Source organism: Micromonospora sp. NPDC049240 (assembly GCF_040647835.1).
In the GTDB taxonomy this organism is placed as follows: domain Bacteria; phylum Actinomycetota; class Actinomycetes; order Mycobacteriales; family Micromonosporaceae; genus Micromonospora.
In genome coordinates this window covers 509,596-561,446 of the sequence record NZ_JBEZCX010000001.1, presented here as the reverse complement: position 1 = coordinate 561,446, position 51,851 = coordinate 509,596, and the positions used below count along the sequence as shown (strand labels likewise).

The 51,851-nt window shown below is 71.0% G+C and carries 72 protein-coding genes, 1 tRNA gene, 8 other RNA genes and 1 pseudogene (2 of these 82 only partly in view); 61 read left to right on the top strand and 21 right to left on the bottom strand.

Going from position 1 to position 51,851, the window contains the following annotated elements; all coding sequences use genetic code 11:
• The 3 genes from AB0B02_RS02880 to AB0B02_RS02870 form a co-directional block, all read right to left on the bottom strand.
• Window positions 1-52, bottom strand: partial view of a hypothetical protein gene (locus tag AB0B02_RS02880; RefSeq protein ID WP_357295168.1) — the 5' portion only. It extends 74 nt beyond the left edge of the window; 52 of the gene's 126 nt are visible here — the first part of the coding sequence; its start codon is at window positions 50-52; the stop codon falls past the left edge of the window.
• Window positions 52-558, bottom strand: a complete 507-nt coding sequence (locus AB0B02_RS02875) for a hypothetical protein (RefSeq protein ID WP_357295164.1) — start codon at window positions 556-558, stop codon at window positions 52-54. The genes AB0B02_RS02880 and AB0B02_RS02875 overlap by 1 nt, the downstream gene beginning before the upstream one ends.
• Before the next feature lie 131 nt (window positions 559-689).
• Window positions 690-872 (bottom strand): hypothetical protein, encoded by a 183-nt coding sequence (locus tag AB0B02_RS02870; protein WP_357295158.1) that lies wholly within the window; start codon window positions 870-872, stop codon window positions 690-692.
• A gap of 2,081 nt (window positions 873-2,953) precedes the next feature.
• On the opposite strand from AB0B02_RS02870, the gene AB0B02_RS02865 reads away from it, so the two are divergent.
• The 40 genes from AB0B02_RS02865 (at window position 2,954) to AB0B02_RS02670 (ending at window position 17,401) form a co-directional block, all read left to right on the top strand.
• Entirely contained in the window at window positions 2,954-3,235 is a 282-nt protein-coding gene (locus tag AB0B02_RS02865) for a hypothetical protein (RefSeq protein ID WP_357295154.1), read from the top strand.
• Window positions 3,236-3,237: 2 nt separating this feature from the next.
• An RNA gene (locus AB0B02_RS02860) (hammerhead ribozyme type II) lies at window positions 3,238-3,304 on the top strand.
• A 21-nt stretch (window positions 3,305-3,325) separates the two neighbouring features.
• Window positions 3,326-3,934: a hypothetical protein gene (locus tag AB0B02_RS02855; RefSeq protein WP_357295148.1), complete on the top strand. Its 609-nt coding sequence runs from the start codon at window positions 3,326-3,328 to the stop codon at window positions 3,932-3,934.
• Between the two features lie 18 nt (window positions 3,935-3,952).
• Window positions 3,953-4,014: hammerhead ribozyme type II (locus AB0B02_RS02850), an RNA gene on the top strand.
• A gap of 48 nt (window positions 4,015-4,062) precedes the next feature.
• Window positions 4,063-4,242 (top strand): hypothetical protein, encoded by a 180-nt coding sequence (locus AB0B02_RS02845; protein ID WP_357295143.1) that lies wholly within the window; start codon window positions 4,063-4,065, stop codon window positions 4,240-4,242.
• A 2-nt stretch (window positions 4,243-4,244) separates the two neighbouring features.
• Window positions 4,245-4,311, top strand: an RNA gene (locus AB0B02_RS02840) — hammerhead ribozyme type II.
• Window positions 4,312-4,351: 40 nt separating this feature from the next.
• Window positions 4,352-4,744 carry a hypothetical protein gene (locus AB0B02_RS02835; protein ID WP_357295136.1) on the top strand — a complete coding sequence of 131 codons (393 nt, stop codon included), beginning with the start codon at window positions 4,352-4,354 and terminating at the stop codon, window positions 4,742-4,744.
• A complete protein-coding gene (locus AB0B02_RS02830; RefSeq protein ID WP_357295131.1) occupies window positions 4,741-5,004 on the top strand; it encodes a hypothetical protein in 264 nt (87 codons plus the stop codon). The genes AB0B02_RS02835 and AB0B02_RS02830 overlap by 4 nt, the downstream gene beginning before the upstream one ends.
• A 2-nt stretch (window positions 5,005-5,006) precedes the next feature.
• An RNA gene (locus tag AB0B02_RS02825) (hammerhead ribozyme type II) lies at window positions 5,007-5,072 on the top strand.
• 31 nt (window positions 5,073-5,103) lie between these two features.
• Entirely contained in the window at window positions 5,104-5,508 is a 405-nt protein-coding gene (locus tag AB0B02_RS02820) for a hypothetical protein (protein ID WP_357295128.1), read from the top strand.
• A 2-nt stretch (window positions 5,509-5,510) separates the two neighbouring features.
• An RNA gene (locus tag AB0B02_RS02815) (hammerhead ribozyme type II) lies at window positions 5,511-5,575 on the top strand.
• Between the two features lie 12 nt (window positions 5,576-5,587).
• Window positions 5,588-5,869, top strand: a complete 282-nt coding sequence (locus AB0B02_RS02810) for a hypothetical protein (protein ID WP_357295124.1) — start codon at window positions 5,588-5,590, stop codon at window positions 5,867-5,869.
• 15 nt (window positions 5,870-5,884) lie between these two features.
• Window positions 5,885-5,951: hammerhead ribozyme type II (locus AB0B02_RS02805), an RNA gene on the top strand.
• Window positions 5,952-5,974: 23 nt separating this feature from the next.
• Complete coding sequence (locus AB0B02_RS02800; protein WP_357295116.1) at window positions 5,975-6,244, top strand: hypothetical protein; 270 nt, start codon at window positions 5,975-5,977, stop codon at window positions 6,242-6,244.
• A 2-nt stretch (window positions 6,245-6,246) separates the two neighbouring features.
• A complete protein-coding gene (locus AB0B02_RS02795) occupies window positions 6,247-6,576 on the top strand; it encodes a hypothetical protein (RefSeq protein WP_357295113.1) in 330 nt (109 codons plus the stop codon).
• Between the two features lie 70 nt (window positions 6,577-6,646).
• Window positions 6,647-7,630: a hypothetical protein gene (locus AB0B02_RS02790; protein ID WP_357295109.1), complete on the top strand. Its 984-nt coding sequence runs from the start codon at window positions 6,647-6,649 to the stop codon at window positions 7,628-7,630.
• Between the two features lie 18 nt (window positions 7,631-7,648).
• Window positions 7,649-7,713, top strand: an RNA gene (locus tag AB0B02_RS02785) — hammerhead ribozyme type II.
• A gap of 16 nt (window positions 7,714-7,729) precedes the next feature.
• Complete coding sequence (locus AB0B02_RS02780) at window positions 7,730-8,461, top strand: DUF2786 domain-containing protein (RefSeq protein WP_357295106.1); 732 nt, start codon at window positions 7,730-7,732, stop codon at window positions 8,459-8,461.
• Window positions 8,462-8,504: 43 nt separating this feature from the next.
• Window positions 8,505-8,819 carry a hypothetical protein gene (locus tag AB0B02_RS02775; protein WP_357295102.1) on the top strand — a complete coding sequence of 105 codons (315 nt, stop codon included), beginning with the start codon at window positions 8,505-8,507 and terminating at the stop codon, window positions 8,817-8,819.
• On the top strand, window positions 8,816-9,256 hold the full coding sequence (locus tag AB0B02_RS02770) for a hypothetical protein (RefSeq protein WP_357295098.1): 441 nt from the start codon (window positions 8,816-8,818) through the stop codon (window positions 9,254-9,256). The genes AB0B02_RS02775 and AB0B02_RS02770 overlap by 4 nt, the downstream gene beginning before the upstream one ends.
• A gap of 59 nt (window positions 9,257-9,315) precedes the next feature.
• Window positions 9,316-9,684 (top strand): hypothetical protein, encoded by a 369-nt coding sequence (locus AB0B02_RS02765; protein ID WP_357295093.1) that lies wholly within the window; start codon window positions 9,316-9,318, stop codon window positions 9,682-9,684.
• A gap of 50 nt (window positions 9,685-9,734) precedes the next feature.
• Window positions 9,735-10,151: a hypothetical protein gene (locus tag AB0B02_RS02760; protein ID WP_357295091.1), complete on the top strand. Its 417-nt coding sequence runs from the start codon at window positions 9,735-9,737 to the stop codon at window positions 10,149-10,151.
• Window positions 10,148-10,270 carry a hypothetical protein gene (locus tag AB0B02_RS02755; protein WP_357295087.1) on the top strand — a complete coding sequence of 41 codons (123 nt, stop codon included), beginning with the start codon at window positions 10,148-10,150 and terminating at the stop codon, window positions 10,268-10,270. The genes AB0B02_RS02760 and AB0B02_RS02755 overlap by 4 nt, the downstream gene beginning before the upstream one ends.
• A gap of 2 nt (window positions 10,271-10,272) precedes the next feature.
• An RNA gene (locus tag AB0B02_RS02750) (hammerhead ribozyme type II) lies at window positions 10,273-10,337 on the top strand.
• 34 nt (window positions 10,338-10,371) lie between these two features.
• A complete protein-coding gene (locus AB0B02_RS02745; protein ID WP_357295084.1) occupies window positions 10,372-10,737 on the top strand; it encodes a hypothetical protein in 366 nt (121 codons plus the stop codon).
• Entirely contained in the window at window positions 10,734-11,318 is a 585-nt protein-coding gene (locus AB0B02_RS02740) for a hypothetical protein (RefSeq protein WP_357295080.1), read from the top strand. The genes AB0B02_RS02745 and AB0B02_RS02740 overlap by 4 nt, the downstream gene beginning before the upstream one ends.
• On the top strand, window positions 11,315-11,647 hold the full coding sequence (locus tag AB0B02_RS02735) for a hypothetical protein (protein WP_357295076.1): 333 nt from the start codon (window positions 11,315-11,317) through the stop codon (window positions 11,645-11,647). The genes AB0B02_RS02740 and AB0B02_RS02735 overlap by 4 nt, the downstream gene beginning before the upstream one ends.
• Before the next feature lie 76 nt (window positions 11,648-11,723).
• Window positions 11,724-12,410: a hypothetical protein gene (locus AB0B02_RS02730; RefSeq protein ID WP_357295069.1), complete on the top strand. Its 687-nt coding sequence runs from the start codon at window positions 11,724-11,726 to the stop codon at window positions 12,408-12,410.
• A 64-nt stretch (window positions 12,411-12,474) separates the two neighbouring features.
• Window positions 12,475-12,909 (top strand): hypothetical protein, encoded by a 435-nt coding sequence (locus tag AB0B02_RS02725; RefSeq protein ID WP_357295065.1) that lies wholly within the window; start codon window positions 12,475-12,477, stop codon window positions 12,907-12,909.
• 10 nt (window positions 12,910-12,919) lie between these two features.
• The gene (locus AB0B02_RS02720) at window positions 12,920-13,153 is read left to right on the top strand and encodes a hypothetical protein (protein ID WP_357295060.1); all 234 of its coding nucleotides are present in this window, start codon (window positions 12,920-12,922) and stop codon (window positions 13,151-13,153) included.
• The gene (locus AB0B02_RS02715; RefSeq protein ID WP_357295057.1) at window positions 13,150-13,344 is read left to right on the top strand and encodes a hypothetical protein; all 195 of its coding nucleotides are present in this window, start codon (window positions 13,150-13,152) and stop codon (window positions 13,342-13,344) included. The genes AB0B02_RS02720 and AB0B02_RS02715 overlap by 4 nt, the downstream gene beginning before the upstream one ends.
• The gene (locus tag AB0B02_RS02710) at window positions 13,341-13,640 is read left to right on the top strand and encodes a hypothetical protein (protein ID WP_357295051.1); all 300 of its coding nucleotides are present in this window, start codon (window positions 13,341-13,343) and stop codon (window positions 13,638-13,640) included. The genes AB0B02_RS02715 and AB0B02_RS02710 overlap by 4 nt, the downstream gene beginning before the upstream one ends.
• Window positions 13,637-14,341, top strand: coding sequence for an FAD-dependent thymidylate synthase (thyX, locus tag AB0B02_RS02705; protein WP_357295048.1), 705 nt, complete (start codon window positions 13,637-13,639; stop codon window positions 14,339-14,341). Before AB0B02_RS02710 ends, thyX begins: the two co-directional genes overlap by 4 nt.
• Window positions 14,338-14,556 carry a hypothetical protein gene (locus AB0B02_RS02700; protein ID WP_357295037.1) on the top strand — a complete coding sequence of 73 codons (219 nt, stop codon included), beginning with the start codon at window positions 14,338-14,340 and terminating at the stop codon, window positions 14,554-14,556. The genes thyX and AB0B02_RS02700 overlap by 4 nt, the downstream gene beginning before the upstream one ends.
• Complete coding sequence (locus AB0B02_RS02695) at window positions 14,557-14,874, top strand: hypothetical protein (protein WP_357295033.1); 318 nt, start codon at window positions 14,557-14,559, stop codon at window positions 14,872-14,874. It begins immediately after the preceding gene.
• A gap of 195 nt (window positions 14,875-15,069) precedes the next feature.
• Window positions 15,070-16,338, top strand: a complete 1,269-nt coding sequence (locus AB0B02_RS02690) for an RNA ligase family protein (protein WP_357295027.1) — start codon at window positions 15,070-15,072, stop codon at window positions 16,336-16,338.
• Window positions 16,335-16,850 carry a hypothetical protein gene (locus AB0B02_RS02685; protein ID WP_357295022.1) on the top strand — a complete coding sequence of 172 codons (516 nt, stop codon included), beginning with the start codon at window positions 16,335-16,337 and terminating at the stop codon, window positions 16,848-16,850. Before AB0B02_RS02690 ends, AB0B02_RS02685 begins: the two co-directional genes overlap by 4 nt.
• Entirely contained in the window at window positions 16,850-17,029 is a 180-nt protein-coding gene (locus AB0B02_RS02680; protein ID WP_357295017.1) for a hypothetical protein, read from the top strand. The genes AB0B02_RS02685 and AB0B02_RS02680 overlap by 1 nt, the downstream gene beginning before the upstream one ends.
• A 34-nt stretch (window positions 17,030-17,063) precedes the next feature.
• The gene (locus AB0B02_RS02675; protein ID WP_357295013.1) at window positions 17,064-17,219 is read left to right on the top strand and encodes a hypothetical protein; all 156 of its coding nucleotides are present in this window, start codon (window positions 17,064-17,066) and stop codon (window positions 17,217-17,219) included.
• Window positions 17,216-17,401, top strand: coding sequence for a hypothetical protein (locus AB0B02_RS02670; RefSeq protein ID WP_357295008.1), 186 nt, complete (start codon window positions 17,216-17,218; stop codon window positions 17,399-17,401). Before AB0B02_RS02675 ends, AB0B02_RS02670 begins: the two co-directional genes overlap by 4 nt.
• 52 nt (window positions 17,402-17,453) lie before the next feature.
• Here AB0B02_RS02670 and AB0B02_RS02665 read toward each other — a convergent pair whose 3' ends face one another.
• Both AB0B02_RS02665 and AB0B02_RS02660 read right to left on the bottom strand, forming a co-directional pair.
• Window positions 17,454-18,986, bottom strand: coding sequence for a recombinase family protein (locus AB0B02_RS02665; protein ID WP_357295004.1), 1,533 nt, complete (start codon window positions 18,984-18,986; stop codon window positions 17,454-17,456).
• On the bottom strand, window positions 18,983-19,201 hold the full coding sequence (locus AB0B02_RS02660) for a hypothetical protein (RefSeq protein ID WP_357294998.1): 219 nt from the start codon (window positions 19,199-19,201) through the stop codon (window positions 18,983-18,985). The genes AB0B02_RS02665 and AB0B02_RS02660 overlap by 4 nt, the downstream gene beginning before the upstream one ends.
• A gap of 19 nt (window positions 19,202-19,220) precedes the next feature.
• Between AB0B02_RS02660 and AB0B02_RS02655 the strand changes: the two are divergent.
• Window positions 19,221-19,456, top strand: a pseudogene (locus AB0B02_RS02655) (regulatory iron-sulfur-containing complex subunit RicT); the annotation flags it as partial.
• 16 nt (window positions 19,457-19,472) lie between these two features.
• On the opposite strand, the gene AB0B02_RS02650 reads toward AB0B02_RS02655, so the two are convergent.
• Window positions 19,473-21,167, bottom strand: a complete 1,695-nt coding sequence (locus AB0B02_RS02650) for a metallophosphoesterase (RefSeq protein WP_357295850.1) — start codon at window positions 21,165-21,167, stop codon at window positions 19,473-19,475.
• A 174-nt stretch (window positions 21,168-21,341) separates the two neighbouring features.
• On the opposite strand from AB0B02_RS02650, the gene AB0B02_RS02645 reads away from it, so the two are divergent.
• From AB0B02_RS02645 to AB0B02_RS02620, 6 genes are all read left to right on the top strand, one after another.
• Window positions 21,342-21,418 (top strand) — tRNA-Thr (locus tag AB0B02_RS02645).
• 169 nt (window positions 21,419-21,587) lie between these two features.
• Window positions 21,588-22,016, top strand: coding sequence for a hypothetical protein (locus AB0B02_RS02640; RefSeq protein WP_281943495.1), 429 nt, complete (start codon window positions 21,588-21,590; stop codon window positions 22,014-22,016).
• Between the two features lie 124 nt (window positions 22,017-22,140).
• Window positions 22,141-22,659 (top strand): SigE family RNA polymerase sigma factor, encoded by a 519-nt coding sequence (locus tag AB0B02_RS02635; protein WP_281943493.1) that lies wholly within the window; start codon window positions 22,141-22,143, stop codon window positions 22,657-22,659.
• Window positions 22,659-23,141 (top strand): hypothetical protein, encoded by a 483-nt coding sequence (locus tag AB0B02_RS02630; RefSeq protein ID WP_281943491.1) that lies wholly within the window; start codon window positions 22,659-22,661, stop codon window positions 23,139-23,141. The genes AB0B02_RS02635 and AB0B02_RS02630 overlap by 1 nt, the downstream gene beginning before the upstream one ends.
• Before the next feature lie 78 nt (window positions 23,142-23,219).
• A complete protein-coding gene (locus AB0B02_RS02625; protein WP_281943489.1) occupies window positions 23,220-23,618 on the top strand; it encodes a VOC family protein in 399 nt (132 codons plus the stop codon).
• Between the two features lie 175 nt (window positions 23,619-23,793).
• Window positions 23,794-25,947, top strand: coding sequence for an acyltransferase family protein (locus AB0B02_RS02620; protein WP_281943486.1), 2,154 nt, complete (start codon window positions 23,794-23,796; stop codon window positions 25,945-25,947).
• 4 nt (window positions 25,948-25,951) lie between these two features.
• Here the strand turns inward: AB0B02_RS02620 and AB0B02_RS02615 are convergent, their stop codons facing one another.
• Window positions 25,952-26,572: a pyridoxamine 5'-phosphate oxidase family protein gene (locus tag AB0B02_RS02615; RefSeq protein ID WP_281943484.1), complete on the bottom strand. Its 621-nt coding sequence runs from the start codon at window positions 26,570-26,572 to the stop codon at window positions 25,952-25,954.
• A gap of 166 nt (window positions 26,573-26,738) precedes the next feature.
• Here AB0B02_RS02615 and AB0B02_RS02610 point away from each other — a divergent pair, with 166 nt between their 5' ends.
• The 3 genes from AB0B02_RS02610 to AB0B02_RS02600 are packed head-to-tail and all read left to right on the top strand — an operon-like array spanning window position 26,739 to window position 28,904.
• Entirely contained in the window at window positions 26,739-27,245 is a 507-nt protein-coding gene (locus tag AB0B02_RS02610; protein ID WP_281943482.1) for a DUF2231 domain-containing protein, read from the top strand.
• Window positions 27,242-27,778 (top strand): Hsp20/alpha crystallin family protein, encoded by a 537-nt coding sequence (locus tag AB0B02_RS02605; protein ID WP_281943480.1) that lies wholly within the window; start codon window positions 27,242-27,244, stop codon window positions 27,776-27,778. The genes AB0B02_RS02610 and AB0B02_RS02605 overlap by 4 nt, the downstream gene beginning before the upstream one ends.
• A 7-nt stretch (window positions 27,779-27,785) precedes the next feature.
• Window positions 27,786-28,904, top strand: a complete 1,119-nt coding sequence (locus AB0B02_RS02600; protein WP_357294956.1) for a glycosyltransferase family 9 protein — start codon at window positions 27,786-27,788, stop codon at window positions 28,902-28,904.
• Here AB0B02_RS02600 and AB0B02_RS02595 read toward each other — a convergent pair.
• Together AB0B02_RS02595 and rfaE2 are read right to left on the bottom strand one after the other, a co-directional pair.
• Window positions 28,879-29,751 (bottom strand): glycosyltransferase, encoded by an 873-nt coding sequence (locus tag AB0B02_RS02595; RefSeq protein ID WP_357294949.1) that lies wholly within the window; start codon window positions 29,749-29,751, stop codon window positions 28,879-28,881. The genes AB0B02_RS02600 and AB0B02_RS02595 overlap by 26 nt on opposite strands.
• Window positions 29,748-31,634: a D-glycero-beta-D-manno-heptose 1-phosphate adenylyltransferase gene (gene rfaE2, locus AB0B02_RS02590; RefSeq protein WP_357294946.1), complete on the bottom strand. Its 1,887-nt coding sequence runs from the start codon at window positions 31,632-31,634 to the stop codon at window positions 29,748-29,750. Before rfaE2 ends, AB0B02_RS02595 begins: the two co-directional genes overlap by 4 nt.
• A 138-nt stretch (window positions 31,635-31,772) precedes the next feature.
• On the opposite strand from rfaE2, the gene AB0B02_RS02585 reads away from it, so the two are divergent.
• The gene (locus AB0B02_RS02585) at window positions 31,773-32,330 is read left to right on the top strand and encodes a type 1 glutamine amidotransferase domain-containing protein (RefSeq protein WP_357294939.1); all 558 of its coding nucleotides are present in this window, start codon (window positions 31,773-31,775) and stop codon (window positions 32,328-32,330) included.
• A 55-nt stretch (window positions 32,331-32,385) separates the two neighbouring features.
• Complete coding sequence (locus tag AB0B02_RS02580) at window positions 32,386-34,059, top strand: MDR family MFS transporter (protein WP_357294932.1); 1,674 nt, start codon at window positions 32,386-32,388, stop codon at window positions 34,057-34,059.
• 7 nt (window positions 34,060-34,066) lie between these two features.
• Here the strand turns inward: AB0B02_RS02580 and AB0B02_RS02575 are convergent, their stop codons facing one another.
• Window positions 34,067-34,558, bottom strand: coding sequence for an NUDIX domain-containing protein (locus tag AB0B02_RS02575; RefSeq protein ID WP_281943468.1), 492 nt, complete (start codon window positions 34,556-34,558; stop codon window positions 34,067-34,069).
• An 84-nt stretch (window positions 34,559-34,642) separates the two neighbouring features.
• Here AB0B02_RS02575 and AB0B02_RS02570 point away from each other — a divergent pair, with 84 nt between their 5' ends.
• The gene (locus AB0B02_RS02570; RefSeq protein ID WP_357294919.1) at window positions 34,643-36,292 is read left to right on the top strand and encodes a fatty acid--CoA ligase; all 1,650 of its coding nucleotides are present in this window, start codon (window positions 34,643-34,645) and stop codon (window positions 36,290-36,292) included.
• A gap of 175 nt (window positions 36,293-36,467) precedes the next feature.
• Here AB0B02_RS02570 and AB0B02_RS02565 read toward each other — a convergent pair whose 3' ends face one another.
• The 4 genes from AB0B02_RS02565 to AB0B02_RS02550 all read right to left on the bottom strand — a co-directional run bounded on the left by AB0B02_RS02565 (window position 36,468) and on the right by AB0B02_RS02550 (window position 39,893).
• Entirely contained in the window at window positions 36,468-37,481 is a 1,014-nt protein-coding gene (locus tag AB0B02_RS02565) for an NADPH:quinone reductase (RefSeq protein ID WP_357294914.1), read from the bottom strand.
• Window positions 37,482-37,548: 67 nt separating this feature from the next.
• Complete coding sequence (locus AB0B02_RS02560) at window positions 37,549-38,202, bottom strand: HAD family phosphatase (RefSeq protein ID WP_357294909.1); 654 nt, start codon at window positions 38,200-38,202, stop codon at window positions 37,549-37,551.
• Window positions 38,203-38,233: 31 nt separating this feature from the next.
• The gene (locus tag AB0B02_RS02555; protein WP_357295845.1) at window positions 38,234-39,082 is read right to left on the bottom strand and encodes a hypothetical protein; all 849 of its coding nucleotides are present in this window, start codon (window positions 39,080-39,082) and stop codon (window positions 38,234-38,236) included.
• A 139-nt stretch (window positions 39,083-39,221) separates the two neighbouring features.
• Window positions 39,222-39,893: an FKBP-type peptidyl-prolyl cis-trans isomerase gene (locus AB0B02_RS02550; protein WP_281943459.1), complete on the bottom strand. Its 672-nt coding sequence runs from the start codon at window positions 39,891-39,893 to the stop codon at window positions 39,222-39,224.
• Window positions 39,894-40,081: 188 nt separating this feature from the next.
• On the opposite strand from AB0B02_RS02550, the gene AB0B02_RS02545 reads away from it, so the two are divergent.
• Complete coding sequence (locus AB0B02_RS02545) at window positions 40,082-40,474, top strand: PPOX class F420-dependent oxidoreductase (protein WP_281943457.1); 393 nt, start codon at window positions 40,082-40,084, stop codon at window positions 40,472-40,474.
• A gap of 52 nt (window positions 40,475-40,526) precedes the next feature.
• Here the strand turns inward: AB0B02_RS02545 and AB0B02_RS02540 are convergent, their stop codons facing one another.
• A complete protein-coding gene (locus AB0B02_RS02540) occupies window positions 40,527-41,525 on the bottom strand; it encodes a Ku protein (RefSeq protein WP_357294895.1) in 999 nt (332 codons plus the stop codon).
• A gap of 87 nt (window positions 41,526-41,612) precedes the next feature.
• Between AB0B02_RS02540 and ligD (AB0B02_RS02535) the strand changes: the two genes are divergently transcribed.
• Complete coding sequence (ligD, locus tag AB0B02_RS02535) at window positions 41,613-42,551, top strand: non-homologous end-joining DNA ligase (RefSeq protein ID WP_357295842.1); 939 nt, start codon at window positions 41,613-41,615, stop codon at window positions 42,549-42,551.
• Window positions 42,541-43,455: a non-homologous end-joining DNA ligase gene (gene ligD, locus AB0B02_RS02530; protein WP_281943453.1), complete on the top strand. Its 915-nt coding sequence runs from the start codon at window positions 42,541-42,543 to the stop codon at window positions 43,453-43,455. The genes ligD (AB0B02_RS02535) and ligD (AB0B02_RS02530) overlap by 11 nt, the downstream gene beginning before the upstream one ends.
• Here ligD (AB0B02_RS02530) and AB0B02_RS02525 read toward each other — a convergent pair.
• On the bottom strand, window positions 43,382-44,458 hold the full coding sequence (locus AB0B02_RS02525; protein ID WP_357294870.1) for a hypothetical protein: 1,077 nt from the start codon (window positions 44,456-44,458) through the stop codon (window positions 43,382-43,384). The two genes, ligD (AB0B02_RS02530) and AB0B02_RS02525, sit on opposite strands and share 74 nt — an antisense overlap.
• 101 nt (window positions 44,459-44,559) lie before the next feature.
• Window positions 44,560-44,934 (bottom strand): DUF4267 domain-containing protein, encoded by a 375-nt coding sequence (locus tag AB0B02_RS02520; RefSeq protein ID WP_281943449.1) that lies wholly within the window; start codon window positions 44,932-44,934, stop codon window positions 44,560-44,562.
• Window positions 44,935-45,021: 87 nt separating this feature from the next.
• Between AB0B02_RS02520 and AB0B02_RS02515 the strand changes: the two genes are divergently transcribed.
• The 3 genes from AB0B02_RS02515 (at window position 45,022) to AB0B02_RS02505 (ending at window position 47,310) form a co-directional block, all read left to right on the top strand.
• Window positions 45,022-45,600, top strand: coding sequence for a TetR/AcrR family transcriptional regulator (locus AB0B02_RS02515; protein ID WP_357294857.1), 579 nt, complete (start codon window positions 45,022-45,024; stop codon window positions 45,598-45,600).
• A gap of 27 nt (window positions 45,601-45,627) precedes the next feature.
• A complete protein-coding gene (locus tag AB0B02_RS02510) occupies window positions 45,628-46,344 on the top strand; it encodes a TIGR03089 family protein (RefSeq protein ID WP_357294842.1) in 717 nt (238 codons plus the stop codon).
• 105 nt (window positions 46,345-46,449) lie between these two features.
• Window positions 46,450-47,310: a GNAT family N-acetyltransferase gene (locus AB0B02_RS02505; RefSeq protein WP_281943445.1), complete on the top strand. Its 861-nt coding sequence runs from the start codon at window positions 46,450-46,452 to the stop codon at window positions 47,308-47,310.
• 88 nt (window positions 47,311-47,398) lie between these two features.
• Here AB0B02_RS02505 and AB0B02_RS02500 read toward each other — a convergent pair whose 3' ends face one another.
• Together AB0B02_RS02500 and AB0B02_RS02495 are read right to left on the bottom strand one after the other, a co-directional pair.
• Window positions 47,399-47,752, bottom strand: coding sequence for a hypothetical protein (locus tag AB0B02_RS02500; protein ID WP_357294825.1), 354 nt, complete (start codon window positions 47,750-47,752; stop codon window positions 47,399-47,401).
• Window positions 47,753-48,163: 411 nt separating this feature from the next.
• Window positions 48,164-48,439: a hypothetical protein gene (locus tag AB0B02_RS02495; RefSeq protein ID WP_357294820.1), complete on the bottom strand. Its 276-nt coding sequence runs from the start codon at window positions 48,437-48,439 to the stop codon at window positions 48,164-48,166.
• A gap of 124 nt (window positions 48,440-48,563) precedes the next feature.
• Here AB0B02_RS02495 and AB0B02_RS02490 point away from each other — a divergent pair, with 124 nt between their 5' ends.
• A complete protein-coding gene (locus tag AB0B02_RS02490; protein WP_357294810.1) occupies window positions 48,564-48,791 on the top strand; it encodes a winged helix-turn-helix domain-containing protein in 228 nt (75 codons plus the stop codon).
• A 192-nt stretch (window positions 48,792-48,983) separates the two neighbouring features.
• Window positions 48,984-49,934: a zinc metalloprotease gene (locus AB0B02_RS02485; RefSeq protein ID WP_357294803.1), complete on the top strand. Its 951-nt coding sequence runs from the start codon at window positions 48,984-48,986 to the stop codon at window positions 49,932-49,934.
• 68 nt (window positions 49,935-50,002) lie between these two features.
• On the opposite strand, the gene AB0B02_RS02480 is transcribed toward AB0B02_RS02485, so the two are convergent.
• Window positions 50,003-50,296, bottom strand: a complete 294-nt coding sequence (locus AB0B02_RS02480) for a hypothetical protein (RefSeq protein ID WP_357294800.1) — start codon at window positions 50,294-50,296, stop codon at window positions 50,003-50,005.
• A 75-nt stretch (window positions 50,297-50,371) separates the two neighbouring features.
• Window positions 50,372-51,851: the 3' portion of a DNA repair helicase XPB gene (locus tag AB0B02_RS02475; protein ID WP_281942738.1), read on the bottom strand. 200 nt of this gene lie beyond the right edge of the window; 1,480 of the gene's 1,680 nt are visible here — the last part of the coding sequence; its start codon lies beyond the right edge, outside the window; the stop codon is at window positions 50,372-50,374.

Genomic DNA, 51,851 nt, shown 5'->3' with positions numbered 1-51,851 from the left:
AGTCCAGCTCCAGGAGGTGCCCGAAGACCAGCAGGCGGATGGACAGCGTCATCAGTTCCAGATCACGTCGCGCATGCTCGGCCCTCCTTCGATCGGCCAGCCGTGGACGAACGCCAGGTCGCCGAGGTCGCCGGGGCTGACGTCGTAGCACTCGGTCGCGGGGAAGGCGTCGTAGCCGACGTGCTTCCAGGCGTAGTCGATGAGCTGCGAGCAGAACAGCGTCTCGGGGTTCTCGATGCGCCGCCGGGCCCAGCGCGGCTTGAAGCCGAACTGGCTGAGGCCCAGAGCGACCACGTCGAGGAAGCCGTACGGCGTCCCGAGGATCTCCTTGGCGATGTCGGCGATCTTGTCGCGCTCACCGTCGAGCAGCGGTGCGATCACGATGACGTCGCCCGGCTGGACGAAGCCGTACTCACAGCCGGTCGGGTTGGCCTCGATGCACGAGCCGTGCTCGTCGAGGATCAGCCGGATGTGGTTGTAGCGGGATCGGGTCACGACCCGAATCAGCCGGCCGATCAGGCCACCTGTTCGCACGAGGGCGATGTCGCCAGCCTGCACGGGGGTACCTCCAACTGAGTGCGGACGTCAGATGGGCCCCTGTCCCGGGAGAGGGGGCAGGACAGGGGCCCGGAGAAGGGGGCGACGCCCGCACCTTCTCGCGCTCAACGGGGTGGTGCCCGGAGCGCTGATCACAGGAGGCCGGGGTGGGTCTCCGTGCGCTTGAACTTCTTGCTGGTCCGGCGGATCGCAGCGGCTCGCGCCGCCGCACCCTCTGCACCGGACTTCTTGTCGTGGTGCCACTCGCACAGTGCTCGCAAGTTCGAGCGGCTGTGGTCGTTGCCGGGAATGATGTGATCGACGTCGACCGCCATCTCCTTGCACCGCACGCCGTAGTCGTTACGGTGCTCGCACTGCTTGCCGGCGTCCCGCAGGACGGCTCGGCGGATTGCATCCCAGTTCGGGGGGAGCTGGGCTCGTCGGTCGCTGTTCTGCCAACCGGGCACTCCAGCTCCCCCCTCGTGGATGTGTGACGGTCCCGGCCGCGTATGCCCGGAGACGTGCGGACCCAGGACCCAGTCTTGGGGAGTCATACTGTGTTACTGGTTAACCGTCTTGCTGCTCAACGGTTGTTCGCCCCTCTGGGGCGTAACCTGTTAGCAGGTGAACGTGTGAGCAGGAGATCGGTGGTTGGCCCCTCTGGGGCCCAACCCGCTCACTGGCTCTCAGCTCGCCGGTTAACTGTTTACGTATATATATCGCCGGCAGCTCAGACCTGGGCAACATGACTGTGGAGTAGGTCACATCAACAAGTTGACGGGCAGCGGCAAGGAGCTGCGCCGGCAAGAGGATGAGGCCCCGAGGGGGCCCACCGACCGGTTGGCCGGGCAGCGGCGAGGGGATGAGGCCCCCCTTGAGGGGGCCATCCACGGGGTAGCCGGCTGACCCAGCGATCCTCTCGGCGATCCGGCGATGGTCTCACTTTCACGCAGCCCGCAGCGCGGTGGTACGGTCACCCTCAGCGCTGGCGACCAGCGGCTCAGTCTCCGTGCCGGCGCGCATACCCCCTCCCAGATCGACTTGGAAACCGTGGCGCGATCTCAGCCGCTAAGACATGGCGGTGCGGCCCCTGACCTGCAAGGGGGCATACCCCCAGGGGGTACGCGGCATACCCTACGGGGGTACCGGGCGAGATACCCCAGGGGGGTACGGGTATATACCCATGGGGGGTATGGGTAGCGGCCACGCGATACCCCACGGGGGTACCTGCTGACGTGATGCTGTGACCCACTCCACACGTGTCCTGGTATGCCTGGATTGCGCAACCGTACGCGCGTCACGTAAAGCCCTCAGAACCACGCTCGCGGCCTAACGCGAGGTCACCGGGGTGATCCCATGCACGACGCGCAGCACACATGCGGAGACGCGAATGTGTCGCCACCTCTTGACCAGCGTGCCGTCGTTGTGTATCACGCGTCGCGCGTTTCCTTCTTCCTCAGCAGGGCAGCCGCTGCACACGTAGCGCAGCCAACCATGCACACTCCGCAACTCATCCTTTCGGTCAGCCGAACGCGGGCCGTTCGGAGGTGCCGGCACGTGATGCTGTGACCTACTGTTGTGTTCAACGCCGAACGGGCCGGGCAGCCGGGCCGGAAGCGCCAGAGGGTCACAGGTTGACAAGCGCAAGCGAGTCGACTAACGTAGCTCTTGCAAGTGGGACGGCGGGGCCGCTTCGGAAGGGCCCTTCTGGGAAGGCGAGTTAGATAGGGCGGGCTGTCGCACAACTGGGCAGCCGAGACCCGAACCCCTCGCGTCGGACCGGGGCAGTTACGGCCGGTTGACCGGGGTTTCGCTCGCGGGGTTCGATTCCCCTCCCACGCGGATCGGCCACGCTGGACGGCAGGACCCAGGCTCACCGCACAGGCGGTCGACCAACACGGGCCCGGCAGGACGGAGGGGCCGGACAGCAGGACTTGCAAGTGTGAGCAGGACCTGATAGGCTCTGCTCACAGCAACACCGCAGGACAGCAACACCAACGAACGGCCCGTGTGCAAGCGCGTGGCGGAAGCGGACCTCTGGGATGCCGGGGGGTAGCGCACGTCGCTCAGGCAGCCGAACGGGTAAACGGCTCGGTCATGAGATCGTGCATGATCCTGCGCCGCACGCTCAGGGGGCATCCCTCCTGTGTGGCACAGGGGATGTCAGTCGCTTTGGACTGATCGGGCCGCTGAGAGGGCTTCGGTCATCAGCCGTCGTTTAACCCTCCAGTACAGCCGAACGGCACAGGGGAGCGGGACGGGAGGCAGTGAACACAGCAGCCCGCTCCCACCAGCAAGAAAGGTCAACATGACCAGCCCGCCCGGGGTCTTCGGACTGCCGGTGTCGGTGTCAGAACCGGAGCGGGCACGTTAGCCGAACACGTGATAGTGTGAGCAAGAGAGAGAGGCGCGCGCCATGACGCAGTGCACCTGGCCCAGCGGTCTGCACAAGTTCTCCCCGAAGGGCGCGTGCACCCGCTGCGGCACGCCCTCCACCCCGCCGGCTCTGCCGGGCACCACCTGCGCCAACGAGACCAACTGCGTCATCGTCCCGTGGTTCTTCCTGTGCATCGATCACGGGGGGTTTGTCAGCCCGACCGACAACAGCGACGAACAGCTCCACCGGGAGTGCAATACCTCCCTGGAGGGCTCGGACTACTGCCTCACTCACGACGCGCTCGTGGCTGAGCGCGACTGACAAGCCGAAACGCCGGGAAACCGGCGTCCGGTCGGGGTGGTTCCCGGCCGCTGATGATGGCAGCCACCACGTGATAGTGAGAGCGGGAGCATGGGCAGCAAGACCATCATGTCCCACGACGAGCGTCTCCGGACGCTCGGGACGAACGTCCGCGCCACGGTCGACCGGATCGTGAGCGTGTGGGGTCGGGCGACCGACGCCGACAAGGAGCGGGGTGCGCTGTGGTACGCCGATGCCGGCGTGATCACGGAAGCCCTGTCCGCCCAGACCGGCTACAGCCGGGAAGCGGTGGCAGCGGTGATCGCTCACCTGTCCCCGCGCACTCGCTGGGCTCGGAACATCGCTGGAGCTACGGCCCTGGTGTATGGCCAGGAACCGGCGGGGTGCATCGGGATGAACGTACAGCGGGCTCGCCGGGCCCTGATGTCTCCCGATCCGCTGGGGACGCTCAACGGGCCGAAGGTGCGCCGGTTTGCCGCGAACATCCTGGGCGACCGGGATGCGGTGACGGTGGACGTCTGGGCTATGCGAGTGGCGTGCGGCGACCGGTTCGACGACCTGGAGCTGATCCTCGGTCGGGTCGGGGTGTATGAGGCGGTTGAGCACGCCTACCAGGTGTCCGCCCGTCGCATCGGATGTGATCCTGTGACCGTGCAGGCCACCACGTGGATTGTCGTCCGCAATGGACGTGCCGGGTAGCATGTGATAGTGTGAGCATGTCGAAACGCCGGGAGGCGTCCGGCGGGGGTGGTGCCCCGTCGCTGACGAGACAGCCAGGTCAGAGCAGATTACCACGTGATGATGTGATCCTGGGGAGAGGAGCGCACGTGAGCAAGGGTGTCACCGCGACCGCACTGGCCTTCGTGTTCGAGGAGGCGCGCGACGAGGTCTGGGCGATCCTGTCGGACCAGCTCGACCCGTGGTCGCTGACCGATGACGAGGTCATCGGCCTGATCGACCAGCACTACCCCGGGGGGTGGCAGCAGTTCCTGCGGGACGGCGAGTGACATGCCGAAACACCCCTCGCGGGGTGTCCGGTCGGGGTGGTTCCCGGCCGCTGACGATGGCAGCCATCTCAGTCAATGTGATCCTGTGACCTTGGAAGGTGGACACACCATGTGGGTTGGAGCTTCGCGCAACGCCATCGCCATCGCCGACGAGCTGGTGGCCAAGGCGGCGACCGGGGGCACGGTGACCCCCAGGCAGGGGGTGCAGTTGCCGACCACCGGCTACGCGGTCGGGCAGCGCGGGATCAAGGGGCAGTTCCACTACTTCGAGATCCTGGACTGGGTCCGGCGTGAGCTGTCCGCCGTGGTCGCCGCCGGCCACTACTTCGGGGTGTGGTTCAACGACGGCACGTACTACCTCGACGTGGTGAAGATCCACAGCGAGCTGGTGCCGGCCTGCCGGGACGCTCACGAGCGGGGCGAGCTGGCGATCTACGACCTGGGTGGCCAGCGCGAGATCCCGGCCGCTGAGTACGTGCTCGCCCAGGGGGTCGAGCTGTGAGCTTCGCCGACCTGCCCCTGTCGACCAAGCCGACGATCACCTGCGAGCACCTGGCAGGGGGATACCGGGTGACGGTGCGCTTCCCGGCGGGAGTCTTCGCCGCCCGTCGGCCGGTGGTCGGTCCGGTTCGCCCGACGATCGCCGTTGCGACGTCGGCGGCGCTGGCAAGGGCGGCCGGGGTGATCGCCGAGATCCTGACGCCGCGCGAGTACCCGAACGTTGACGTCGACCTGGCCTACAACCCCGCGCCGCTGACCTGACAAGCCGAAACCCCCTTACGGGGGTCCACCCCGGGTGGTGCCGGGGTGCTGATGATGGCAAGCCGTCAGATGTGATAGTGTGATCGGAGAGGAAAGCACATGAGCACGATGCTGGTGTACCGGGTGGAGACGTCGAACGGCAAGGGCCCGTACAACGGGTTCAACGCCTGGGACCTGACCATCGCTCAGATGGCGCGACACGGCGAGATGAGCAGCTCGCACGCCAACCCGAAGACCCACCCGACGCCGCAGGCCGACCGCTCCTGGCGGCTCAACCCGAAGTCGCAGGACTTCGGCGACCGCCACCTGTTCGCGTTCGCCAGCCGCGCGGACCTGGTCGCCTGGTTCGGTGGGTGGGGTGTCCACCTGCAGGACTGCGGATACCGGGTCGGCGTGTACCGCGCTCCGGTCGCCGAGGTGATCGCCGGCCGCAACCAGGTCGCGGTGAACCGTGACTACATGGAGCCGGTGCGCCAGTACCCGGCCGGGAAGCTGATCCCCTGACATGCCGAAACGCCCTGCGGGGCGTCCATTCGGGGTGGTTCCCGGGTGCTGACGATGGCAGCCAACGAGAGGTGGAGACATGAGCATCATGCGGGCCCTGATGACCGGCGACCCGGCCGAGCGCGACCGCATCGTGAACCGCGAGACTCTGCGCTACGCGGTGAGCCGGGCGATCACCTGCAGGGCGTCGGGCCGGATCCTGGACGTGCGGACCGCCGTCTACGCGGCCATCAAGCACGGTGGCGAGACGTCCGCCGTCGTGATCGACGGTGAGGTCTGGGACCGCATCCGAGCCGACCTGGAGGTGCTGGCCCTGTCCAAGGGTGCCGAGCTGGAGATCATCGATGGGCGCAAGCTCTGACCACGTGATCCTGTGAGCCGAAACCCCGGGCAACCGGGGTCCGGGTGGGGTGGTGCCCACCCGCTGACGATGGCAGCCATCGCTGAGAGACCGACGAGGGAGACCATGAAGATCAACGGTTACACGGTGTTCGCCGTGCTGCCCAACCTGTACGCCGGGGGCATCGACGGCTACGTCATCGCCGCCCAGGACGAGCGGGGTGCGTGCGTCACGGCGAGGATTCAGGGGCTGGACGCCACCACCTGGGACGCCGGCAACTACTTCGACGGCACCGACGCGCACCGCAACCGCATTCAGGCGCTGCGCGACCTGCCCCGCCGGGCGAGCGTCGCCACCGAGAACATCATGCGCGATCTCGGGGCGGTGGGGGCGTGAAGATGACCCGACGCAAAACCTGGGGCGCTGCCTTCCTGCTGGTCGCCACCTTCTGGACCGGCGTGGCCGGCGGCGTGATGGTGGGGTGCCAGCCGACCGACGACAAGCCGACCCACACGGTGACCGTCCGACCGTCCCCGACGCGGGTGGAGCTGCCGCCGACCCTGGCTGACGCGCTGGGCGGTGCGGACCCGCAGGAGGTGCCGCTCGGCTGGGCCCAGGCGCTGGCCCAGGAGCCGGGACAGGGCGGCCGAGACTGGTCGCTGTGCGACTTCTACCTGGACGGCGACACGCGGGTGGTTTGCCCCGACGGGTACACCTTCTCATCCTGAGACCGCTTGACTGATCACAGCATCACGTGTAACGTTGACCGCAACAGAGACCGACAGTGAGGGGCACAACATGACCGCACAGGGCAAGGCCAACGCCGCGAACATCTCGAAGGCCATCAACAGGGGCATCACCGTCCGCATCCTGCTGGAGCGGGAGGATGCCGAGAAGCTCAAGGGATGGGGCATCAACCGCGAGCCGGGGTTGGTCGCCACCAACCGCAAGACCGGCGTGCTGACGCTGGCCGTACTGGAGGCCGAGACCCGGCTGTCCTCCGGGGCCGGCTACACCCGCCGCCAGGCGCGGGAGTACCGCTTCCGCACCACCGAGGGGTGGACCCTCTGGCACTCCCCGATCCAGACGTTCATCCTCGCGCCGGAGGACGCGCCCGGCATCAAGCGGGCGCACAAGGAGGCGCTGGAGCTGGACAAGAAGCGCGACGGCATCCTGGCCGCCCTGGAGGGCATGACCGGCGAGGAGCTGATCAACGTGCACCGCATGGCCCAGGACGCGAAGGACGTCCGCATGATGCTCCTGGCCGAGAAGGTGATGGAGGTGCGCAACCGAGAGGCCGCCGAGCTGGCCCTCCTGGAGGCGCGCACCGCCGGCTTCCTGGCGCGGCACGCCGGCAAGCCGTTCGAGCAGGCGCTGGAGTCCGACCACGCCGAGGCGCTCCAGCTCGACGAGCAGCGCGACCGCGACCTGGCCAACCTGGCGAAGATGTCCATCAAGGAGCTGGAGACGGCGTACCGGGACGCGGGGGAGTGCGACGACGTCGATGAGCTGCGCCTGGTCGGCGGGGCGCTGGTGATGCGCTACCGGCAGGTCGCCGACGCCGACAAGATGCTCGACCAGCTCCAGAAGTTCCACGAGAGGCACCCCGGCAAGTCGTTCGAGGATGCCCGGGACGCCGACCACGCCGAGGCGCTGGCCGAGGACGCGAGGCGCAGGTCGGACGCCGCCATCGCTGCCGAGGCGACCGTCCAGGCCGTGAACGCGAGCGAGTCGGCCGGCGCTGCACTGAGGCGCTACCCGGTGGTCCCGCCTCGTCGCTGACCTACACGTGATCCTGTGAGCCGAAACCCCTGGAAGGGGGTCCACCCGGGGTGGTTCCCGGGTGCTGACGATGGCAGCCATCCATTCGAGAGGAGATCCATGACCCAGGCGACCGAGGGCATGCTCAGCAAGATCCGAGGGCTGCTGGCCCAGGCCGAGCACGAGGGCACCAGTAAGACCGAGTCGGAGACGTTCATGGCGGCGGCCACCCGGCTGATGGCCAAGTACGGCGTCGAGCGGGCGATGCTCGGTGCGCTGCACCCCGAGACCGACCGGGTGGCCGACAAGATCATCGTCGTGCCGGCCCCGTACGCCGCGTCGAAGCTGCGCCTGCTCTGGGCCATCGCCTCCGCGCTCGGTGCCGACGGCGTGAAGCGTCGCGCCGCGAAGGGTACGGCCGAGCTACACCTGTTCGGCATGGAGTCCGACCTGGAGCGCATCGACCTGCTCTACACGAGCATGCTCCTGCAGTGCCAGCGGTTCCAGGAGATCGACTGGCGGACCATGCCGTCGTTCGTCGACAAGCGAACCTGGAAGGTTGACTACGTCGAGGGCTTCCGCAGCGAGGTGCACCGCCGGCTCAAGGAGGTCGAGGCTCGCGCCAAGCAGCAGGCCCAGGCCGAGCAGACCGGCGGCCCGAGCGTCGACCTGGTGCTGGCCGACCGCAGCGCGCTGGTGCAGAAGGCCAAGGCTGACGCTTACTCCAGCACCCGCAAGAGCAGCTACAGCCGGCGGGTGGGTGCTGGTTACGGCCAGGGCACCAGCGCCGGCCAGCGAGCCGACCTGGGTGGCAGCCGGATCGCCGGCAACCGGCGGTCGCTCAGCCGCTGATCACGCGACTACGATCCGAACGTCGAGCAGAGGGAGTGCGAGCATGGAGTACACCGAGAACTACGACCTGACCGTCCGGACCGTCAGGCTTGATCTCAAGGATCCGGCTGAGCCCATGTCGTGCGGCACCGACAGCCAGCCGCGCCGGTTCGCTCCGAAGAAGATGCAGATGGAGTGGCGGGACGGCGTTCTGGAGATCGTCGCGCTGCGCGGACCCCGGGTGCTGAAGGACGGCACCCAGTCCCAGACCGACGACGGGGTCCGACTCTGGGGGGCGGACCAGCACGAGGAACTGTTGCCCGACTGGGCCAAGGAAATCGTCGCCACGTACACGAGTGAGCAGGAGGTGTCCGCATGATCACTATCGCGCAGGCCCGGGTCGCCAAGTCCAGCATGGCGGACGTGTTCATCCTCCGGCCGGGGGAGTACCAGGGTGACGCCGTGACGGTCATCGACTTCTACCTCAAGGGCAGCGACCTCTGGGTCGAGGTCAAGCGGATCGAGGCGACCGGCCACTACCCCGCCTCCGACCTGGAGGCGGGCAGGGAGATCAAGGGTCTGATGGAGTCGGGTGCGTACGACGCCGCCGGCTACGCCAAGGGTGAGAAGTCGCCCGAGCAGACCAGGATCTACGAGGCCGCCGAGGATCTGACCGAGCTGCTGCGCCAAGTGGTGCCGGACAGCACGATCCACTATGCGGTCGAGGAGGCGCGACGGGCCCTACGGGTCCTGTCCAAGAAGGCCGACACCATCCTCACCAACGACCGGCTGCCGGTCCGCGAACTGCAGTCCTGACGCGACACGGGCCCGGTCAGCCGGCCGGGCCCAACCCTGACGACGAGGAGCGAGAGAGCATGACCGACGAGGTGCGCGAGGCGATCAGCAAGCTGCTGGCCGAGGCCGACTTCGAGGAGCGGGGCATCGTGGAGCAGGTGATCAAGCGTGCCGGGCTCAAGCCCCAGCCGCGCCGGATCACCTCCCAGGACGAGCTGGCCAAGCTGGCCGACGAGCTGGGCGTGAGACTCGACTGGCACGAGCCGGACGAGCAGGGTGTGACCGCTCGGGTCGAGGGCTACAACCTGGACAACGCCGGGTCCTGGCCCAAGGAGGATGGTCGCCCCGCTGTCGAAATGTGCGTGATCATCCGGAAGGGTGAGGACGAGGTGGCGGCCGTCAACCTCGCCACCCTGCTGGGTTGGGCCAGCGCGGACCGTCGCATCTGAGCGTTCGTGATAGTGTGAGCGTTAGTGAAACCGAGAGAGAGGATCACAGAGTGACCATCACCCTGGAGAAGGCGCGCGAGCTGCTGGCCAAGGCCGTCGAGACGCAGGGCAAGGGCTTCGTCTACAACCCCAGCAAGACCGGACTCTGCTACTACCAGCCTCTTTCGGTCGAGAGGGCCCTCAGCCCGGAAGACCCGCGAGTCAAGACCGGCTGCCTGGTCGGCACCGCGCTCAAGATCCACGGGCGGATGGACCTGCTGGACTTCCTGGGCAGCGTCACCTCGATGCACCGGGAGGACAAGGGGCAGGGTGGCGACCTGATGGACGAGGAGGCGGCGGACTACTTCCAGATGGCCCAGACCCACCAGGACGGCGGCTCCACCTGGGGCAAGGCGCTGGAGGCGGCCGAGGAGTTGGCCGAGAGCCTGATCAAGGCCCGGTCCGTCGAGGGCGGTGAGGCCCGATGAGGTTCTTCTGGATTAGGAACAAGAAGGCGATCGGCCTGGGCTTCGTCTACGACTGGCAGATGCGGGTCGCCACGGTCCACCTCGGCCCCTTCACCTGGGACATCGAGTTCCCGCAGTGACAAGCCGAAACCCCCGCAAGGGGGTCCACCCGGGGTGGTTCCCAGGTGCTGACGATGGCAGCCATCGCAGGATCCGACGTGATAATGAGAGCGAGGCAAGGTTGAGCACCACGTGCGAGGCGTGCGGCGCGACGAAGAAGGACGAGGGTGTGCCCGGCACCGTCCGGTACACCCTGGGCCCGGCTCTGGCGACCGCCCTGATGAAGCTCAAGGCCCACGGAGGCCCCGCGAAGCGGGTCGACCTGGCCCTGACCGGCCCGGAGTACAGCGTGTTCCACAAGCTGGCGTACTGGGGCCTGGCCGAGTCCAAGGAGGGCTGGTGGTCGGTGACGGCGGCTGGCATCAACTGGGTCAATGAGATCGTGCGGGTGCCGCAGGTCGTGTACTCGATCGACGGCGTCATCGTTCCGGGCGGCGAGCTGGTCAGCCTGGGCGATGTGCTGGCCGGGAAGCGGGTGGCGGCATGAGCGAGCGACCCATCATCGGCATGGTCGGCCGGCAGCGCGCCGGCAAGGACACCGTCGCCGCCCGGCTGATCGAGGAGCACGGCTACGTCCGGTACTCGTTCGCCGACAACGTCCGCAGGGCAGCCGAGGCGCTCGATCCGATCGTGACGTTCAGCGGTCGGCGGCTCTCCGAGGTGCTGGCGTTCCACCGCTACCTCCGGCCCGACAGCAATCCCTGGGAGTTGGCGAAGGAGGAGCCCGAGGTGCGCCGGCTGCTCCAGCGACTCGGCACCGAGGCCATCCGCGCGATGGACGAGAACTTCTGGGTGCGCCAGCTCATCGGGCAGATCGAGGCCGAGGCGCGGCCCGTGGTCGTGACCGACGTGCGGTTCCCGAACGAGGCGGCTGCCATCGAGCGGCTCGGAGGCTGGCTGGTCCGCGTGATCCGGCCGGGCCAGGACTCCGGCGACCTGCACGTCAGCGAGACTGCCATGGACGGTTGGCACACGACGTACGAGGTGATCAACGACAGCACGCTGGAGCACCTGCACGCGCTGGCCGACCTGATCGCGACGCTGGAGCTGGAGCTGGGGGCCCGATGAGGCGGCTCGCCGTGCTGGGCGCGGCCATGCTGGCCCTCGCCGGCTGCGGGTCGGACGTCACCTCGGGAACCGTGGTCGCCAAGGATCACGTCGCCGCCCGGGACTGGACGTACTGGCAGCCGATCTACGTGGCGCGGTGCGACTCCAAGGGGGTCTGCACCATGCAGCAGACCGGGGTGATCCCAGTCGAGATGCACGACCCGGAGTGCTGGCGGCTGGCGCTGCGGGCCGGGAACGACACGGGCGAGGTCTGCGTCGACCAGCAGACCTGGGAGCGCACCGCGCCGAACGATCACTACGAGCCGGCAAAGGGCGTCGCCGGCTCCTGATCTGCAAGTTGCACGTGATGATGTGACCGTGTTACAGTCTTAGTAACACATAGCGAAGCGCGAGAGGGGCAACATAGTGGGGACCAACACCATCGAGACCGCCGTCACCAGCATCGACGAACTGATCGCCCTGCCGGTCGGGGTGAAGCTCGTCGACAAGGACGGCGATGTCTTCGAGAAGATCGACCAGGACACCTACCAGGCGGAGCTGTTCGATTTTCCGACGCACTACCTGGTCGACTACCTGCCGGCCACCGTGCTCGGCGAGCCGGTCGAGTTCCGCAAGGGCGACACGGTGAGGGTGGTGACCGACGCCTTCCATGCGGCCAAGGTCTACCCCGGCCACGTCGGCGAGGTCGTCACCTCCGGCCTGTTCAGCGACGTGCGGTTCGCCGAGGACGGCCTCACGGTCCCCTTCAAGGCCGACGAGATCAAGCTGATCCGCCGCGACATCGCCGAGGCCCGCAAGGACGCCAACGGCATCATCGACCGCATCGTGGCCACGTTCCGCGAGCTGCTCGACAAGGTGCCGACCGCCGAGAAGGTCGAGCCGGCGGCCGAGGTGCTGATCGCGAGCGTGCGGGAGCTTAACGACCTGCCCGACGGCAGCGTGGTCGCCGCGACGATCGAGACGGGTCGGCCGGTCCGCCGCAAGCAGGGCGGCCGGTGGTGGGCCGAGGGCCACCTGGCCCCCTGCGACTTCACCACCACCATGCTCGCCGCCGACGGCAAGCTGCGCCTGGTCTACAAGCCCACGGCCTGACGTGATGATGTGAGCGGGGTCGGTGCACGCCGGCTGGCCCCGCTCCCCACCTGGAGGGAAGCGCATGAGGCTCACGCCTCGCAGAGAGGAAGTCCAGCAGGTCGTCGAGATCCTGGAGAGCGACCAGTTCAAGAGCGCAGACGACATGGCGAAGGCTCTGATCAAGGAGGTCGCCGAGATGCTCGACATGCGCGACTGGGTCGCCCTGACCCACCGCTTCGGCGACGGCCAGCTCGGCATCAACTGGGGCCCGTTCTCCTCGGGGATCGAGGCCAACCGCTACGCCGAGAAGGTCGGGATTAACGGCAAGTTCGGGGTGGTCAAGCTCTACAGCCCCGGCCTGCTCCTGGCCAACGCGCAGGGCGCGAAGAAGGCGACCAAGGACTTCTGCACCAACACCCACTGCATGCACGCCTCCTGGGTCCACAGCGCGCTCGGCAACAGCCGAGGCAAGTGCGTCCTGGAGACCTGCCCCTGCACCAAGTACGCCGGCAAGTAGGGACACATAGATGAGCAACAAGACCACCGTCGCGCACATCTGGTGCAGCGACTGCAGCAAGAGAGGGTTCACCGATCGCAACCTGGCCCGTAAGGCACTCGGCCGAGCCCAGGCCAAGCGGAACCGGCTCGCCGACAAGCACGGCACCCGGCGCGGCATGAACCGCGAGAACCGCTACTACAACGACTGCCCCAACGGCCTGTTCCACCTGACTGGCATGAGCCGAAAGGACGTCGCTCGATGAGCTGCAACACCTGCGGCCTGCGCAAGTTTGCGGTGGGCGAGGCCCGCAACTTCGTCGGCCGGCTGGCCCGCAAGGCCGCCAAGACGAACAGGCCGAGCGACATCGCCAAGGTGAGCGAGGCCAAGGCCGAGCTGGACCGGCAGCGCAAGTTCCAGAAGGACCACGAACGAGAGCACGAGGTGATGGTGTGAGCAGCGAGCTGCAGGCGGCGCTCAAGGCGGTCGAGGGGGCCGTCTACGCCGAGAACGAGCGCGGCGGCGAGGCCCGAGCGGTCGTCGCGGAGGTCGGCCGGCTGGTCGGCATCTCCCTGGGGGCGCAGGTGATCGGCGAGGTCTGGGCCGTCGCCAACATGCAGCGGGTCATCAAGGCGGTCCGCGACATGCGGGACAGCCGCGACGCCCTGATCCGCGAGAACTTCGCGCTCCGCAAGGAGTGCCAGCAGCTCCACCGCGAGCTGGACACCATCGCCGAGGAGAGCAGCCGATGACCGACATCCAGTTCCGCTCCGACGTCACCCTCCAGCTCGACGACAAGATGGGCGACGACGCCAAGGTCATCCGCATGGCCAAGGCCAGCATCAAGAAGACCGGCGGCGACATGGACGAGGCCGCGCGGCAGGGGTTCATCAACTTCCTGATGCGCGAGCGCCACGGCGTCCCGTTCGAGCACTGCGCCATGACCCTGTATTTCGAGGTGCCGATCTTCGTGATGCGGCAGCTCGCGAAGCACCGGATCAGTTCGATCAGCGAGGCGTCGGGCCGGTACACCCAGATGGATGGCGTGTTCTACCGGCCGGTGGCCCAGCGACCGCTGATCCAGGTCGGCAGGGCCGGCGCGTACACCTTCCAGCAGGGCAACGCCTATCAGGACGGCCTCGTGCAGTACGTCCTGGCCCACGCCAGCGAGGCCGCCTACCAGGAGTACGAGGGACTGCTGGAGCAGGGCATCGCCCGCGAGGTGGCCCGCATGGTCCTGCCGGTGAACGTCTACACCTCCGGCTACATCACCATCAATCTGCGCAGCCTGATGAACCTGCTCAGCCTGCGCACCGCCAACGAGAACGCCACGATCAAGGGCCACCCGCAGTACGAGATCGAGCTGCTCGCCCAGCGCATGGAGATGTACTTCGCCAGCGAGTTCCCGCTGACGTACGCCGCCTTCGAGAAGAACGGCCGGACGGCCCCGTGAGCGTCCGCTTCGCCATCCGCACGCTGACCGGCCGCCCGGTCTGCCAGCCCACGGTCATCCTGGGCCGCCGGCAAGACCGGACCAGGGGCTGCACTGTCCACGTCCTGGGCCTGCCATCTGGCGAGGCTCGCGTCCCGTTCGACAACGCCGACTCCGTCGAGGAGCTGGCCAACGACCTGCTCAAGGCCGCCGCATACATGCGCAAGGAGAACTGAGTGCCCACCACCGCCCACCCCGACGACATCCTCGTGGTTGCCTGGCTCAAGGAGGCCGAGCAGTACCCGCAGTTCCGGGGTCGCCAGGTCGTCAGCTCGAACAGCACGCAGATCCTGCACGGTCGCCGGATCCGCCGGGCCTACCTCGCCCACGGCTTCGCCGGCACGCCGCGAAGCACGGAGTTCCGGGCCCTGCTCGCCCGCCACCAGGCGGCGTACGGCACCGAGCTGCGCTCGATCGACGACTTCGCGGCCGACTACCTGGAGGACGAGGCGGCGGCGTACCTCGACTCGCTCGACGAGGACGTGATGATGTGAGCGAGAAGGAGCGACCTCCGGGCCCGAGCCTCACCCGGCCGGCGCTGCCGGTGATCCAGCGGACCGCGTTCTGCGGACACGACCTCTACAACGCCGACCCGAACTGTAACCACTACATCTACATGGCCTGGTCCGGCGTGAAGTGCGCTCGGTGTCCCGGCTGGTTCTGCGCCTAACCCGAGGAGAGGATACCGAGTGAAGATCAACCCCCCGAAGAACCCGAACTACGCCGCCACCGTGGTGCGCGTCCGGCACATCAACCAGCTCGCCAACTGCGACAACGTCGTCGGCGTGCCGCTCCTGGGCTACCAGGCGATCGTCAGCAAGGACACGCAGGAGGGCGACCTCGGCATCCTGTTCGGCGCGGAGACCCAGCTCAGCCTGGAGTACGCCAGCTCGAACAACCTGCACCGGCACGAGAACCTGAACGTCGACCCCTCGCAGAAGGGCTACCTGGAGGACAACCGCCGGGTCAAGGCGCTCAAGTTCCGGGGCCACCGGTCCGACGCCCTGTTCATGCCGCTGTCCAGCCTGGAGTACCTCTCGATCGACGTGAGCCAGCTCAAGGAGGGCGACACCTTCGACCAGCTCGACGGCCAGGAAATCTGCCGGAAGTACGAGGCCAAGGTGCCGAGCGCGCGGGGTGCGGTCGCGGTCAAGTCGGTGCGCAAGCAGCGGGTCGACGACCTCATGCTGCCGAAGCACTTCGACACGGCGAACTACTTCCGGGTCGCCGGGCAGATCAAGCCCGAGGACCAGGTGGTCATCACCCAGAAGCTGCACGGCACCTCGGTGCGGATCGGCCACACCCTGGTCGAGCGGAAGCTGAGCTGGCTGGAGAGAGCGGCCCGCAAGCTGGGTGTGAAGGTCCGCGAGACCGAGTGGGCGTACGTCTACGGCTCCCGAAGCGTCATCAAGGACCCGGAGAACCCGTTCGCCAAGGGCGAGTTCTACGGCACCGACCTCTACACCCAGGTCGGATCGCGGCTCACGGGGCTGCTGCCCAAGGGTTACGTGGTCTACGGCGAGATCGTCGGCTGGGTGCCGGACACGAACACCCCGATCCAGAAGGGCTACACCTACCGGATTCCCGAGGGCCTGGCCGAGCTGTACATCTACCGGGTCACGACGGTCAACGAGGACGGCCGGCAGGTCGACCTGAGCTGGCCGGCGGTGAAGGAGTTCTGCCAGTCGGTCGGGTTGCAGACCGTGCCCGAGCTGATCAGCGACTACCACCTCGGCGAGGACTTCGTATCCAACCTGCTCGACACTCGGCTGGCCAACATCTTCCTCAACGCCCTGCCCACCGACGGCTCGATGGTCGACGAGGGCGTCTGCCTGCGGGTCGAGGGCCTGACCCCGTTCGTAGTCAAGGCCAAGAGCCCCGAGTTCCTGCGGCACGAGTCGAAGATGCTCGACAAGGGCGTGCTCGACGTCGAAGCCGCTGAGGATGTGATCCTGTGAGCGAGGCCCTGACCGACATCCTCGGCAACACCATCGAGCCGGGCGATCCGGTGGTCTACCCGCAGTCGTCGGGCCGGTCGGTGCAGATGGTGCTCGGCAAGCTGGTCGGCTACAACGGCAAGACGGCGCAGATCCAGCGCGACCAGGGGAGCCGGTGGGGTGCGGGCTACCAGAGCACGCGCTACCGCGATAAGCGGACCGGGAAGCGGATCAACCCGTACGAGAGCGACGAGCACTGGGCGAGCCGGCCGCACCACCGCTACGTGCACAAGACGACCGGCGAGGTGGTCTCCGAGAAGGAGCTGCAAGACCGGCACCCGCTCGTCGACCCGTTCTCCTTCGCGATCGACCCGGTGAACCGGCCGACCTGGGAGGCGCGGAAGCCGTACGAGCGGGAGTACGTCCCGGGCGTGCTCGCGGACCACGTCGAGGAGTACCAGGAGCCCCTCAAGCCGGTGACCATCCACAACGTCCGCAACATCATCAAGGTGACCCCGAAGGAGGAAGCGTAGTGCAGCTCCAGACTCTCTGGCTGATCCTCGCCCTGGCCGCTGTCGCCCTGGTGGCCCTGGCCTGCGGGCGGTTCATCGAGGGGCGGCTCTGGTCGCGCCTGATGGGCCTGACCGTGCTGTCGACGGTGGCCACGATGGCCTTCGTGGTGGCGAAGGCGGTGATTCTCGGTGGCGCGTAGCTCGTACATCTACGTCGTTCTCAACGACGAGGGCATGCCGTACAGGGCCTTCACCGTCAAGCACGAGCTGGTGACTCACCTGCAGGGCCTCGGCCCGGACGTGGAGCTGGTGCCGGGCGTGATACGCCTGCGCGATGGCCAGCGGGGCGAGGCGACGGAGATGGACATCGAGGAGCTGGTGTCGCAGTGACCGAGCAGGAGCTGGCCATCTTCGAGGCTGGCAAGGCCGAGATGCTCCGCTACGTCCTGAGCGAGGCGGACATCTTCCGAGACCTGATGAAGCGTCGCGGCTACATCAACAACGCGAACGGTGTCCGCCGGTTCGTTCAGCACCTCAAGGCCAGGCCGTACATCAGCAAGGCCCAGCAGTGAGGCAGGCCCTCCCTCATCCCTTAACCGGGATGAGGGAGGGCCTTCTTGCGTTTCAGGACCAGGCCGGCGTGAACTCCGTCTGCACCAGGGCCGGCCGCCATGCCGGCTCGCCTGCCTTTCGTCTGCCCTTGCCGCGCGGGATGATCCGGATGAAGTCGAACGCCCCGCGCAGGATCTCCCGCTGTTCGCCCAGGTCCAGAGCCTCGAACTCGTCGTACGCCGCCTCGATGTCGATCTCCTCGGCCGGGCCCTGTCCGCCGGCTACGGCAATGGCCTCCTGGATCTCGGCCAGCTCGGCTCGCAGCTTCGCGGTACCGGCATGCAGGGCGGCCCGGTCGATCAGGCCGCTCGTCCGGTCTTCGACCAGCTCGGCCATGAGCTGGGCGATCTCGCCCTGGCGGTTGACCAGGTCGGTGGTGTCGATGGTCGCTGGCTGGGGATGGAACGTGACCCGGCCGGTCGCCTCCATCTGCATGACCAGCCTGCGGATGATCTGCGCATCGGCGAAGTCGACGCCGATCGAGCAATGCCCCCGACCCAGCTCGGGCTGCTTGTCCAGGCCCCGGCAGACGTAGACCTTCTCTCCATTGCGACGCCGGTAGACGCTGATCGACCCATTGCAGGCCGAGCAGGTCGCGATGCCGGAGAGCAGGTTGGCCAGCCTCCCGCCGCCGGAGTCCGGTCGTGCCCGGTCGGCCAGTCTCGCGTTCACCGCGCGCCACAGCGGTTCATCCACGATCGGCTGCCACCTCCCCTCGCCCATGATCTCGCCGTAGAGCGTGGACTTGGCCATGTTCCGTGGAGCCTGGAGCAGGAGCCGCACCGCGACGTTGTTCCAGCGCCTGGTCGGATCGTAGTTCCGCTTACGGGGTGCCCGGGGGCGTGCGGTCTCGGAGTCCGGCGCGGACGTGGTGAAGCCCGCCTCATTCCACTCCCGGGCGATGGCGGTCAACGCCTTGCCCTTGAGCACGCCCTCGTAGGCCGCCAGTACAGCGTGCGCCTCCTCCTCGCGCAGCGTGCCGTCCAGCTCGTAGCCGAAGGGCCGGCGAATCCACTGCGGCCTGCCCTCCCTGACTCGTTGGTCGTTGGCCAGGATCTGCCGCTCAGCCTTGCGCTCGACCTCGGCAGTGGCGACGGCAGCCAGGATCCGGGCGACCATCCGGCCGACATCCGTGGTCAGGTCGATGTCCCCCGTGGCGGTAGCCAGGCCGACGCCACGCTCGATCGCCAGGTCGATCAGGGATTCGAGATCCTTCATGCTGCGGGTGACTCGGTCCAGATGCCAGGCCACGACGACGTCAACCTCGCCGGCCTCGATCAGCTTGACCACGCGCTGCCAGCCGGGCCGATCGCCCAGGGCGTAGTCCTTCGCGGAGATGGTGTCGTCGACAACCTCGACCACCTCCCAGCCGCGAGCCAGCGCGAGGGCTCGGCACGCCTCTTCCTGGCGCTCGATGCCGGCACCCTCGCCCGTCCGGTCCAGGCTCATCCGCAGGTACAGGACGCACCGCAGGCTGGTGAACGGGCTGGATGCCGCCTTCATGGCCCGGCGACGGGCGGCGCTCTTGATGCGGGGCGGGGTCACTCTGGCACGTCCTCGCTGCGAATGACGTCGATCTCGCCCCGCTGCATCCGGTGGCGCAGGCGCTCCCGGGCCAACTCGTTGTGGGCCTCCTCGACGATCGCGCCGAGCTTCTCGACCAGCTCGCGGATCGCCTGCTTCTGGGCGTCCTCGCTGGCCGGAGCCGTGGCATCCTTGGGTTGACGCTGGTAGTGGTCGATGCGCTTCTCGTCTGCCATCGCCGCAGGCTATCAGAAGTGCTGCCTTCGCCATAGTGAGGGCATCCTCTGTATCAGCGGTTCCAGGAGTCCGCTCCGGCGGTCGGCACCCGGGTGGAGACCCCGCAGGGCGAGGGCAAGGTGGTCGGCCACAGCGTTCCGCGCGACGCCGTCACGGTCCGCCTGGACGCCGACGGCTCCCGCTGCCAGTGCAGCCGGGCCTCCGTCTGCGCCCCCCGCCAGTCCCACGACCAGCACTACAACCCCACCCCCTGACCGCCGGCGGGGGCGGTCAGCGGAGCGTGATGGGGGGTTCGGCCAGGCGGGGAGTCAGCGGGGTCTTCGGAGTCAGCCACGGGGCCGTGGCGGACTGGTCCGGGTTGAGCTGCCAGGCGTGGGACACCCGGTCCAGCGCGACGGGGTAGATCGTCACCGTGCCGTCGGGGTCGAATCGGAACCGGAGGAACGCCTTCGAGTCCTCGATGCCCTGACCGGCGAACAACTCGTTCAGGTTCACTCCGAACACGCCCGCCACCAGCAGGTAGAGCGCCACCAGTTGACTGGCGACCAGCCCGCTGACCGGGCCGTAGAGCACCGCCGCGGCGACCGCCGGCAGCGGCCACGGCCAGTCGTAGAACGGCAGGTGCAGCCAGAGCCAGGTGCCGCCGGCTGCCAACGTCACCTGCGCCACCCCGTGCGCCACCCCGAGGATCCAGTGCCGGGCGTGCCGCTTGCCGCCCGCGCTGGGCGGCTTCGCGAAGAACGCCGCGCCCAGCAACGTCACCGCGAGCATCGCCACCAGCGGGACGCTGAACAGCCGCTGCGCGGTGGCGTCGGCGCGCTGCGCCGTCACGCCGGCCATGGCCAGCATCAGCAGCGTGTGCAGCGTGCCGAGCAGCGTGGTGAAGCCCGGGTTGCGCAACGGCAGCCGGCGGAAGATCCCCCAGCCGTACCGGCGGGAGCGGGCCTTCTCCGGATAGCGGGCGGCCAGGTCGTACTCGCGGGTGCGGCTGGCCCGTCGGGTCAGCGTGTCCCGCGGCGGCACCTCCAGCCGCTGGGGAAGCTGGTGCGTCGGGTAGAGGTACGCGCCACCGCCACCGCAGGTGATGAGCTGCCGCTCCGGGCCGGCGTACCGGGCGTAGTGGTGCAGGTCGCCGGAGACCAGCACCCGGACCTGGGCCCCGGTGGGCGCCACGATGGTGCGGATGAAGTAGTCGACCGAGTCGTACGCGTTGGGGTGGTCGGCGGCCTTGACCCACGTCGGCGCCGGCACCGCCACGATCACCCGCGACCGCGGGGTGAGCTTGCGGGCCACCGCGTCGAAGTAGGTGAGCTGTGGGTCGTCCAGGTACGAGCCGGACTGGTCGTCGAGGCCCAGCAGCCACCACCCGGCCGGCAGCTCCACCGCGAAGTAGGAGCGGGACTGGCCGGTGCCCCAGCCGGCGAAGTGGCGGTCCCGGGAGCGCACGAACAGCCGCAGGAACGCGGTCAGGCCGTCGTACCAGTCGTGGTTGCCGGGGACCGCGAAGAGCGTCGGCCGCTCCGGCGGGGCGACCGGCAGCGCCGCCTGGTACGGGCCCTTGCACCGGTCCTCGTACGCCTCGTAGCCGGCCGACGGATAGACCTGGTCGCCGCCCATCACCAGCGTCTGCGCCCGAGGCAGCCGGTGCCCGTCCACGGTCAGCTCCGGCTGGGCCAGCAGGTAGGCGATCGAGTACGTGGCGTCGAAGCCGTCGCCCAGGTCGGCCACGTAGTCCAGCCAGAGCCCGCCGTCCGGCCCGACCTGCCGGAACGTGTCGTCGCCGAACGCGTTCTGCAACTCCCGCTTGTCCAGGTACGCCCCGAACAGCATGGCCAGCAGCGTCCGCAGGCCGGTGCTGATCAGCAGCAGCGGCGCGAGCCAGGGCACCGGCCGGCGCGGGGTGAAACCCAGTTCCCGCGGGTCCAGGCTGTGCGGCCGACGGCTGGCCCGCTCGCCCGGGCGCACCTCCGGGTCCGGCTGTCGCGGCGGTACGTGGTCGTCGCTCACCCGCCGCAGGGTAGTCCGGACCGGGCGGGAAGTCTCTCCCGTGCCGGGGCCGAGGGGCCCGGTTGTCCGGTTCCGGACGAGGGGGATCCGGTTCGGCTCCCGGCGGCGCGTGCCGTACACTTGGTGGTCGTTGCCGCCTTAGCTCAGTCGGCTAGAGCGACGCACTCGTAATGCGTAGGTCGACGGTTCGATTCCGTCAGGCGGCTCCAGATGAGCCCCTGGCCAGCAGAAGTGCTGGCCAGGGGCTCAATTTCGTCTATGGCGGACGGGGCCGCCGAAGATCCGGAGAAATAGTTCCGGGTGGCGGCAACCTGCGGGCGGTGGATCGCATGTACCCGGATGTAAGCAACGATCGCCACGATCCATAGGGGCCCGGAAATGTCTGCACGTCGTCTGCTGCTGCCCGCTGCCACCGTCCTTTTCGTACTCACCGCCTGTGCCGCCACGGAGGAACCCGGCACCGGCGCGACCGCATCCGCTCCGGCCTCGGCTGCCCCGACGAACGGCACCCCCGGTGCCACGCCCACGGTGACCGCCAAGGCGGCCGGGGGTGTCCGGAGCGCCGACTGTCCCTCGGGGACGGACCTGCAGAAGCTCGTCGAGCTGCCGAACGGCACGACCTTCGGCAGTGTCGAGTGCGTGCAGGGCTGGGCGGGCGCCGTCCCGCAGGGCCCGAAGACCGGTGACGGCGTCTACCTGTTCCACCACACGGCCGGTACGGGCTGGAAGTACTACGGCGAGGGCAGCGGATACGACTGCACGGACCTCGGCCTCACCGAGCCGGCGCCGTTCTGCGTCTCCGGCTGATCAGCTCGACCGCGGTTGCGCGCTGCGGCGCACACTGACTACGGTGTGCGCCACAGTCAGCCGGCCGCACCGATGCCGTCGCGCCCTGACCACCTGTGCGGGCACCTGGGGATGCGAGCGGGGCATGGCGGACTCGATCGACGATCAGTTCCGGGAGTTCGTCCGGACCCGCTCGTCCGCGTTGCTCCGGACGGCGTTCCTGCTGACCGGCGACCGTCACCTCGCCGAGGACCTGGTGCAGGACGCGCTGGCCCGAACCCATCGGGGCCGGCGGCGGCTGCACGATCCGGGGCACTTCGAGGCCTACACCCGTACCGCGATGTACCACCAGCAGGTGAGCTGGTGGCGGCGCCGCAGGGTGGTCGAGTCCCTGCCCGGGGAACTGGCCGACGTGGTCCAGCCCGGGAGTGACCACGCCGGCCGTACCGATCTCAAGCTCGCCCTGCACCAGGCGCTCGCCCAACTCACCCCGCGACAGCGCGCGGTGCTGGTGATCCGCTTCTTCGAGGACCGCAGCGAGGCCGAGGCCGCGCAGCTTCTGCAGTGTTCGGTCGGCACGATCAAGAGTCAGACCAGCAAGGCGCTGTCCCGCATGCGGGAGATCGCGCCCGAGTTGCTCTCGGCCGTGATGGAGGAGGCCTGATGACCGACAACCTCGGGCCGCTGCGTCAGGCCATGTCCGATCTGAGCGAGCACGGCGGCAGCGCCGACCTGTACGAGCGGACCCTGCGCAGGTCGCGGCAGTTGCACCGGCGGGCAACCGTCACCACCGGCGCCGCAGCCGCAGCGCTGGTGTTCGCCGTCGGCGGTACGGTCGCCTTCGCCGTCAGCCACTGGTCCGACCCGGCGACGCCTCCCGCGGCGGCTCCCGGGCAACCCGACTGTCCGTCCATCGAAACCTTGGGTGACCTGGTCGAACTGCCACCGGGCTGGTCCTTCGCGTCCACCGGTGTGCAGTGCGCGGAGACGTGGGCGGCGGTCGACGTGAAGCGCCCGGCCGACGGCGACGTCCGCTACCTGTTCCACTACACGTCCGATGCGGGTTGGCGGTACCAGGAACAGGGCAGCGAATGGGACTGTCGGGAACTCGGTCTCACCCGGCCGGCACCGTTCTGCACCTCCTGACCGCGCGCCGATGATTCGTGACCGGCTGGCCGGTCCATCCGGTGACCGCTCCTTCCGTCCAGACCTGGAGTCGCCACCGTGCCCACCTCGCCCGTGACCGTCAGCCTGCCGATCGCCGACCGCGTGACCGCGCACCGCTTCTACGCCGAGGCGCTCGGCTGGCCGACGGTCGGTGAGCCGGCGGCGGACGGCATTCCCGAGCCGCTCCAGTTCGCCGTGCACGACGGCCTGCGCCTGATGCTGGTGCCGAGCGGGGGTTTCGGCTGGGTCATCGGCGACCACGAGGTCGCCGAGCGGGGCCGCAGCGAGTGCGTGCTCGGCCTGACCGCCGCGGATCCCGCCGAGGTGCGGCGGGTCGTCGACCGGGCCCGGACCGCGGGTGCCCGCGTCGTGACGGCGCCGGCCGAACAGCCATGGGGGTACGCCGCCACGTTCGCCGACCCGGACGGCCACCTGTGGATGGTCACGGCGTCCTGACGCACGGTCCGGAACCGGCGCGCGGAGCCCGGTTCCCCGTCGGCCGTCGGGCCTCGTCCGAGGCGGAACCGGCACCGCACCGGTGGCGGCCCCGACCAGCCGGTACGACATTGCCCGCATCCGTGAGAGCCGCTATCGTTCCCTGGCCAGACGCCCCCGGAGTTCGAGGATCGCGGTGACTTCCCCGGAGTTGACGAACCAGGTTGCCCGGCACGATCCCCGCACCGAGGAGAAGACGGCCGGGCGCGTCCCGAGCCGGTTCCGGGGCGACGTCGCCGGCCTCCGCGCCGTGGCCGTCGCGGTGGTGCTGCTCTACCACGCCGGGCTGTCGTTCCTGCCCGGCGGTTTCGTCGGCGTCGACGTCTTCTTCGTGATCTCCGGCTTCCTGATCACCGGGCAGATCGTCGCCGAGATCGAGCGCACCGGCCGGCTCTCCCTCGTCGGGTTCTACGCGCGCCGGGCCAAGCGGATCCTGCCCGCCGCGACGGTGGTGCTCGCGGCGACCGCGGTGGCGGTCCGGCTCTTCGTGCCCCGCGGCGACTGGCAGGCCATCGGCGGCGACATCGCCGCCGCGGCGGTCTACGTGGTGAACTGGCGGTTCGCCGACCGGGCGGTCGACTACCTCGCCGCCGACAACGCGGTGGTCTCGCCGGTGCAGCACTACTGGTCGCTCGCCGTCGAGGAGCAGTTCTACCTGGTCTGGCCGCTGCTGATCGTGCTGGCGCTGCTCGCCGCGCGGGCGCTGCGGCGGACCAACGTGCGGCCGGTCCTGTGGGTCGGTCTCGCGGTCCTGGCGGTGCCGTCGTTCGTCTGGTCGATCGTCGAGACGGCGAACTCGCCGGCGCGCGCGTTCTTCGTCTCCACGACGCGGTTGTGGGAACTCGCCGTCGGGGCGGGCGTCGCGCTGATCGCGACGCGGGCCGCGCGGATGCCACGGGCGGTGGCGGTCGTCCTCGGGTGGCTCGGGCTGGCCGCGATCGTGGCGGCGGCGGCGTTGGTGAGCGGCAAGACGGCCTGGCCCGGGTACGCTGCCGCGCTGCCCACGCTCGGCGCCGCCGCGGTCGTCGCGGCCGGCCCGGCGGCGGGGTCGCGGGGGCCGGTGGTGCTGCTCGGCACCGGCCCGTTCCGCTGGGTCGGTGACCTGTCGTACTCGCTGTACCTGTGGCACTGGCCGATGCTCATCGTGGCCGCCGCCCGCTTCGGCGAGCTGTCGACGGTCGAGGGACTGGCGGTGGCGCTCGCCTCGGTGGTTCCCGCCTGGCTCACGTTCCGGCTGGTGGAGAACCCGCTGCGGTACTCCCGGAAGATCGCCACGTCGCCGCGGCTCGCGTTGAGTCTCGGCGGCAACTTCACCATGGCCGGGATCTGCGCCGGCCTGGCGCTGGTCCTGCTCGGCGCCTGGGCCGCCGCCGCGGTCCCCACCAAGAGCCGGTACGCGCCGGGCGCGGCGCTGCTGTCCACCACGCCCGGCACCGCCCCGATCGGCCCGGTGCCGGAGCGGTTCGACGTGATCACGCCGGATCCGCTCCAGATCCGGCAGGGGTTCCTGGACGTGCCCGTCACGAAACGGGACAACTGCTTCCAGCAGGTCGAGGGCGCCGAGGTGTTGTGGTGCACGTACGGCAACCCTCAGGGCGCCACCACCGTCGCCCTGGTGGGCGACTCGAAGATGGACCAGTGGCTGCCGGCGTTCCAGGTGCTCGCCGAGCAGAACGACTGGAAGCTGGTGATCGCCGCCAAGGCCGGGTGCGCGTTCACCAGCGCCAAGGTGCTCAAGGGTGACAAGTCCGGCAAGCCCTACACCGACTGCATCGAGTGGAACCGGGCGCTGCTGAGCCGGCTGCTGCGGGAACGCCCCGACTACGTGGTCACCTCGCAGTCGGCGCCGACCGCCCTGAACGCCACCGGCAAGGGGGTCTCGGTCGACGCGATGGTCGCGGGCGTGCGGGCCTCCTGGAAGAAGCTCGACTCGGTGGGCGCGCAGGTCGTCGTGATGGCGAACAACCCGCTGCCGCCGGGCGCGCCGGTGGCGTGCGCCGACGAGAACCGCAAGCGGCTGTCCACCTGCGCGTTCGACCGCGTGCTCCACGACCAGGACCAGGCGTACCGGATGCAGCGGCGGGCGGTGACCGGGGTGCCCGAGGTCAGGATGATCGACCTGTTCGACGCCATCTGCCCGACCGAGCGGTGCCCGGTGGTGTTCGGCAACGTGCTGATCTACCGAGGCGGATCGCACATCGGCGCCGCCTACGTGAAGACCACCGCCCCGCACCTCGCCCGCGCCCTGTCCGACGTGGGCGTGCCGGCGGTGTACGCGCCGCAGAAGTGACCGCTCAGACGTAGAGCTTCTTGGCGTAGTCGGGGCCGTAGTGCCGTTCCAGGTCGGCCAGGCTCTCCGCCGGGGCCTCGACCTCCTTGACCAGTCGGGGCCGCGACGGTAGCGCGTCCGGCTGCCAGGTCTCCGGCTGCCACAGCTCGGAGCGGAGGAACGCCTTCGCGCAGTGGTAGAAGATCTGCTCGATCGCCACCTCGACGGCGAGCAGCGGCCGGTGGCCCTTGACCTCCAGGTCGGCGAACCACGGCGCGTCCCGGACCAGTCGGGCCCGCCCGTTGATCCGCAGTGTGTCGGTGCGCCCCGGGATCAGGAAGATCAGCCCGACGTGCGGGTTGGCCAGGATGTTGTGGTAGCCGTCGGCGCGCCGGTTGCCGGGCCGCTCCGGAATGGCGATGGTGGTGTCGTCCCGCACCAGCGTGAAGCCGGGTGGGTCGCCCTTGGGCGAGACGTCGCAACTGCCGTCCGCGCCGGCGGTGGCGATCAGGCAGAACGGCGAGGCGGCCAGCCACTCCCGGTCACGTTGGTGCAGCGTACGGCGCTCCTTGGCGACCGCCCGCGGCATCGGCGCCCCGATCAGCTCGCGCAGCTCCGCCTCGTCGGTGATCTCCCGCGTCGTCACGTCTTCCTCCCCCGTCCGTTGACCTTGACGACGGTTCCGGCCCGCGACGGGTCGGAATCCGTCATCGTCAGTCTAGGGGCGCGTCGGACGCCGGGTTCGCCCCCGGAAGCGACGGGCAGGGACCGGAACACACCGCGTGTCCGGAACGCGACGGATGGAGGCCGCGATGGAGAGCCGACTGAAAGTGCTCGGCCATCCCGTGCACCCGATGCTGGTGATGTTCCCGGTGGCGCTCCTGGTCACCGCTGTGATCTTCGACGTGGTCGACACCGTGGGCGGGCCGGACCTCCTCGGCGAGGTCGCGTACTGGAACATCACCGTCGGCCTGATCGGTGGCCTGCTCGCCGCCGGGGCCGGCGCGTTCGACCTGCTCGCCCTGCCGACCGGCACCCGCGCCAAGCGGGTCGGGCTGCTCCACGCCGCGGCCAACATCGCGGTGATCCTGCTCTTCGCCGCCGTCTGGGTGGTCCGGCTCAACGCCGGGTCGCGGAACGCCGGCGGTGCGCTGATCGCGATCGAGGTGGTGGCCGTGGCGATCCTCGGGATCAGCGCCTGGCTGGGTGGCGAGCTGGTGGACCGGCTCGGCGTCGGTGTCGACCCGGACCACGACCTCAACGCGTCCAGCTCGCTGCGGCCCACCTCGGCGAACCACCGGATCGGAGACGTGCGATGACCGAGCCGGACGGCGGCCGGGGCTGGCGGGGTCGCCAGCAGGGCTGGGACCCGATGGGCGAGTTGCAGGCGCTGCGCGCCGAGCTGAGCCGCCTGGTCGGCGGCCGTTCCGGCACCCCGGACGTGGACGTCACCGAGGTGGCGGACGGCTGGGAGGTGACGGTCCGGCTGCCCGGCGTGGCACCCGAGGAGGTGGCCGTCGAGCTGGACGAGCGGGAACTGTGCGTACGGGCCCGGTCGGAGGCCGAGGTCAACGCCGACCAGGGCATCCCGGGCGGGTTCACCACCCGGGGCTTCGAGTACCGCGTCGACCTGCCCTCGCGCGTCGACCCCGAGCGGATCGACGCGGTGATGGACCACGGCCTGCTCCGGGTGCGGCTGCCCCGGGCGGCCCGGCCCGCGCCACGCACCATCACCGTCGGCCGCACCGGCCCGCGCGACACCGTCGGCCGTACGCCGGCCCCGGTCGATCCGGCCGCGGACCGGGAACTGCACCACCCGGACACCACGCTCGACGAGACCGACCGGCCGTAGGGGCGGCGTGACCAGCCTCCCCCTTGGTCCGGTGGGCGCGCGGGTGCCGGACGTCGAGCGGATCGCCGTGCTCCGGGCCAACGCGCTCGGCGACTTCATCTTCGTGCTGCCCGCGCTGGAGGCGCTGCGGGCCGCGTACCCGTCGGCGGAGATCGTGCTGCTCGGCGCGCCGTGGCACGCGAAGCTGTGGCGCGACCGGCCCGGCCCGGTGGACCGGGTGCTGGTGGTGCCCCCCGCGCCCGGCATCCGCGACGCCGGCCCGGACGAGTCGCCGACCGGCCTGGCGGACTTCCTGGCCGCGGCGCGCGCCGAACGGTTCGACCTGGCGTTGCAGGTGCACGGCGGCGGCGCCAACTCCAACCCGTTCGTCACCGCGCTCGGCGCCCGGGTCACCGCCGGGCTGCGCGCCGACGACGCGCCGCCGCTGGACCGCTGGCTGCGGTACGTCTACTACCAGCACGAGGTGATCCGCTACCTGGAGGTGGCCGCGCTGGTCGGGGCGCCGGCCACCACGATCACCCCGGCGTTGGCGGTGACCGACGCGGACCGGGCCGAGGCGGCGGCGGTGCTCGGCGCGCCCGGCCGACCCCGGGTGGCGCTGCACCCGGGCGCCACCGACACCCGGCGGCGCTGGCCGGCGGAGAGCTTCGCCGAGGTCGCCCGCGTGCTGGTCGGGGACGGGTACGAGGTGCTGGTCACCGGCACGCCCGCCGAGCGGGAGACGGTCGACGCGGTGGTCGCGGCGGCCGGTGTGCCGGTGCGCCCGCAGGTCGGCACGCTGAGCCTCGGCGCGCTCGCCGCCGCGTACGCGGACTGCGCGCTGGTGGTCTCCAACGACACCGGCCCGCTGCACCTGGCCGCCGCGGTGGGCGCGCCCACGGTGGGCATCTTCTGGGTCGGCAACCTGATCAACGGCGCGTCCCCGCTGCGCGGCCGGCACCGCCCGATCGCCGCCTGGACGACCCGTTGCCCGGTCTGCGGCGTCGACTGCACGCCCGGGATCTACCCGCACCGCCCCGGTGACGGCGACTGCCCGCACCGGGTGTCGTTCGTGGCCGACGTGCCGGCCGTCGAGGTGGTGGAGGCGGCCCGTGAGCTGCTCACACCTCCGCGCCCGACTCGTTGAGCACGACCTCCCACGCCTCCACGTCCCGCTCGGTGACCGTGGTCGGCGACTCCAGGTGGTAGGCCCCGCTGGGCAGCACGCCGGCGCCGCCGTGCCGCTCCAGCACCGCGAGCTGCGCGGCCACGTCCTCGCCCTGGTGCCGCTCGGGCAACCGTTCCCAGAAGTCGAAGCCACCGGCGTCGACCAGCTTCGCCCGGTCGTAGAGCACGCAGCCGCCGATCCAGGAGACCTTGTACGCCCGCCACGCGCCCACCGGCAGGTCGAGCTTCTCGGTGACGTGCAGCAGGTTCGCCGCCGGGTGGATCGACGCCCGGTGCCACTCCGGCGTGCCCGGCCGGATCCGCTCCGGTTCCGGCCGGCCCGGCCACTCCTCGTAGTGCCGGTGCGTGTCCGGGCGGACGTCCTCGGCGTAGGAGAGCCCGTGCACCGCGTTGCCGACGAACCCGCAGCCCAGCTCGTGCAGCGCGGTGACCAGCCGGGACAGCGTGCCCGGCTCCAGCCAGACGTCGTCGTCGAGGCAGAGCACGGCGTCGGCCGCCGAGCGGGACAGCAGGTAGGAGCGGTGCTCGGCCAGCCCGCGCCGGGGCAGCCGCCGGGTCAACAGCACCGGGTGTCCCCGGTGGCGCAACGCCCGGACCATGGTGGCCGCCGCCGGGTGCGCGTACGCGGGGTCGCCGTCGGACTGGTCGCTGACCACCACCCCGAAGCCGGGCACGCCCTCCTGGGCGGCCAGCCCGGACAGCGTGACCGCCAGCTCGGCCGGCCGGTTGCGGGTGGGGATCAGCACGTCGAGCCGTCGGGGATGCCGGAACTGCTCCGGGGTGCCCGGGTCGAGCGGTCGGGTCACGCCGGCCTGCTCTCGCCGACCGACTGGGCTCGGATGCGGTCGATGATGGCCGAGGTGGAGCGGTCCGGCACGTAGCCGAGCGTGCGGACCTGGCCGCCGAGCCGGCGGACCAGCGGCGCCTCCGGCACCATCTCCGGCGGGTAGTCGCCGCCCTTGACGTAGACGTCCGGGCGGACCGCCTCGATCAGCCGGGCCGGTGAGTCCTCCTCGAAGACCACCACGTGGTCCACGCAGGCCAGCGCCGCCAGCAGCGCGATGCGGTCCTCGACCGGGTTGACCGGCCGGTCCGGGCCCTTGAGCCGGCGTACGCTGCCGTCCGAGTTGACCGCCACGATCAGCAGGTCGCCGAGCGCGCGGGCCTGGGTCAGGTAGCGGACGTGCCCCGGGTGCAGCACGTCGAAGCAGCCGTTGGTGAACACCACCGACCGCCCGGACCGCCGGTGCTCGTCGACGAGCGCGGCCAGCTCGTCGGCGCCGACCAGGGCCGGGTGCCCGGCCTCCTCGCCGCCGGTGCCCAGCGCGGTGAGCAGGTCCTCCCGGCGGCACACGCAGGTGCCGGTGTCGGCGACCGTGATGGTGGCGGCGAGCTGGGCGAGCTGCGCGGCGGTCGGCAGGCCCGCCTCGGCGGCCAGCGCCAGCGTCATGGCCGCCAGATACGCGTCCCCGGCGCCGACCGCGTGGCTGGCCGGGACCGGCGTGCTGTGACTACGCCGGGGCGAGCCGTCGGCGCCGCCGACCACCGCGCCGTCGGTGTCCAGGGTCACCGCGACCACGTCCGCGCCGGTGTGCGCGCGCAGCTCGGACAGGCGCGACTCGGCCAGCTCGGCCCGGTCCACGCCCTCGCCGACGGCCGCGTTCACGGTCACCCCGGTGCCGGTGACGCTGAGTCCGTTGCCGGTCAGCGCCACCCGTTCCTCGCCCGGAGTCGGCTCGCCGGTCGGCCCGGACGAGCCCACGGTGGATCCGTGCACCGGCGCGCCGGAGGCGGGGTGCGGGCTGCCCGGCGTACGGTCGCCGGACGTGGCGTGCGAGGCCCGTTCACCGGCCTCGCCGGAGGCCGCGGCCACCGCCCGTTCGCCGGCTCCGCCGGGTGCGGCGCCGACCACCAGCTCGGACGGGCCGTCGGCCACCGCCGGATGATCCAGGTGCAGGTCACCGGTGCGGACGACGCCACGCTCGGCGTGGGCGAACCCGGCGGCGGCGCGGGCCAGCAGCCGGGTCGCCTCGGCGAAGCTCGGCGTCACCACCGTCGGGTTGAGCCCGCGCCAGTCGGCCAGGTCGTGCGCGTCGAGCGCCACCGTGCCGTAGAGGTCGCGGTTGGCGACCAGCCAGGCGCGTACCGCCGACGGCAGCGCGCCCAGGCCGTAGTCGCAGACCACAAGCGTGAGCGGCTGCCCGGCGGCCACCGCGCGCAGCTCCTCGGTGGCGCAGTGCAGCGCGGTCAGCAGGCGGGCCACCCCGTCGTCGTCGAGCGTGTCCTCCGGGCCGCCGGAGTCCTCCCGGAGCAGGATCTGGTTGCCGGCGAGCATCCGGCGCTTGACCGGGGTGGGGCGGCCGGGCTGGCTGACCGTCCGGTCCCAGACCGTCGCCCGGTCCAGGCAGTCGTGCAGCTCGTCGCCGGCCACGTCGGCGCCGACCGGGGCGACGAGCGCGGCCCGGCCGCCGAGCGCGGCGACGTTGACCGCGGTGTTCGCGGCGCCGCCGGCGGCGGAGATCCGGCGGCGCAGCGTGAGGACCGGCGCGGGCGCCTCCCGGCAGAGCCGCTCCGACTCGGCGAACCGCCACTCGTCGAGCATGGCGTCGCCGACGACCAGCACGGGACGCCCCTGCCAGCTCGCCACCACGGTGGCCAGCCGGCGCTCTTCCGCTGCTGCTCCTGCCATGCCCTCCCGGGTCCCCCGGCGTCGGCCGGCCAAACCAGCCCGGCCGCGGCCCGGCTGCGACGCGGGCCACCCGGTGCGTCCGGTTTCCGGGCATCGGCCGGGGGAATCGTCCAGACACACCCGGAGAGGAGAAGCAGCATGGCAGCGACACTTCAGGGCAAGCGGATCGCGTTCCTGGCCGCCGACGGCGTCGAGGAGGTCGAGTACACCAAGCCGCGCGAGGCGGTGGAGAACGCCGGCGCCCGGGTGGAGCTGGTCTCCATCGAGTCCGGCTCGATCCAGGCGTTCAACCACCTGGACCACGGCAAGCAGTACCAGGTCGACGTCACCACCAAGGAGGCGGACGCCGGCGCGTACGACGGGTTGGTGCTGCCCGGCGGCGTGGCGAACCCGGACTTCCTGCGGGCCGACCCGGACGCGGTCCGGTTCGTGAAGTCGTTCTTCGACGCCGGCAAGCCGGTCGGGGTGATCTGCCACGGCCCGTGGACGCTTGTCGAGGCGGACGTGGTGCGCGGTCGCCGGATCACCTCCTGGCCGAGCCTGCGCACCGACCTCACGAACGCCGGCGCCAACTGGGTCGACGAGGCGGTCGTCACCGACAACGGGCTGGTCAGCAGCCGTAAGCCGGACGACCTGCCGGCGTTCTGCGCCAAGATCGTCGAAGAGTTCGCCGAGGGCCGGCACACCGCCGGCTAGAAAACTCATCCGCCCACCGGGGGCATGATCCGCCCCCGGTGGGATAGGAAGCGGGATGACCGCCCAGGCCGCTGCACCCGCGTTGCCCGCCCGCCAGATCCGGCTGCTGATGTTCGGTCTGATGACCGGCATGCTGCTGGCCGCGCTCGACCAGACCATCGTCGGCACCGCGCTGCCCACCATCGTCGGCGAGTTGGGCGGCATCGACCACTACTCGTGGGTGGTCACCGCGTACCTGCTGGCGTCGACCGCCTCGACGCCGCTCTACGGAAAGATGGCCGACCTGTACGGACGACGGCCGGTCTTCCTCTTCTCCATCGGCACGTTCCTGGTCGGCTCGCTGCTGGCCGGGCTGTCGCGGGACATGACCCAGTTGATCGTCACCCGGGGTGTGCAGGGGCTCGGCGCGGGCGGCCTGATGACGCTGGCGTTCGTCATCATCTCGGACGTGGTGCCGCCCCGGGAGCGGGGCCGCTACCAGGGCCTGTTCGGCGCCGTCTTCGGCGTGTCGTCGGTGGCCGGCCCGTTGGTCGGCGGCTACTTCGCGGAGACCAACTGGCGGTGGATCTTCTACCTCAACGTGCCGCTGGCGATTCTCGCCATCGTGGTCTGCTGGCACGTGATGCGGCTGGTGCCGTTCCAGCGCCGCGAGCACACCGTCGACTGGCTCGGCGCGGCGCTGCTGGTCGCCGGCGTGAGCTGCCTGCTGCTGGCGCTGAGCTGGGGCGGCACCTCGTACGCCTGGGGCTCCGCCGTGATCGTCGGGCTGTTCGTGGCCGGTGCGGTGCTGGGCGTGGCGTTCCTGCTCCAGGAGGCCCGGACCCGGGAGCCGATCCTGCCGCTGCGGCTGTTCCGCAGCCGCACGTTCGCGCTGGCCAACACCGCCGGCTTCGTGCTCGGCCTGGTGATGTTCGGGTCGATCATCTTCATTCCGCTCTACCTCCAGATCGTCAAGGGCGCCTCGCCGACCCGTAGCGGCCTGCTGATGCTGCCGATGATGGCCGGCATCATCGTCACGTCGATCCTGACCGGGCGGGCGATGAGCCGGATCGGCCGGTACAAGTGGTTCCCGGTGACGGGCGCCGCCGTGCTGGTGGTCGGCATGCTGCTGTTCCGCCAGCTCCAGGTGGGCACGTCGCTGTGGGCCGCGTTCGGCTACATGGTGGTGATCGGCGTCGGGCTGGGGCTGTGCATGCAGTCGCTGATCCTGGCCGTGCAGAACGCGGTGGACGTCCGCGACCTGGGCGCGGGCACCTCCTCGGCCACGTTCTTCCGCTCGCTGGGCGGGTCGTTCGGGGTGGCCATCCTGGGCGCGGTGCTGTCCACGCGGCTCACCGGCGCGTTGGCCGACCGGCTGCCGGGCGCGCTCGCCCAGCTCCCGCCGCAGCAGCGGGCGGCGGTGGCGGCCGGCGGCACGGAGAACATCTCGATCAACGATCCGGCCACCATCCTGGCGTTGCCCGGCCCGGTACGTGCCGCGATCCAGTCCTCGTTCGTCGACGCGCTGCACCTGGTCTTCCTGACCACCGGGCTGATCGCGGTGCTGGCGGTGCTGGTCACCCTGGCCATGCCGAACCACCAGCTCCGCGGCGCCGGCCCGCAGGGCGCCACCGGCGGCGCGGACCCGCTGGGCGGGAAGGCCGCCGCGCCGGGTGGCAAGTCGCTGCCGAAGGAGTCGAAGGACGAGGCCGCCGCCGAGATGGAGGCGAAGTCGCAGACGATGCTGTGAGCCGCCCCTATTTCAGGATCAGGCGGTTGGTCTGCTCGAAGACGTCCAGGTCGGCCAGCGTCTCGGCGACGCTCGACGAGAGCGGGGTGGGGAACTCCGTCCGGTGGAAGAAGCCGGCGTCGGTGGTCTCGTCGGTGAACCGGGACAGCTCGCCGTCCCACTCGTCGACCCGGAACGCGGCGGTGAAGACCTGGTAGGTGTGCCCGTACATGTTGGTGTGGGTGCGGTCCGGGCCGGTGTAGAGCGCGAACGCGCTGACCCGCAGCGCGCGGAGGCCGGTCTCCTCGCGGACCTCGCGGACCGCGCAGTCGGCGATCGACTCGCCCAGCTCCATCGCGCCGGCCGGCAGTGCCCACTGGCCGTTGTCGGAGCGCCGGATCAACAGCACCCGGGCGGCGTTGTCGCGCACCACGGCGCGGGCGCCGACGAACATCAGCGTGCGGTCACCGGCCAGCGCGCGGAGCTGCCCGACGTACGAGTCGGCCCAGGAGATGCTCACCCGGACAATCTACGCAGCATTGCCGGCCGGCTCGGCCGTTCCGGGGGTTCCGCTGGTGTGAACGGCGACACTACGTTGTTACCCATGCGTAGCACGATGATGGACGCCCCGCTCCAGGTAGCCCGCATCCTCGAACACGGCGCCACCGTGCACGGCACGGCCGAGGTGGTCACCTGGACCGGCGCCGAACCCCGCCGGATGACGTACGCGGAGGTGGGGCGCGCCGCCGCCCGGCTGGCGCACGCGCTGCGCGACGAGTGCGGCGTGACCGGTGACGAGCGGGTTGCCACCTTCATGTGGAACAACAACGAGCACCTGGTGGCGTACTTCGCGGTGCCGAGCATGGGCGCGGTGCTGCACACGCTCAACCTGCGGCTCTTCCCGGACCAGGTCGCCTACATCGCCAACCACGCGCAGGACCGGGTGGTGCTCGTCGACAGCACGCTCATCCCGCTGCTGGCCCGCGTGATCGGTGAGCTGGCCACCGTGCGGCACGTGGTGGTGGTCGGCGGCGGCGACCCGGCCCCGCTGGTGGCCGCCGCCGGCGACCGGATCACCGTGCACCACTGGGACGCGCTGCTGGCCGACCGGCCGGACACGTTCGACTGGCCGGAGGTGGACGAGCGGGACGCGGCGGCGCTCTGCTACACGTCCGGGACCACCGGCCACCCCAAGGGCGTGGCCTACTCGCACCGTTCGATCTACCTGCACTCGCTCCAGGTCTGCATGCCGGAGGGCTTCGGTCTCGGGCCGGGCGACCGGGAGCTGGCCATCGTGCCGATGTTCCACGCCATGTCGTGGGGACTGCCGTACGCGGCGTTCCTCTCCGGCGCCTCGCTGATCATGCCGGACCGCTTCCTCCAGGCCGAGCCGATCGCCGCGATGATCGCCGCCGAGCGGCCCACGCTGGCCGGCGCGGTGCCGACCATCTGGACCGACCTGCTGGCCTACCTGGACACCCACGACGTGGACACGTCCTCGCTGACCGAGGTGATCGTCGGCGGCTCGGCGTGCCCGCCGGCGCTGATGCACGCGTTCCGCGACCGGCACGGCATCGAGGTCATCCACGCCTGGGGGATGACCGAGATGTCGCCGCTGGGTTCGGTGTCCCGCGCCCCGGCCGGTGCGACCGGCGACGACGCCTGGCGCTACCGCTACACCCAGGGCCGCGTCCCGGCCGGGGTGGCCGCGCGGATCGTCGGGCCGCTGGGTGAGCCGCTGCCCGCGGACGGGGCGTCCGTGGGCGAGCTGGAGGTGCGTGGGCCGTGGGTGACCGCCCGGTACGTCGGCGACGACGAGCCGGACGCCGAGAAGTTCCGGGACGGCTGGCTGCGGACCGGGGACGTCGGCACGCTCTCGCCGGACGGGTTCATCACGCTCACCGACCGGGCCAAGGACGTGATCAAGTCCGGCGGGGAGTGGATCTCCTCGGTGGAGCTGGAGAACGCGTTGATGGCGCATCCGGCGGTGCTGGAGGCGTGCGTGGTGGGTGTGCCGGACGAGCGCTGGGACGAGCGCCCGCTGGCCACCGTGGTGGTCCGCGAGGGCGCCTCGGTCACCGCGGAGGAGCTGCGGGACTTCCTGGCCGGCTCGGTGGCCCGCTGGCAGTTGCCCGAGCGCTGGGCGTTCATCGACGCGGTGCCGAAGACCAGCGTCGGCAAGTTCGACAAGAAGGTGGTGCGCTCGCGGTACGCCGACGGCGGGCTTGAGGTGCGGGAACTGTCCGCGCCGTAACGCTTTCCGGCGTACCGTCGCCTACACAGGTAGGAACACGTTTCCCACGGACATTCCTCCCAGAGGGCGGCCCCGGCGTTCGCACCGCGCCGGGGCCGCCCGTCCGTTACGGGGTGACCCGCACCGCCATTGTTGCGAAACTTGTTCGCCTCTGTCCCGGTGTCGGGGAAATCCCCTACTCCTCGGCGGTGCTGACCAGCACCTTGCCCACCGCGCCGTCCCGCACCGCCTGCTGCGCCGACGCGGTCTCCGCAAGGGGATACCGGTGCAGCGGCAGCCCGGCCTCCGCGCCGACCCGGATCGCGCCCTGCGCCACCGCCGCCGCGATGTCGGTCACCGCCTGCGCCTTGGCCACCTTCGGCGCGGTGTAGACCAGCACGAACTGCCAGCGCGCGTTCGGCCCCATCAACGGCCGGATCGGCAACGTCACCTCGTCGCCGCCGTCGTCGGCGTAGACGCATACCGCGCCGCCGGTACGCAGCATCCGCACGTCGGCGGCGGCGTTGCGGGCGGCGGAGACCTCGACGATCGTGTGCACCCCGTCGGGCGCGACCTTGCGGACCTCCTCGACCACGTCCTGCTCGCGGTAGTTGATCACGAAGTCGGCCCCGGCCGCGGCGGCGAGCTGCGCCTTCTCCGGGGTGCTCACCGTGGTGATCACGCAGGCGTCGGCCCAGCGGGCGAGCTGGATCGCCGCGTTGCCCACGGCGCCTGCCCCGCCCTGCACCAGCACCACGTGGTCGCTCAACGCGCCGGCGTGCAACGTGTCCGACATGAACTCGCCGACGGTCAGGCAGCGGTGCGCGGTCATGAACGGGATGCCCAGCGCCGCGCCCAGATCGAACGAGGCCGACCCGAGCGGCACCGCGTGCCGGACCGGGACCACCGTGTACTCCGCCGCGGTGCCCCAGGGGCGCTGCCACGCCGCCTCCCACAGCCAGACCCGCTCGCCGATCAGGATCCGGTCGACGCCCTCGCCGACCGCCTCCACCACCCCGGCACCGTCCTGGTGCGGGATCTGCCAGCCGGCCGGCAGCGGCCACGCCTCGCGCGCCTTCCAGTCCGTCGGGTTCACCCCCGAGACGGCCATCCGCACCAGCACCTCGCCCGGGCCGGGCTCCGGCACCGGCCGCTCCGCCACCTGGAGCACCGAGGCGTCCCCGCTGCGCTCGTACACGATCGCCCTCATCGTCGTCCCTCCGCCGTCGTCGTCCGATGCGCTACCCGAACCCCGGCCGAACATGCCGGGCCCCGTCTCAGCCCAGCCCGGCCAGCAGCTCCGGGGTGAGCGCGCCGATCGAGGGAAGCCGCACGGCGGCGAGCGCCTCGGCGTCCGGATCCAGCGGGTACGACAGGTGCGGCACCGCCACCACCCGGCACCCGGCCGCCGCCGCGGACCGGACCCCGTTGGACGAGTCCTCCACCGCCACGCACCGGGCCGGGTCGACGCCCAACCGGGCCGCCACCGCCAGCCAGACGTCCGGCGCCGGCTTGCCCCGGGCGGTCTCCTCCGTCGACAGCGTCGCGCCGAACGCGTCGACCAGGCCCGTCGCCTCCAGCGCCGCCGCGATCAGCCGGGTCGGCGAGGAACTGGCCAACCCCAGCGGCCACCGCGCGGCCGTCCGGCGCACCACCGCGTCGGCGTCGTCGATGAGCGGTACGCGCTGCGCGTACCGCCGGGTCATCTCCGCCACCACCTCGACGGCGACCTGCTCGGCCGACCGGTCGACGCCCAACTCACCGCTCAGGTAGGCGGCCCACTCGCCGGTGCTCATGCCCATCAGCCGGCGCTGGGTGTCCGGCTGCCAGACGCCTCCGTGCTCGGCCACGTACGCCCGCCGGACGTCCTCCCAGACCGGCTCCGAGTCCACGATCACGCCGTCCAGGTCGAAGAGCACCGCGTCCACCATGCCGCCATCCTGCCCCAGCCGGCGGCCCGGCTCACCCCGGCAGCGTCGCCCCGACGGAACGCTGCGCCGGCAACCCGATCGGGGCCTGCGCCGGGATGATCGTGCGGCAGCGCGTCGCGACCGGTTCGAGCAGCTCCCGCAGCCGCTCCGTACGCTCCGCGCCCAGCGCCCGCCATGGGCCCGCCGCGGCCCGGTCGGTGGCCTCCTCGACGGCCCGGAACGTGGCGGTGGCCTGCGGGGTCGGCCCCCGGTCGGCGGTCAGCCAGGCCTTGTCGACCAGCCGCTCCTCGGCGGCGGACCACTCCTCGTCGGTCCAGCCCCGGGCCGGCTGGTGGAACTCGCGCGACTGGTCGACCCGGCACCGCCAGGCCACCACCTCGACCGGCTCCAGCCCGGTGCCGACCAGCGCGGCCACGTGCCCGTCGCCCCGGTGCTCGCGCAGCGTGGCGGCGGCCTGCCAGAGCCGGGCCAGCGGGTACTCCCCGCGCGGCAGGGCGGCGTTGACAGCGCCGAGCACCCGCCCGGCGGTGTCCACCCGGTCGGCCGCCGCCTCCAGCAGCTCGGCGGCCTCGACCAGGTGCGACTCGGGCAGCTCGTAGGTGAACTCGGCGAGCGCCTGCACCGCGCCGGTGAGCCGGGCGCGCAGCGCCTCCTCCGGGGTGGCCAGCCGCCACACCGACGGCAACGCGCGGGCCACCATCGGCGGCGCGAAGCTGAAGAACGCGGCCGTCACCGTCGGCGCGTCGACCGGCCCGAGCGGCGCGGCCCGGCCGGCGAAGTAGCCGCGCCAGTAGCCGCGCAGCCCGACCGCCTCGAACGCGGAGCGGGCGCGCGGGTGGAAGTAGGTCACCGCGTGGACCGGCTCGAACAGCGTCCACATCTGCCGGGCCAGCCCGGGGTCGTCAAGCGCCGCCACGTGCACCTCCGCGTCGGTGGTCGGGTCACCGCGGACGGACGGACCGTCCGCGGTGACCACGAACCTACTGCCGTTGGGTGACCGGACGGAAGCCTGGAGTGATCTACTGCGCAGCCAGCACGTCGACGACGAAGCGCAGCGGCCCGGCCGGACGGCCGCCCTCGGCCTTGTCGCCGTACGCCAGGTCGGCCGGGAGGTCGAGCTGCACGCGGCTGCCCACCGGCACGCCGACCAGGCCCTGGTCCCAGCCCTTGATGACCTGGCCCACACCGATCTGGAAGGTGGCCGGCTGGCCGTTGTCCCAGGACGCGTCGAACTGCTTCCCGTCCTTGTAGAAGACGCCCACGTAGTTCGTGGTGATCGTCTGCCCGGCCTTCACCGCCGGCCCCTTGCCCTTGACCAGCGTGGTGACGGTCAGCTTCTTCAGCTCACCGGAGCCGGCCTTGACCGCCGGCTTGGTCTTCAGCGCCGGGTCGACGTTGGCGGGCAGCTCCGGCGCGGGCGGCGCGGTGGGCTCCGCCTGGTCGGCGGGGGCGCTGGGGCTGGCCGAGGAGGCGGTGGTGGCCGGCTTGTCGTCGTCCCCGCTGTTCAGCCAGACGAGACCACCGACCAGGGCCACCACGGCGAGCACACCGGCGGCCGCGCCCAGCATCGACTGCCGGCGCCGGCGCGCCTCGGCGGCCTTCTTCTCGGCCAACTGGGCGGCCAGCCGCCGCCCGGCCTTGGTGGCCGGGGCGGCCTGGTCCTCCGACCGGTTCTCCACACGCTCGCTCACGTCGACTCCCTGCAGGTGGGGGGTGGGTACGCCCCCGGCGGGCCGCCGCCGAGGCCAGCGCACACGGTACCCGCCCGCACCCCCACAGCGACGAAAGGCGGGGGCCCTTCTTAACGCATTCGGTATAGGCGGGGCCCCTTCTTCACACCCCGGGCTGGACCGGACACCGAGCGGGTACGTTCTCGGATATGGCGATCCTCACCGAAGAAGACCTGGCCCTGCTCGGCGAGCCGCAGCTCGCGCACGTGGCCACCATCGAGTCCGACGGCACCCCGCACGTCACCCCGGTCTGGGTGGACACCGACGGGGAGCACATCGTGTTCAACACCGCCAAGGGCCGGCAGAAGTACCTCAACATGTCCCGCAACCCGGTCGTCGCGGTGTCGGTGGTGGACAAGGCGGACGACTACCGCACGCTCTGGGTGAAGGGCACTGTCGAGTTCGTCACCGAGGGCGCCGACGAGCACATCGACCGGATGGCGAAGAAGTATCTCGGCCAGGACACCTACCCGTGGCGGCGCGCGGGCGAGGAGCGCGTCATCGTCCGCATCACCCCGACGGAGAAGCTCGGCCGCGGGTGACGGGTGGGGCCCCGCCCGTAGCGAAGACGTCGGGCGGGGCCTCTGCGTACCCTCAGGCGGTCTTCTTCTTTGCGGCGGTCTTCTTTGCGGCGGTCTTCTTCGCCGGCTCGGCCTTCTTCGCCGCCGTCTTCTTCGCGGCGGTCTTCTTCGCCGGGGTGGCCTTCTTCGCCGGTTCGGCCTTCTTGGCCGGGGTCTTCTTCGCGGCGGTCTTCTTCGCGGAGCGGGCCGACGAGATCGGGGTCGGCTCGGCCCCGCCGCCGGACGGCGTCTCGCCCCGGGCTGCCCGGGCCCGCTCGACGGACGCCTTCAACGCGGCCATCAGGTCCACCGCGGCGGCCGGCGCGGCCTCTTCCTCCTCCGGCTGCACCACCTCGCGGCCCTCCACCTTCGCGTCGATGACCTCCTGCAACGCGGCCCGGTAGTCGTCGGTGAAGGCGTCCGGCTCGAACTCGCCGGCCATCGAGTCGATCAACGAGCTGGCCATCGCCAGCTCCGGCGGGCGAACCTTCAGGTCCTCGTCCAGGAAGCCGAAGTCGGGCTGACGGATCTCGTCCGGCCAGAGCATCGTGTTGAGCAGCAGCACGCCCTCGCGGACCCGCAGCGTCGCCAACTGCTCCCGCTGGCGCAGCGCCACCTTGACGATCGCCACCCGCTCCGAGTCGGTCAGCGCGTCCCGCAGCAGCACGTACGGCTTGGTGGCGGTGCCCTCCGGCTCCAGGAAGTAGGCCTTGTTGTAGAGGATCGGGTCGACCTGCTCGGCCGGCACGAACTCCAGCACGTCGATCGCGTGCGAGGTGCTCAGCGGCAGCTCGGCGAAGTCCTCGTCGGTCAGGATGACCATCTCGCCGCCGCCGAGGTCGTAGCCCTTGGCGATGTCGTCGTAGGTGACCTCCTCGCCGCAGACCGAGCAGGTGCGCTTGTAACGGATACGGCCGCCGTCCTCGCGGTGCACCTGATGGAACCGGATGTCCTTCTCCTCGGTTGCCGAGTAGACCTTCACCCCGATCGACACCAGGCCGAACGACACCGCTCCTTTCCAGATGGCCCGCATTCCCGCGCTCCTCTCCCCGGTTGTAGACCAGAATCCCAAACGATCGAACGGCACGCACGCCCTTCCGTGCCCTACTACAGTCAGGAGGTGCCCGGCGCGCCGTTGAAGCCGATGCTCGCGATGACCGGGCAGCTCCCGGCGGGTGCCGCATGGGCGTACGAGTTCAAGTGGGACGGCATCCGCGCGCTCGCCGACATCTCCCACGGCGACCGGCACTTCTACGCCCGCTCCGGCGTCGAGATCACCACCGCGTACCCGGAACTGCTCAACCTGGCCGAGCAGGTCGACGACGCGCTGCTCGACGGCGAGGTGGTGATCTTCACGGACGGGCAGCCGTCGTTCACCGCGCTGGCCGAGCGGATGCACGTGCGCAACCCGGCCAAGGCGGCACGGCTGGCGGCGACCGCGCCGGTCACGTACATGATCTTCGACCTGCTGCGGCTCGACGGCGTGGACCTGACCGCCCGGCCCTGGCACGAGCGGCGGGCGGCGCTGGAGGCGCTCGGGCTCGGCGCCGCCCGGTGGGCGGTGCCGCCGGTCTTCACCGACGGGCCGGCCACCTACGCGGCGGCCGGTGAGCACGGGCTGGAGGGCGTGCTGGCCAAGCGGGCCGACTCGGCCTACCGGCCCGGGGTGCGCTCGCCGGACTGGGTGAAGGTCAAGCTGGAGGTCACCGGCGACTTCGTGGTCGGCGGCTGGCGGCCGGGCGCGCGCCGGGTCGGCGGGCTGCTGGTCGGCGTGCCCGGCCCGGACGGGCGGCTGGTCTACCGGGGGCGGGTCGGCGGCGGCATCGGCGCGGCCGTCGAACGGGAACTGCTGCGCGAGCTGGAGCCACTGCGCGCCGGCGCGTCGCCGTTCGCCGGGGACGTGCCGCGCGAGGATGCGCGCGGTGCGATCTGGGTATCACCCCGGGTGGTGGTGGAGGTCAAGTACGGCCAACGCACCCCGGACGGGCGGCTGCGCTTCCCCCGGGTCCTGCGCCTGCGCTCGGACAAGCCGCCCGAGGAGGTCGAGGATGCCGGCTGACCGGTTCAAGGTCGAGGTCGAGGGGCGCTCCCTGGAGCTGTCCAACCTGGACAAGGTGCTCTTCCCGCAGGCCGGCTTCACCAAGGGCGAGGTGATCGACTACTACACCCGGATCGCCCCGGTGCTGCTGCCGCACCTGCGCGACCGCGCGCTCACCCGGATCCGCTTCCCCAACGGCGTCGACGGCGGCTCGTTCTTCGAGAAGAACGCACCGGCCGCGACCCCCGCTTGGGTACGTACCGAGAACCTGCCCGTCCCCGGGTCGACCAAGGGGCGGGAGACCATCGACTTCGTGGTCTGCGACGAGTTGCCCACGCTGGTCTGGCTGGCGAACCTGGCCGCGCTGGAGCTGCACACGCCGCAGTGGAAGGTCGGCGAACACCCGGACATGATGGTGGTCGACCTGGATCCGGGCGCCCCGGCGGCGCTGCGGCAGTGCTGCCAGGTGGCGCTGCTGATGCGTGACCGACTGGCTGACGACGGGATCGACGCGTACCCGAAGACGTCCGGGAAGAAGGGCATGCAGCTCTGCTGCCCGATCGCCGGCACCCAGGACGCCGACGTCGTCTCCGGCTACGCCAAGCGGATCGCGCAGGAACTGGAGCAGGCGCACCCGAAGCTGATCGTGTCGAAGATGGCGAAGAACCTGCGCGGCGGCAAGATCTTCATCGACTGGAGCCAGAACAACGCGGCGAAGACGACCGTGGCGCCGTACTCGCTGCGCGCCCAGCCCGTACCGGCCGCCTCCACGCCGCTGACCTGGGACGAGGTGGCGGCCGGTGCGGCCGGAAAACGGCCCGCGACGCGGCCCTACACGGCCACCGAGGTGCTCAGGCGGGTGGCGAAGCAGGGTGATCTGCTGGCGCCGCTGCTCGACGGCGGTCCCGAGCTGCCCGCCGGCTGACCCGCCACCACGCGCCGCCGACCAGCAGCAGCACGATCACGCTGATCGCCACGTCACCCACCAGGTCGGCCGCCGGGCCCGCCGGGGTGTAGGTCGGCACGCCGTACGCGAAGACGGCCGCGACGACCACGGCGGCCGAGCCGGCGGCGAGCACGTGGCGCTGCCCCCAGCCGGCCCGCCGGGACCAGCGCGTCAGCAGCACGGCGGGGACCACGGCGAGCGCGAGCGCGACGCCGATCCCGGTCCACCCCGGCACGGCCCCGGCCCCGGCGTACGCGACCAGCACCACCAGCCACGCCCAGACGGGCCTCGGCGCGGTCCTGGCGGTCCGGTCGACGGGCGTGCCGGCGGCCGGGTCGAGGCGTGCGTCGGCGGCGCGTCCGGCGCGCAGCAGCGCGGCGGCGATCAGGGCCAGCGCCACGCCGGCGGCGAACGTGAGCTGGACCGGCGAGGCCAGGAAGCCCTTGCGCCCGCCGTCGTCGGCGAAGACCAACAGGCTGCCGCCGAGCCAGAGCAGCGCGGCCACGACCAGGCCCGGACGCCCCAGCCAGGACCGCGACCGGCGACCCGCCCCGAGGTACGACTCGACGAGCGCGATCGACGCGCAGATGGTCAACGCCACGTGGTTGCCCACGTAGTCGACCGCCTGCCGGGCGCTGAACCCGAGGCCGGGCACCAGCGTCGCCTCGGCGACGGCACGGGCGTCGGCGAACTGGGTGTCGTCGAGGTAGTCCGGATTGAACAGCGACTGGTCGACCAGGCCGGCCTGGACCACGCCGAAGGCGGCGGCGAGCAGCACGATCCCCGGCCAGCCCAGTCCGAGCCGCCGGGCGGTCTCCCGGATCAGCAGCGCGGCCCCGCCGTACATCGGGGCGAGCACCAGCACCACGAACGGCATGCCGACGAGCGTGAATCCGCCCCAGGAGCACTCGGCGGTCCAAGGCGCGAGCAGCAGCAACGCGACCGCCGGCGCGAGCCGACGGCGTAGGGGTTCGGTCGTCATGCCCGCACCGTGCCGCAGCCGTCCGGCCCGTCGATACGGCCATCGGCCGAGGGGCCCGTGACCAAAGTCGACGGTCACGGACCCGAGGGGCGGCGGCTCGGCTAGAGCGCGAACAGCAGGGCGGCGTCGAGGAGAATGACCAGCGCGGTGGCGAAGTGGATGCCGAAGGCGACGGCCCGGGTGCCGCCGTGCCGCAGCACGATGACGGTGTCGCCCAAGGGGGCGAGCGCGACGACAAGCATGAACCAGGCGACGGCGTCGGCGCTGGTGAAGGCGATCAGAGCGAGTCCGACCAGGCCGTAGGTGAGGTCGCGGACGCCCTTGACGGTGAGGTAGGCGGATTCGGTCCCACCCGTCGACGCCGGAACGCCGTAGCCGGCGGCGGCGTTCCGGGGCGTCGTCAGGAAGCGGGCGCCGATGAAGACGATGAACAGGCTGAGGACGACGGCGAGCCCGTAGGCGAGGACGTTGAGCATGGTCGACTCCGAATCTAGCGCTGCTAGGGGCATGAGCGACGCTAGCAGAGCGTCGTTAGATTGCCTAGCGGTGCTAGAGTTGTGGCCATGTCCATCCAGGCGCGCCGAGAGCGGGAGCGGGCGGAGCGCGAGCGGGCCATCGTCGCCGCCGCCCGGGAACTGGCCGAGTCGGAGGGCTGGGACGCGGTCACCACCCGCCGGCTCGCCGCCGAGATCGAGTACAGCCAGCCCGTCCTCTACAGCCACTTCAAGGGCAAGGACGCCATCATGGCGGCGGTCGCCGTGGAAGGCTGCGGCGAGCTGGCCGCCGAACTCGCCGCCGCCCGCGCCGCCGCGACCGACCCCCGGCTGGCGGTGGCCGGCATCGCTACGGCGTACGCCGCATTCGCCGAACGTCGGCCCGCGCTCTACGACGCGATCTTCAGGCTCCCCGTCGCCCTCTCCTTCGCCAGCCAGGACGCCCCGGTCGAGCTGGCCCGAGCCTTCGCCGAGCTGGCCGAAACCCTGCGTCCGTTCGCCGGCGAGGACGACCTGGAAACATTTACCGAGACCTTCTGGAGCGGGCTGCACGGCCTGGTCACGTTGATGCGCGACGGTCGGCTGCGGCGGGCCGAACACGAGCGTCGGCTGGCGCTCCTGGTGGACCGGTTCGCCCCGCTAGGCTGAGCCGGCCGCCCGGGAGGAGCACATCCGATGGCCACCCACGCACCCGCTTCCGTCGCCACCGACGAGCCGCTGCTCAGCTACCTCGACGACGCCACCGGTGAACGCACCGACCTGACCGCGTCGCAGCTCGGCGCGTGGGTCGCTCGCAGCGCCGGGCTGCTGCGGGACGGCTGTGGGCTGCGTCCCGGTGACCGGGTGGCGGTGCTGCTGCCGCCGCACTGGCGTACCGCGGCGGTGCTGCTCGGCGCGTGGTCGGTCGGGCTGACGGTGTCCTTCCGGCCCCGGGCGCTGGCCGGGTTGCCGGCGCTGGAGCCGGGCGCGGACCGGCCTTTCGACGCGGTGTTCGTGACCCCGGAGCGCCTGGACGACTGGCTGGAGGACGTGCCCGACGGGACCCACCGCTACCTGGTCGGCGTGCGTCCCGACCCGGTCGACGAGGTGCCGCCGGGCTGGCTGGACTGGTCGGCCGAGGTGCTGCGGCACCCCGCCGACCCGCCGGACTACACGGCGGTGGACCCGGCCGACCCGGCTACCCCGGACGGCACCAGCTTCGGCGCGTGGCGGCGGCTGGCCGCGGAGATCGCCGCGCAGCTCGACCTGCGTCCCGGCGACCGCCTCCTGGTCGACCCGGTCGAACACGAGCAGCCCCTGAAGTGGCTGCTCGCCCCGCTCGCCGCCCGCGCCACCCTCGTGATCCACGCCAACCCCACCCACCCCGCCCCACCCCACACCCGCCGCCTCTGACCCCCGGCGCCTCGCGTCGATCTTGCAGTTGTGGTCCGGGAAATGCCGTTTTCGTGGCTTCTGCCGGGGCGTAAACTGCAAGATCAACGCTGTCGGGAGGGGTGCATGGTGAGTCGGGGGGACGGGCTGGTCTGGCGGGCGTACGGCGAGAGTGACCTCGCCGCGCTGACCGGGCTGGTCGAGGCGTGCCTCGCTGTCGACGGCGGATTGCCGCTGTTCACGCGTACTCCGCTGCTGCGGGCGCGGCTGCTCCAGACGCGTACCCTCGGTGCCTGGCACGACGGCGGCCCGGTCGCGGCCATCGGGGTCGGCACCGGACGGGCGCCGGCCACCGCCACCGGCCTGGTGCATCCGTCCTGGCGCGGACGCGGCCTCGGCGGCACGCTGCTGGACTGGGCCAGCGAGCAGGCGGGCGGCACGGACCTGCTGCTCACCACCGAGACGTGGACCGCCGAAGCGGAGGCGCTGTTCGTCGCGCGCGGACTACGGCGGACGTTCCTGGAACGGGTGCTGCGGCACGACCTCGACGCGCCGCCCGACGTGGTCGCGCCGGACGGTGTCACGCTGGAGCCGGCCACGCTCGGCCCGGAGCTGTTCGACACCTACCGGGCGTCGTTCGCCGACCGGCCCGGCTTCGTCGAGCCGGCGGCCGAGGAATGGCTGGGTGACCTGCGCGACGACGAGGGCTACCGACCGGAGCTGTCGATGGTCGCGCGTGGGCCGGACGGCGGCGCGGCCGGCTTCGTCACCGTGCTCGACAACTGGATCGACCAGGTCGGCGTGGTGCCCGGTTGGCGCGGCCGGCGGGTCGGCGCGTACCTGGTGGCTCGCGTGCTGCGTGGGCTCGCCGAGGTGGGCGCGGACGCCGCGTGGCTCTGCGTCAACGACGACAACCCGGCCACCGGGCTGTACCGCCGGCTCGGCTTCCGCGAGGCCGGCCGTCGGGCACGCTACCTGCGTCGCTGACGGACGACCCGGCGCAGGCGGTGTGAATTGTCGACGACGTCAACGAACGGGAGGTGGGCGAGTGGTCTGCCGAGCGGAGACCGCACGTTCACGCTGCGGCGGCATCCTGGCTCGGTGGGTAGGCCTGCTCTCCACCCTTGTCGGGGATGCTGGCGGCCCTCTTCGGTGCCAGCTGTGACACGCGCTGCGCGGAAATGCCGAGAAGGGCGCCCGCGTCGCGCACCGTGTAACCCTTGGCGAGCAGGGCACGCACTGCAGTGATGGTGGCTTCTTCAGCGGACTCTTCAGCCTGAGGGTCGACGTCAAGGAGGAGGGTGATGGCTTCGCGGGCCATGCCCTCCACCTGGTCGAGTCGACGCGCCTGGGAGAACAGGCCGCTGATCTCAGGCACGGTGATGGCCCACCAGCCCCCGCTGCGTACGCACGTGGCGGTGTATTTCATTTGCCTGCCTCAATCCGAGGCTGCGCAGGAAGCCCCGCGCGGTGAGTTCGTTGATCTCCTTGTGTCGCGGTATGACGACGTTCCGCAGACCGTACCGGTAGACCGTATGGCTGCCACCCTCGCGAACCTTCTCGAATACCACGCCGGCGTCGGCAGCCGCCTTGCCAAGACGGACTAGACGTGCGACTGAGGCCCCGATCTCCTACGAACTTGATGGCGTGGGCGGGTCAGCGCCGTCGGAGCCAGGGCGCGCGACGGGCGCACGCCGAGAAGTGATCCGCCGGTAGCGCGCACCGCCCGGCTCCACCCGCGCGCTGAGCTGGGCGAGTACCCGGGCGGCGGTACGGGCGAAGACGCGCGCCCGGTGCAGGTCCGGCGCGGTCACCGGCAGGTGGATCACCCAACGCTCGGTCATCGGTACCGGTGCTGCGCCGACTGCGCGCTCTGCCAGGCGCGGAGCGCGTTCTTCACGCGGACGTTCTCCTCCCGCAGCGCGACCATCGTGGTCTGCGCGACGGCCAGCTCGTCGGCGACGCGGTGCAGGAAGGTGCGGATCTCGGCCGGGTCGAGGCCGTGCCGGCGGACCGAGAAGCAGCGTTCCCGCACCTGGGCGGGGCGCAGCGGGGAGCGGTACGGCGGCGGGGGTTCGTCGGGCCGTCGCGTCGGCCAACGGAACGGGTCGCGCACGAGGTGACCGCCCTTCGGTGCGGGTCGCGTGGTTGCGTGGTCTCGGCCCTACGTCAGTTGTTGCCGCTGTCTCACCTACTGCTCGATACTGGAGGGGGGCCAACCGACTGCAAGGGGCCACCACGTGCCGATTCCGCCGACCATGGGTGAGCTGATCGAGGATCTGCTGAGGCGGATCAAGGAGGGCGAGTTCCCGCCCGGCTCGCAGATCCCGTCCACTCAGCAACTCTCCGACCACTACAACGTGTCCGTGGCGACGATCCACCGAGCGGTGGCGCGGTTGCGGGAGCGGGGCGTGCTGGTGGGTCGCCCCGGCCGAGGTGTGTTCGTCGCCGAGTCGGATCGCCGCTGAGTCCGCGCCCGCTGACCCATCCCTGCCATCAAGTTTGCAGGGGACCGGGAGGCCCTCGGGTGCCGAGCGTCGGGGGGTGTTGCGGAGCCCGCTGACGTGGTCTTATGTCGGAACGACGACGTCATCGACCCGCAGCTTTGACAACCCCGCGTCGGTTCCGTGTTCCTTTCATGCCTCTCGAAAGGTGCAGCGATGCACAGGAAACCGACAATCCACCTGGCGGTGCTGGCCACGGCCGCCGCCACGTTCCTGACCGGCGGAGCGCACGCCACGGCCGCACCCGTGACCGCCTCCGCCCAGGTCGCCGCCTGCCAGCCGGGCGCCGACCAGCACAGCGTCGCCCGGGTGAGCGAGGGCGCCACCGCCCAGGAGCCGGAGCTCTACTCGAAGAACGAGGCCAACGCGTACGGCGTGATCAAGGACGTGCCGCGCCTGGCCAACGGCAGCGTCACCGTGCCGACGATCTTCCACATGATCTCCGACCACGAGCTGAGCGCGGCCGAGAAGGCCCGGTGGAACACGCTGATCGCGGCGCAGATGACCGTGCTCAACGACTCGTACGCCGGCCGCACCGCCGCCGACGCCTCGGACACGCCGTTCCGCTTCTCGCTCGTCGACACCACCTGGACCGTGAACAGCACCTGGTACACCGTCGAGCCGGGCAAGAACGAGCGGGACATGAAGAAGGCGCTCTACACCGGCGACTCCCGCACGCTCAACGTCTACGCGGCGAACATCGGCGGCGGGCTGCTCGGCTGGGCGTACTTCCCGAAGGGCTACAACAACGGCCGCGACTACATCGACGGCGTGGTCATGCTCGACGAGTCGATGCCGGGCGGCACGGCCGGCAAGTACGCGCTCGGCGACACGCTCACCCACGAGGTGGGGCACTGGCTGATGCTGGAGCACACGTTCGCGCACGGCTGCTCCGCCTCCGGCGACTTCGTCGCCGACACGCCGCGTGAGGCGGCACCGCAGTTCAACTGCCCGGTCGGCGCGGACACCTGCACCGCGCCCGGCCTCGACCCGATCCACAACTTCATGGACTACACGCAGGACTCCTGCATGGACATGTTCACCCCGGGCCAGGCGGACCGGATGAGCGACGCCTGGGTCGCGTTCCGCGCCAGCGGCCAGGGCTGACGCGTCGGAGGGGACGGCCACCTCGCACCTCGGCCGTCCCCTCCGCTGCCCGAATCAGCAGCCCCGCATCAGCAGGTCGTGTTGCCCAGCGGCACCCAGCCGTCCAGCGACGGGTCCTCGGCGCCGTGGCCGTACACCCAGGCGTCGTCGTCCTCGGCCCAGCCCCCGTGCGCGCGGAACCCACGCCCGGCGGTCAGGGTGCGCAGCACCATGCCGTGCGGTGCGGCCCGCAGCCAGGTGTTCTGGGTGAGGTTGCAGACGAAGCCGGGCGCGTCGCTCGCCGAGGCCGGCGAGGCCGCCACGGCCGCGCCGGCGAGGCCGACGGTGGCGACCGTCAGTGCGGAGAGAATACGGCGTTTCACTCGGGTCCCTTCCGGTGTTCCAGTGACGGCCACGATTGTGCCACTGTGGACCGACAGTCGGCCGGACCCGGTTCGCTACTCGACCGTCGGCAGTTTCGGGCCGAGCACGTCGTCGGCGTCCACGATCGTGTACGCGTACCCCTGCTCGGCGAGGAACCGCTGCCGGTGCGCGGCGTACTCGGTGTCGATGGTGTCCCGCGAGACCACGGTGTAGAAGTGCGCCTGCCGGCCGTCGGCCTTCGGGCGGAGCACCCGGCCCAGCCGTTGCGCCTCCTCCTGCCGCGACCCGAACGTGCCGGACACCTGGATCGCCACCGCCGCCTCCGGCAGGTCGATGGAGAAGTTGCCCACCTTCGAGATCACCAGTGTGCGCACCTCGCCGGAGCGGAACGCGTCGAACAGCCGCTCCCGCTCCTTGTTCGTGGTGGACCCCTGCACGATCGGCGCGTCCAGGTATTCGCCGAGCTGGTGCAGTTGGTCGAGGAAACCACCGATCACCAGCACCTGCTCCTGCGGGTGCCGCTCCACCAGCGCGCGGACCACCGGCAGCTTGGTGCGGGCGGTCGCCGCCATCCGGTAGCGCTCCTCCGCCTCCGCCGTCGCGTACGCCAGCCGCTCCGCGTCGGTGAGCGTCACCCGAACCTCGGTGCACTCCGCCGGCGCGATCCAGCCCTGCTGCTCGATGTCCTTCCACGGCGCGTCGTACCGCTTCGGGCCGATCAGGCTGAACACGTCGCCCTCCCGGCCGTCCTCGCGGACCAGCGTCGCGGTGAGGCCCAGCCGGCGGCGGGCCTGGAGGTCCGCCGTGAAGCGGAAGATCGGCGCGGGCAGCAGGTGCACCTCGTCGTAGACGACCAGGCCCCAGTCGCGGGCGCCGAACAGGTCCAGGTGGGTGAACGCGCCGCCGCGCCGCGAGGTGAGCACCTGGTACGTGGCGATGGTGACCGGACGGATCTCCTTGCGCTCGCCCGAGTACTCGCCGATCTCCTCCTCGGTCAGCGACGTGCGGGCGATCAGCTCCCGCTTCCACTGCCGGCCCGCCACCGTGTTCGTGACCAGGATCAGCGTGGTCGCCTTCGCCTCCGCCATCGCCGCGGCCCCGACCAGCGTCTTGCCGGCGCCGCAGGGCAGCACCACCACGCCCGACCCGCCGGCCCAGAACGCCTCCACCGCCTCCCGCTGGTACGACCGCAGCGTCCACGGCCTGCCGCCGTCCTTGCCGGACTCGGCCAGCTCGATCGGGTGTGCCTCGCCGTCCACGTACCCGGCCAGGTCCTCCGCCGGCCAGCCGAGCTTGAGCAGCGCCTGCTTGAGCCGGCCCCGCTCGGACGGGTGCACCGCGATGGTGTCGTCGTCGAGTTTCGCGCCGAGCATGCCGGCGAGCTTCTTGCTCTTCGCCACCTCGATCAGCACCACCCGGTCCAGGGCGCGCAGCACCAGCCCGTGCACCGGGTCGTTGGCGAGTTGGAGCCGGCCGTACCGGTCCATCGTCTCGGCCACGTCTACGAGCAGCCCGTGCGGCACCGGGTAGCGCGAATACTTGATCAGGGAGTCG

Coding starts and splice junctions, on each gene's coding strand:
- AB0B02_RS02870 (WP_357295158.1), bottom strand. CDS start 872: ATGGCGGTCGACGTCGATCACATCATTCCCGGCAACGACCACAGCCGC.
- AB0B02_RS02865 (WP_357295154.1), top strand. CDS start 2,954: ATGACGCAGTGCACCTGGCCCAGCGGTCTGCACAAGTTCTCCCCGAAG.
- AB0B02_RS02855 (WP_357295148.1), top strand. CDS start 3,326: ATGGGCAGCAAGACCATCATGTCCCACGACGAGCGTCTCCGGACGCTC.
- AB0B02_RS02835 (WP_357295136.1), top strand. CDS start 4,352: ATGTGGGTTGGAGCTTCGCGCAACGCCATCGCCATCGCCGACGAGCTG.
- AB0B02_RS02820 (WP_357295128.1), top strand. CDS start 5,104: ATGAGCACGATGCTGGTGTACCGGGTGGAGACGTCGAACGGCAAGGGC.
- AB0B02_RS02810 (WP_357295124.1), top strand. CDS start 5,588: ATGAGCATCATGCGGGCCCTGATGACCGGCGACCCGGCCGAGCGCGAC.
- AB0B02_RS02800 (WP_357295116.1), top strand. CDS start 5,975: ATGAAGATCAACGGTTACACGGTGTTCGCCGTGCTGCCCAACCTGTAC.
- AB0B02_RS02795 (WP_357295113.1), top strand. CDS start 6,247: ATGACCCGACGCAAAACCTGGGGCGCTGCCTTCCTGCTGGTCGCCACC.
- AB0B02_RS02790 (WP_357295109.1), top strand. CDS start 6,647: ATGACCGCACAGGGCAAGGCCAACGCCGCGAACATCTCGAAGGCCATC.
- AB0B02_RS02780 (WP_357295106.1), top strand. CDS start 7,730: ATGACCCAGGCGACCGAGGGCATGCTCAGCAAGATCCGAGGGCTGCTG.
- AB0B02_RS02775 (WP_357295102.1), top strand. CDS start 8,505: ATGGAGTACACCGAGAACTACGACCTGACCGTCCGGACCGTCAGGCTT.
- AB0B02_RS02770 (WP_357295098.1), top strand. CDS start 8,816: ATGATCACTATCGCGCAGGCCCGGGTCGCCAAGTCCAGCATGGCGGAC.
- AB0B02_RS02765 (WP_357295093.1), top strand. CDS start 9,316: ATGACCGACGAGGTGCGCGAGGCGATCAGCAAGCTGCTGGCCGAGGCC.
- AB0B02_RS02755 (WP_357295087.1), top strand. CDS start 10,148: ATGAGGTTCTTCTGGATTAGGAACAAGAAGGCGATCGGCCTGGGCTTC.
- AB0B02_RS02740 (WP_357295080.1), top strand. CDS start 10,734: ATGAGCGAGCGACCCATCATCGGCATGGTCGGCCGGCAGCGCGCCGGC.
- AB0B02_RS02735 (WP_357295076.1), top strand. CDS start 11,315: ATGAGGCGGCTCGCCGTGCTGGGCGCGGCCATGCTGGCCCTCGCCGGC.
- AB0B02_RS02725 (WP_357295065.1), top strand. CDS start 12,475: ATGAGGCTCACGCCTCGCAGAGAGGAAGTCCAGCAGGTCGTCGAGATC.
- AB0B02_RS02720 (WP_357295060.1), top strand. CDS start 12,920: ATGAGCAACAAGACCACCGTCGCGCACATCTGGTGCAGCGACTGCAGC.
- AB0B02_RS02715 (WP_357295057.1), top strand. CDS start 13,150: ATGAGCTGCAACACCTGCGGCCTGCGCAAGTTTGCGGTGGGCGAGGCC.
- thyX (WP_357295048.1), top strand. CDS start 13,637: ATGACCGACATCCAGTTCCGCTCCGACGTCACCCTCCAGCTCGACGAC.
- AB0B02_RS02675 (WP_357295013.1), top strand. CDS start 17,064: ATGCCGTACAGGGCCTTCACCGTCAAGCACGAGCTGGTGACTCACCTG.
- AB0B02_RS02660 (WP_357294998.1), bottom strand. CDS start 19,201: ATGGCAGACGAGAAGCGCATCGACCACTACCAGCGTCAACCCAAGGAT.
- AB0B02_RS02640 (WP_281943495.1), top strand. CDS start 21,588: ATGTCTGCACGTCGTCTGCTGCTGCCCGCTGCCACCGTCCTTTTCGTA.
- AB0B02_RS02635 (WP_281943493.1), top strand. CDS start 22,141: ATGGCGGACTCGATCGACGATCAGTTCCGGGAGTTCGTCCGGACCCGC.
- AB0B02_RS02630 (WP_281943491.1), top strand. CDS start 22,659: ATGACCGACAACCTCGGGCCGCTGCGTCAGGCCATGTCCGATCTGAGC.
- AB0B02_RS02610 (WP_281943482.1), top strand. CDS start 26,739: ATGGAGAGCCGACTGAAAGTGCTCGGCCATCCCGTGCACCCGATGCTG.
- AB0B02_RS02605 (WP_281943480.1), top strand. CDS start 27,242: ATGACCGAGCCGGACGGCGGCCGGGGCTGGCGGGGTCGCCAGCAGGGC.
- rfaE2 (WP_357294946.1), bottom strand. CDS start 31,634: ATGGCAGGAGCAGCAGCGGAAGAGCGCCGGCTGGCCACCGTGGTGGCG.
- AB0B02_RS02585 (WP_357294939.1), top strand. CDS start 31,773: ATGGCAGCGACACTTCAGGGCAAGCGGATCGCGTTCCTGGCCGCCGAC.
- AB0B02_RS02580 (WP_357294932.1), top strand. CDS start 32,386: ATGACCGCCCAGGCCGCTGCACCCGCGTTGCCCGCCCGCCAGATCCGG.
- AB0B02_RS02570 (WP_357294919.1), top strand. CDS start 34,643: ATGCGTAGCACGATGATGGACGCCCCGCTCCAGGTAGCCCGCATCCTC.
- AB0B02_RS02565 (WP_357294914.1), bottom strand. CDS start 37,481: ATGAGGGCGATCGTGTACGAGCGCAGCGGGGACGCCTCGGTGCTCCAG.
- AB0B02_RS02560 (WP_357294909.1), bottom strand. CDS start 38,202: ATGGTGGACGCGGTGCTCTTCGACCTGGACGGCGTGATCGTGGACTCG.
- AB0B02_RS02555 (WP_357295845.1), bottom strand. CDS start 39,082: ATGTGGACGCTGTTCGAGCCGGTCCACGCGGTGACCTACTTCCACCCG.
- AB0B02_RS02545 (WP_281943457.1), top strand. CDS start 40,082: ATGGCGATCCTCACCGAAGAAGACCTGGCCCTGCTCGGCGAGCCGCAG.
- AB0B02_RS02540 (WP_357294895.1), bottom strand. CDS start 41,525: ATGCGGGCCATCTGGAAAGGAGCGGTGTCGTTCGGCCTGGTGTCGATC.
- ligD (WP_281943453.1), top strand. CDS start 42,541: ATGCCGGCTGACCGGTTCAAGGTCGAGGTCGAGGGGCGCTCCCTGGAG.
- AB0B02_RS02525 (WP_357294870.1), bottom strand. CDS start 44,458: ATGACGACCGAACCCCTACGCCGTCGGCTCGCGCCGGCGGTCGCGTTG.
- AB0B02_RS02520 (WP_281943449.1), bottom strand. CDS start 44,934: ATGCTCAACGTCCTCGCCTACGGGCTCGCCGTCGTCCTCAGCCTGTTC.
- AB0B02_RS02515 (WP_357294857.1), top strand. CDS start 45,022: ATGTCCATCCAGGCGCGCCGAGAGCGGGAGCGGGCGGAGCGCGAGCGG.
- AB0B02_RS02510 (WP_357294842.1), top strand. CDS start 45,628: ATGGCCACCCACGCACCCGCTTCCGTCGCCACCGACGAGCCGCTGCTC.
- AB0B02_RS02505 (WP_281943445.1), top strand. CDS start 46,450: ATGGTGAGTCGGGGGGACGGGCTGGTCTGGCGGGCGTACGGCGAGAGT.
- AB0B02_RS02500 (WP_357294825.1), bottom strand. CDS start 47,752: ATGAAATACACCGCCACGTGCGTACGCAGCGGGGGCTGGTGGGCCATC.
- AB0B02_RS02485 (WP_357294803.1), top strand. CDS start 48,984: ATGCACAGGAAACCGACAATCCACCTGGCGGTGCTGGCCACGGCCGCC.